Below are 57,671 nucleotides of genomic sequence, written 5' to 3'. Positions count from 1 at the left end.
CCACGCCGCGCCCGAAAGCACGCACTTGCGATGGCGAGAAGGCCTTGCAGCTGATGGAAGGGCGGTATGAAAGACGGGAGGAGCGGGGAGCGCGCCGAGGGATCCATCCCCTTGTACTCGTCACGACTGCCGAGCAGAAGCGACATATGAAATGGAATGCTAGAGCCGCCCTGTCGCCCAATACGCGCTCATCGGGCACGATAACGCCATCAGAGGGCTCGTCCACTCATGAAGCGGCGGTTCGAGTCACGTCCATCGTCACCCAGCCAGCCACAGAGGTGCCCAGCCCCCGCGCGCCCTTATACGCAAAACGCCGGAGGATACCCCTCCGGCGTTTGGAAGACCCCAAAGGGCCAAATTCGTTTAGTCGAAGGGCCAGGCCTTATTCAGTGCCCATATGGCATAAGGCAAGCCCAGCTCAAGCACGTCGACTGGCGAGAAGAACCTCCCCTAGTACTTCCTCCACACCATGCGGTCCACGATGCCAGTGTAGGACTGGATAATCTTCACGACCTTCGTGCTCACGTTCTCATCTGCGTAGTCCGGCACGGGGGCGGCGGGGTAGCTGCCCTCCGCGTCGAGCGCGACCGCCACGCGCACGGCGTTGAGGAGCCCCCGCTCGTCGATGCCGGCGAGCGTGAAGCAGCCCCTGTCGAGCGCCTCGGGGCGCTCCGTAGAGGTGCGGATGCACACGGCCGGGAACGGCCGGCCGACGGAGGCGAAGAAGCTCGACTCCTCGGGCAGGGTCCCGGAGTCCGAGACCACGCAGAAGGCGCTGGACTGCAGGCGGTTGTAGTCGTGGAAGCCCATGGGCTCGTGCGTGCGGACGAGCGGGTGAAGCTCAAAGCCAGTTGCTTCCAGGCGCTTGCGGCTGCGCGGGTGGCAGCTGTAGAGGATGGGCCTGCCGTACTCCTCCGCGAGCGCGTTGACGGCCGAGAAGAGCGAGCGGAAGTTGGCCTCGGTGTCGATGTTCTCCTCGCGGTGGGCGGAGAGCAGGAAGTAGCCGCGCTCCTCCAGCCCCTCGCGCTCGAGCACGTCGGACGCGTCGATCTGCCCCAGGTTCGCGCGGAGCACCTCGGCCATGGGCGAGCCCGTCACGTAGGTGCGCTCGGGTGCGCAGCCGGTGAGCGCGAGCCAGCGGCGCGCGTGCTCGGAGTAGGCGAGGTTGACGTCGGAGATCACGTCCACGATGCGGCGGTTGGTCTCCTCGGGCAGGCACTCGTCCTTGCAGCGGTTGCCCGCCTCCATGTGGAAGATGGGGATGTGCAGGCGCTTCGCGGGGATGGCAGAGAGGCAGGAGTTGGTGTCGCCGAGAATCAGCAGCGCGTCCGGCCTCACCTGCGCCATGAGCTTGTAGGAGGCGTCGATGATGTTGCCGATGGTCGAGCCCAGGTCCTCCCCCACCGCGTCCATGTAGACGTCAGGGTCGTCGAGCGACAGGTCGCGGAAGAAGATGCCGTTCAGCGTGTAGTCGTAGTTCTGCCCCGTGTGCGCGAGCAGGCAGTCGAAGTGGCGCCGGCACTTCCTGATGACCTCCGAGAGGCGAATGATCTCCGGCCGCGTGCCCACGATGACGAGGAGCTTGAGGCGGCCATCGTCGGCGAAGGAAACGTCCGAGTAGTCGGTCTTAAGGGGCATGGTCTCACCCTTTCAGCAAAATGAAATCTCGTACTTAGATTAATCCCTGCGGAACAGATCCCGCGTATAGACCTTGTCGGACACGTCCGAAAGCTCGTCGCTCCAGCGGTTGGCGATAATCAGGTCGCAGCGCTCCTTGAACGCTGCGAGATCGTGCATGACCTCGGAACCGAAGAACGTCGCATCGTCCAGCGTGGGCTCGTAGACCACCACGGGCACGCCCTTGGCCTTTACTCGCTTCATGATGCCTTGGACAGAAGACGCGCGGAAGTTGTCCGATCCGCTCTTCATGGTGAGACGATACACACCGACGGTCGGTGCGGAAACGCCCGCGTACACGAGCTCGTTCACGCGTGTGAGCACCTCGTCTGCTACATGATCTTTGCGGGTGCGGTTGGAGTCCACGATAGCCTCGATGAGGTTCTGCGGCACGTCCTTGTAGTTGGCGAGCAACTGCTTGGTGTCCTTGGGCAGGCAGTATCCGCCGTAGCCGAAGGACGGGTTGTTATAAAATGAGCCGATGCGCGGCTCCAGGCACACTCCGCGAATAACGTCGGCCGTGGAGAGCCCACGCACCTCGCAGTAGGTGTCGAGCTCGTTGAAGTAGGAGACGCGCAGCGCCAGATAGGTGTTAGCGAAGAGCTTGACCGCCTCGGCCTCCGTGAGGCCGAGCACGAGTTCGGGAATGCCGGTCGAGCCGTCCTCGTTCACGCGATCGAGTTCTGCGGGATCGGCACCCTCGGCGAGAAGTGCCGCAAAACGCTCCGCGCCGGCGCGAGCTTCGGCATCGTCCGCCGGCGCACCCACCACGATGCGACTGGGATGAAGATTGTCATACAGGGCATGCCCCTCTCGCAGGAACTCCGGCGAGAAGATGATACGGGAGTCCCCGCGCTCCGCGCGCAGGCGCTCCGTATAACCAACGGGAATGGTCGACTTGATGACGATCAACGCGTCCGAGTTGACCGAGCGAACTGCATCAATCGCCGCTTCAACAGAAGAAGTATCGAAGTAGTTGCGCGCCGGATCGTAGTTGGTCGGCGTCGCAATAACTGCAAATTCAGCACCAGCGTATGCTGCCGTTGTATCAATCGTAGCCGTCAGATTGAGCGTGCACTCCCCCGCCTTAGCCTCGCTCAAAAACTGCTCGATCTCGGCATCCCGAATGGGCGACTCAAACCGATTAAGCATATCCACTTTCTCGGGAACGATATCCAAAGCGTGGACCTCGTTATGCTGCGCAAGTAGAACGGCAAGCGAAAGGCCCACATAGCCAGTACCGGCAACGGCAATCTTCATCTCAGTCTCCAATTGTCAAAGAACGTTACAGGGCACGAACCCATTTACAACTTGTTAGGCCCTAAAGTCCGTAATACTCCCGATACCACTTTGCAAATGCACGAAGACCGTCTTCGAGCTTGGTTGCAGGTTGGTAGTCAAAATCACGCTGGAGCTCCGAGCAGTCAGCATAGGTCTCCACCACATCGCCCGCCTGCATAGGGACAAGTTCCTTATGCGCGTCGAAGTCGTAGTCCTCTGGAAGAACCCCCTCTTCTACAAGCACATGCTGAAGAGTGTCGACGAATTCAAGCAGCTGCACCGGCTCAGAGTTACCGATGTTGTAAACCTTGTAGCGGGCGCCGGTACCACAATCCTCGGGGACACGTTCCATTACGCGCAAGATGCCCTCAACGATGTCGTCCACATAGGTAAAGTCGCGCCGGCAATCACCCATGTTGTAAATCTGAATTGTTCCTCCCGCGCGAAGCGTATTGGCAAACTTGAAGTAGGCCATGTCGGGGCGACCCATGGGACCGTAAACCGTGAAGAAGCGCAAACCCGTGCAGGGAATGTCATAGAGCTTGGAGTACGCGTGCGCCATGAGTTCGTTGGCCTTTTTGGTGGCGGCGTAAAGCGACACGGGATGGTCAACTTGATCTACCTCGGAGAAAGGCACCTTTTCGTTGCCGCCGTAGACCGAGGAAGATGAAGCGAAAACGAGATGCTTCACCGGATGGTGGCGACATGCCTCAAGGATGTTGTAGAAGCCAATGAGGTTGGAGTCGATGTACGCCTTGGGATTGTCGATCGAGTAGCGCACGCCCGCCTGAGCGGCAAGGTTTACGACGACATCAAACTCGTTCTCCGCAAAGAGACGTTCCACGAGAGCGGCATCGGTGAGATCACCACGAACGAAGGTGAAGCGCCCAGCTACATCAGTCTCTCGAAGCATCCGGAGTCGGTCCTCCTTGATGCCAGGGTCGTAATAGGCATTCACATTATCTAGCCCAACAACATTCCATCCCTCGCGCACGAGGCGGTCTGACAAAAAGGCACCGATGAATCCAGCGGCACCTGTTACAAAGATTCTACGTCCCATTAACAACCTCCAATTTGATTTGTATGTATCTACGAGCAGCGATAGTCTGAACTTCAGAGCTTCTCAACATGCGAACAAAGTAACGGCTGCAGGGCATATCACTAAGCGCATCCCAAATGAAGGGCGACTTGGAATAATCGGACGACAAATCCACCCCTACATCAATCCAAAGAAATACACGGCGCGGGCGACACGCGTCGCGCCGACGCTGTTGTATCAATATGCATACGATAGGGCACGCCCAATACCTGGCGCTAAAGCGCGAAGCCACAGAGACGAACAGTGCACCTACGCCCCACGAGACAGCTCGTTCATAAAAGCGCTGAATGGTTCTATATAGTTGTCCAAATTAAATAACTGCTGTGCCTTCTTAAACGCAGCAGTTTTCATATCCCTCAGTTTCGCATCGTCCATTTCGCACGCAAAGCGAATAGCCTCTTCCATATGCAAGGGAGAACAATCGTCTATAACCAGCCCTTCAACCTCGTTTTCGATAACGAGATCTGCTCCGCCAACCCTGTTACAGAGCATCGGAACGCCATTTGACATGCATTCAGCGAATTTGGTTGAAAAACCAGCTTTTGCATATCGTTCAGGCCTGCGAAATAAAATGCCGAAATCAGCATGACGGAGCATCTCAATCACTTCAGCATGACTTCGCCGCCCATAAAAAAACACGCTCTCACAGCGCGCCAAAGAACCGAACATCTTCTCCGCCTGCGCGGGCGAGATGCCGACGATATGGGCCTCCGCGTTCGTCCTGCACTCTCTGCCAACATGAGAAACTGCAGCCAAGAAATGGAGTAGCTGATCCTTCCCTCCCGCAGGAGAGCCAGCATAAAAGAACCTTGTGCTTTTCCTTGCCTTCCTCAAATCGAAATCGATCCTGTCAGACACCTCGTTGCACCTATTAATCGGAGGAAGAAAAAAGATTTTTAAATTGGGGTTTCTTTTGTTAAGAGTGAAGTGGGTTACAAAATACTGAGAAATAGCTATAACGGCGTCAGCGAGGCAGTCTACCTTTTCCACCCTCCTGCTTCGTGACTTTTCTACCATCCAGGCGGCAAGGTCACCGGTAAAACGCGCGTCAAACCAATCGGTTTCGTCAACAAGCACGGGTACATGCGACATTTGACAATGCTGAAGAATTCCCGCCGCCAGCCTTGATTCGATTCCGTAATAAACAACATAATCAGGCTTGACGCGTTCAAAGGACTCTCTGAATGCTTTGAGGCTCGATATTGACGTAGCTCGTTCAAGATATTTTTTTAATATGCTGTAGTGACCAAGTTTAAGATGCTCCGGAAACTCAAATGGGTAGTCATACTTTTCCTGAATTGCTCTGTTGCGCGGATCAATAATGCCGGCAAACAAAAACTCAACATTGTATCCGCTGCATTTCATTAAGTCGGCAATGGCAAATGCATGCTTTGTCGGTGCATTACAACCAGGTGTCGCCTGAATAACATAAAGGACTTTACGATTAACAGACACCATATTCACTCCACACGAAACGCTGCGATATGGCCTCACAGAACAGGAGAAAAGCTCATAACCATGATGGCCTTTCGCTAATTCATCCAACAGCGAAACCGCCCCCCTGATTAAGTACAAAAGGGTTCAAATCGGTTTCAAAATATCTTTCTCTTAATCTTTTCTACGATATAAATGAAGTTTTTATTTCTAGTCACAAGCGCGAGCGTTATATACACTAGCAGCATAACGACACACTCAAGAATAAGTTCTACGATCGCCGAGCCCCTCAGCATCTCTGCCATACAGTAAGCAAGAGCCCCAGACAATACAGTAAAAACAAGAGAAGGAAGTATATCGATCATCTGCTGCGCAAACGAGTACCCGATTACTTTGCCATTGGGCAGCATATTAATCACCATCGAAATAAAGCCAGAAACCGCACTGCCCACAGCGATTGCCATTACTCCGAACGGTACCGTCAAAAAGAGAACGGAAAAACAGATCGCCTTTTTTACGAGCTCTAACTTTAAACACAAATCGCTTCTTCCAGCAGCTTTTAAAGCTTGCCAATTCATAGTTTGCATAGGTTGGAAGAGGTAAAACAGACAGCCGATTTGCAAGTACGGAACACTTGGAATCCATGCGTCAGACAATAAAAGCCGTACTAACGGTTCAGAGCAAACGAACAACAACCCCATGCACGGCGTTAGCAGAAACGCCGATAAACCCATCGATTTCCTAGTTAGTTCACGCAACCGCCTGTTGTCGTTGTTTGCCGCAGACAAGACTGGAAGCATTACGTTGCTAATTGGGACATTTATGTTGCTCACAACAAGACTTGGAAACTGATTCCCCCGGTTATAGTATGCTAACGAGTCCGCCGAGTAGTATTTCCCGATAATCAGGGATCTTCCTTCGCTATAGAGCACGTTGATCAAGTTGGCGCCAGCAAGCTGAAAACCGGTTGGCAGCAACTCCCTTGCAGATTTATTCGAATACTTGAAGGATGGTCTCCAGCACGTCTGAACATAGAGAAAAAGCGTGCTCAACAGCATGTTGCTTATCTGCTGAACCGCGAGAGCGTAGGCGCCAACACCCAATAGCGCCGATATAATACCCAACACCCCGGCAAAGATAGCGGCTAGGGAGGAGGCGAAGAAATATTTCTTGAAGTCAAGCCGTTTGGCAACATGTGCGCGCTGTATCGCATTCATAGAGCTAAGCGGTATTCTCAGCGCGAGAACCCTCAATAATGGGGGCATACTTGCATTACCGTAAAACTCACCAATTGCTGGCGCCGCAAAAAACAGGAGTGCGTATAGTAGAATCGACGTAACAACTCCGCATACAAATACTGTTGAGTAATCTGATTCGCTAGCCTGATTCTTCTGTATGAGAGATTCGCTTAATCCATTAGTAACAAAAACATCCGCAATGTTAATAAAGACAAGTAACATCGCAACGGTGCCGTAGTCGTTTGGTCCAAGAATACGCGCCAAAGCGAGCGAGATGACAAACAGCGATCCTTGCGTTGCTATTCGCTCTCCTACCGACCAAGCAAAACCAGATAGCGCTTTACTGCCCCCCATTAGCATTCTCCATTTTAATTCTACTACTCTTGTTTGTTTTAACTGGAAACCTATATCCAAGTGCAAGAAAGAAAAGAACTATCCCGACGTTAATCTCATAAGAAAAAAATGTCGAAAGGCCACAAAGGGCCAGGACATATAACAGGGCACAGAAAAGTTGATCGCGGTTGCGCTCTCCCGCGGCATCCCTTTTCACGAAAATAGTCCTAAAAAGCGTCCATGCGAGACAAATAACAGGAATCAATCCAAAATGAAAGGACAGATAGATGAACTGATTATCGAAGAAAAGGTAGTTCGCATTATTTCCGTATTGGTAACCGGCAGTTGCTCCTTCACCGGCAATTAGCGCTGTAGGATTAACCTGAGCGAAGAAAGTCTCATATTGACCCGATCTGGTATCGTCAAATATACGTTCGGAGAACGTCTCGAACACTTCTGGGGCAATCTGGGAAGAAACTGCCACAACAGCCAATGCGACAAAGAAAGCCATAACAACTCGACGAGTTTTTGAGCCCGCACTTTCACTAGACGAGAAAAGGGAGCAATAAATCGCTAGAGCCGATGCCTGAATCACCCAACTGCGCACAGAGAGCAACAAGGCGATAAGCGCCATCAAGCAACACAGTGTTATTCGTTTCGAATATGAGAGCTCTTTTTCGTCTAAAAGGCACACTGCCGCCCAAAGAGAACAAATTGAGTAAGAAAAGAGGTCTCTTGCGGGACACCACCCTACCGTGCTTCCAATGCCACAAGTCAATTGAAACCTTGCAGCAAAAACAAGCGAGAGAATCATCCCCGTCAATGCCATGACGGGTGCCGCTTTCCTTGCAACTAGTATCAAATCGGCATCTTCACCCAAAAGAGGGAACAAAGGAATGAGGAATAACGTCGTCGACACACTTCCAAAAAGCGCGGTCGACAAATCATGGTGATATCCCACGACTTCGATGACGTTGTATACGATAAAGCCGCCTATAGCGGTAAGTGTTAATAGCAAATGCTTGTTGCTCTTTACGAAAACAGACCTGATAAGCAGCGCTACAAAAACTGAAAGTTGAATCAAGTTAAAAGCCGTTGCCAACCTTCCCGCTGATGTTTGGAATGAGTAACGGCTTACTTCCCAAATGCTGGCAAGTTGGTAGCTACCGCCGACTTCTCGAACTACGGGGACAGCAAAAGACGATATTGCTGCTACATAGAACCCCAGTACAGAGATGGGTTTATTACTGATGTTGTCACGTATGCCCGATTCTGCTGATGCTTGCCGGACTAAGTGGAGCAAATCAATCCCTCCCATTTTTTACCAATGGAACCAATCCCTACTTCCGTACGCAGCTTTTGAGCCTCGTGGGAAAGGCGCCGGGCAAGTCCATCATCAGTTACCAGCACATGCATAAGACGCGTCTCTTCATGTATGTCATCCACATCGATCAAAAAGCCATTTCTTCCGTTGTCAATGAGCGCTTCCGCGCCGCCGCCTAAGCAGCGTGTGCAAATTGTTGGAACCCCCATGCAAAGCGCCTCAAGCATTGAATTCGAAAGACCTTCGAATCGAGAGGACATGACGAAAACAGATGCAGTACGCACGCGCTCCACTGCATTGGGAGAAAACCCCTCGAACCGAACCGCATCGCTAATTCCAAGCCCTTCAGTAACACCTTTAAGGTCACCTTCCAGACTTCCTTCACCATATATTTCTAGAGTGAAATCGGGATGCGACTTGTAAAACTCAGCAAAAGCCCGAATTGTCATCGCATGGTTTTTCTGCTCCTCAAGACGTCCGGATGTGACGATTGCCTTTCTTCGTGCTCCTTTATAGGGAGCAGGAATACTGTCCGAAATGGGGTTGAGAATGATACTTCCCTTGCTTTGTATTGAGTGAGGGAAGAAAGATGCCTGCTCTTCTGTCTGAAAAACTATCGCATCGGCTTTTCTATAAATCGCGTTTCTCACCCCCTGTAATAGGGGATTTCGCGGAAAATCAAACCGAGGATCATTACGCACCGAAATGACAATCCTATTTGGTAGGCCTATCGAGGCGATAAGCGTATACATGTTTTGATGCGGCAAAAAAGACATGATTACCGCATTTGGATGTTTTTTGATATAGCTGCGTATGATGGAAATTTGCTGCATGGGTTTGATTGAAGGATCGGCGTGCTGATCAACAATATCAACCCCTTCTGGCACACTATACCTTACCCTTTTATCTTTCGTTAAAAGAAAGGTGAACTTATATCCATGAGAAGCAAAGTAAGACGCAAGGGAGATGGCCACGCGCTCAGCTCCACCGCCTAGTAAGGAAGGATGAATGAAGAGAATCTCTTTGATTGGTTTTTTCCTACTGTCGCTCATCAACGTCCACCGATGTCTCATAGATTTCATCAAGCTTATTGAGGTATGTATTCATCGAATATCGCTGGATAATGGTCTGGCGCCCATTTTGAGCAATACGCGACACTTGTCTAGGATTCTCAATGCAATACTCCATAGCGTTTGCAAGTCTCTCAGGATTATGCGGCTCAATGAGCAGACCGTTATCTCCGTTTGCAATAACGCTGGGAATTCCCCCGACTCGGGTGGCAATTACAGCACAGCCATTCGCCATTCCTTCAAGCACACACATTGGCAGTCCTTCTGCTCTTGAGGGTAAAACCAGTGTCCCGCAAGATGAAAACAAACGCCGTTTCTCCTGCTCATCAGCCCAGCCTAAGAAACATACATTTTTCTCGACGCCAAGCTTCGATGCCAACGAGCGATAGGCTTCGATCTCATCTCCACCACCAGCAATATTGACTTCAACGCCAGGGTATTTCTTCCGAAGAATACTCGTTGCCTCGAGAAGTGTATCCAAGCCCTTCCTGTAGCAAAGTCGACCTAGAAATAAAAACCTACTGACGTCATGCGAGCCGTCATTTATATTCGGTACGAACACGGCGTTTTCCAGAACGACAACGTTGCTGAGATCAAATTTTCGAACAAGGTATTCTTTCCATTCATCAGACAAAGCAATTACACTCGAAGCGCTCTTAAGCATCCATCGTATTTTTCTTTGCTCGGACGTCTGCATCGCCTCGTATAAGTTTTCAAAATCCCCCTCATGAACATGAAGAATGTAGGGAATACCTCGCATGTCGGCAATTCTACATATGAGGTATTTCCTCCTGTAGCTCATGCCTAATGCCATGTGGATGTGACACACATCGCAACGGTGGAGGTCATATAAGGCAATCCTGATGTAAGCTCCTGCAAAGAAAATCATCTTGCCTATCTTCGATCCATCCCTCATTGTTGGGACAAAACGAATAGGCCTGCCTGCCATGGCGGCAGCCTGAATAATATTCTTTTCAACTGTGGCAATGCCACCCCATGCTTCGGTGGAGGGGCCAATCATGAGCACCTTATCAGCCATGATGAGCCGCGCATTTCCGGAACCTGACCCCGCCAATATCACGCGCGCTCGACCCTCGACGCATCAGGCGACCCCTCCTCGAAGCATGACCTGACACTGCGCTCGTTGTAAAGCCCCTTCGTAATGGGCTTGAGACACCAGCGCCTCCCCTTCATACCGAAGAGCGTCTGGGCTGTCACTATGAATCGCGTACTGCGGAATGGACTCCTCATAACCACGTGAGACATCGATTGGCCAAGCCGTCGCCCTTACCTTATGCAAACCAAAATGGCCGACTTTGAATTGGTTACTGGAGAGAACGCCCTCCCTGATAAAGGAATGGAAGGCATCTTTTGAAACGTTTCGCTTTGATAGATGCTCGTTCGACCCCGCCTTATACAGCAACCCGCGCCCACAACAGCGCAACTTGATTAACCGGTAATCAAACACCTTGCAGCTCACGACGCATCACCCACCCGCACCATCGGACGTCCCTGGGCACGCATAGAGATTCTGCGCGCAGGCACCCCCCCCCAAATCGAAAACTCGGGCTCAACATCCTTAGTTACCACAGCACCCGCGGCAATTACACAATGATCAGAAACGTGAACTCCTTTGAGAATTGTGACACCGCTGCCGATCCATACATCGTTACCGATAACTACATCCTCGTCGTTCTCAAGCAGCTTTTCTTCATCTGACAACGACATCATCGGGCGATCCAGTATATCGGTTCTATGGTCACCAGTAATGATGGTGATATTGGGACCAGTCATTACCAAGTCGCCAATCCCTATACGAGCACGCGCTGTTAACAACGTAGCACCGGAGCCAATATAGACGTTGTTACCAACCGTAATATTCCATGCGCCAGCAACCTCACTCCGACGGCCGATAGTAACGTTCCTACCGCATGAAGCAAATGAGCGCCTGAGCGCAGGGGCCAGCAGTAACTTGTTATATGCACGCGATAGGCCATCAAGGACCTTATATAAAACGCCCACTTAAACCTACTTCCTCCACACCATGCGGTCCACGATGCCAGTGTAGGACTGGATAATCTTCACGACCTTCGTGCTCACGTTCTCATCTGCGTAGTCCGGCACGGGGGCGGCGGGGTAGCTGCCCTCCGCGTCGAGCGCGACCGCCACGCGCACGGCGTTGAGGAGCCCCCGCTCGTCGATGCCGGCGAGCGTGAAGCAGCCCCTGTCGAGCGCCTCGGGGCGCTCCGTAGAGGTGCGGATGCACACGGCCGGGAACGGCCGGCCGACGGAGGCGAAGAAGCTCGACTCCTCGGGCAGGGTCCCGGAGTCCGAGACCACGCAGAAGGCGCTGGACTGCAGGCGGTTGTAGTCGTGGAAGCCCATGGGCTCGTGCGTGCGGACGAGCGGGTGAAGCTCAAAGCCAGTTGCTTCCAGGCGCTTGCGGCTGCGCGGGTGGCAGCTGTAGAGGATGGGCCTGCCGTACTCCTCCGCGAGCGCGTTGACGGCCGAGAAGAGCGAGCGGAAGTTGGCCTCGGTGTCGATGTTCTCCTCGCGGTGGGCGGAGAGCAGGAAGTAGCCGCGCTCCTCCAGCCCCTCGCGCTCGAGCACGTCGGACGCGTCGATCTGCCCCAGGTTCGCGCGGAGCACCTCGGCCATGGGCGAGCCCGTCACGTAGGTGCGCTCGGGTGCGCAGCCGGTGAGCGCGAGCCAGCGGCGCGCGTGCTCGGAGTAGGCGAGGTTGACGTCGGAGATCACGTCCACGATGCGGCGGTTGGTCTCCTCGGGCAGGCACTCGTCCTTGCAGCGGTTGCCCGCCTCCATGTGGAAGATGGGGATGTGCAGGCGCTTCGCGGGGATGGCAGAGAGGCAGGAGTTGGTGTCGCCGAGAATCAGCAGCGCGTCCGGCCTCACCTGCGCCATGAGCTTGTAGGAGGCGTCGATGATGTTGCCGATGGTCGAGCCCAGGTCCTCCCCCACCGCGTCCATGTAGACGTCAGGGTCGTCGAGCGACAGGTCGCGGAAGAAGATGCCGTTCAGCGTGTAGTCGTAGTTCTGCCCCGTGTGCGCGAGCAGGCAGTCGAAGTGGCGCCGGCACTTCCTGATGACCTCCGAGAGGCGAATGATCTCCGGCCGCGTGCCCACGATGACGAGGAGCTTGAGGCGGCCATCGTCGGCGAAGGAAACGTCCGAGTAGTCGGTCTTAAGGGGCATGGTCACACTTCCTCGAAGTAGGTGTCGGGCCTTGCGGGATCGAAAGCCTCGTTGGCCCACATCACGGTGACGAGGTCTTCGGTCTCCGAGACGTTCGTGATGCTGTGCGTCATGCCGGGCGCCATCTCGACCACGGTCGGGTTATCTCCACTTACTCGGTACTCATCGACGGGATAGGGGTTGCCCTCCACGTCAACGCCGACCTTGCGCAGGCGAATCAGCGCCTCGCCAGACACAACCAGGAATTTTTCCCACTTGGTATGGTGCCAATGGTTGCCTTTGGTTACACCGGGCCTGGATACGTTAATCGAGACCTGGCCGCGATCTGGCGTACGTAGGAGTTCAGTAAAGGAACCGCGCCCGTCGCGGTTCGCGTGCAGCGGGTACGCCAGAGACCCGGCGTCGTAGTAACTCAAAAACGTTGCAGACAGCTTCTTGGAAAAGCTGTCGTCAGTTTGGTCTGGCACGGAGATGTTTTCGCGCGCGTTGCGGAAGCTCTCCAGCAGCTCAACAATCTTTCCGAGCGTCACTTTATCCGTAGGGCTCGCAATACAGATGCCGTTACCATCTTGCTCCACGTTGCCCAGCAAGAGCTCGAGCATGCATGAAACAAGATCATCGATATACAGCAGCTCGAGCTCGACGGAGGGGTCGTTCACATGGAACTCGCGGCCGTTGGCGATCGCATCGCAGAAGGTAGCAACCGCAGAGTTGTAATTGGGTCGGCACCACTTGCCGTACAGGTTAGGAAACCTATAGATGTAAACCGGCGCGCCGGTGCGCTCGGAATACTCGCGGAACAAGTTCTCCCCTGCCAGCTTGGACTCGCCATAGACAGAGCCGGCGTAGCGCCCCTCGAGGGATGCCTGCGCACTCGAAGAGAGCATGACGGGACACTTGTTGCCATGATGCTCGAGCAGCCCTAGCAACTCAGAGGCAAACCCGAAGTTGCCCCTCATGAAGTCCTCGGGGTCCTCCGGGCGGTTCACGCCGGCGAGGTTGAACACGAAGTCCGCCTGCGAGCAGTAGAGGGAGAGCTCCTCGCGCGTCCCGTCGACGTCGTACTCATACACGGTAAGCGGGAGCAGGCTCTGGTAGCGCTCCCTGCAGTCCTTGCCGTCGCGGATGCTCTTCAGCGACTCGCAGAGGTTCCTGCCGACGAACCCCTTGGCGCCGGTGACGAGGACCCTCATCACTGGACCGCCTCGTTCTCACGACCCTCGAGCGCAAGCTGAACGTATTCGGCTGTCTTGATCTTCTCAATCGTGCCCGCCACGTCGAGGCGGCGGGTGTTGTGTGAGGTGTACGCCTCGTCCGCCTGCGTCTCCACCTCGCCGTCCACGACGAAGTTGTCATAGTTGAGATCGCGCGAGTCGGATCGGACCCGGAAGTACTCCCCCATGTCCTCAGCCCTCAGGCGCTCCTCGCGGGTCATGAGGGTCTCGAAGAGCTTCTCGCCGTGGCGCGTGCCGATCACCTGGGTGCCCGTACGCCCGAAGAGCTCCTGCACGGCCTCCGCGAGGTCGGCGATGGTCGATGCGGGGGCCTTCTGGATGAAGAGGTCCCCGGGCTCAGCATGCTCGAAGGCAAACTCAACCAGGTCAACGGCCTCATCGAGATTCATGAGGAAGCGAGTCATGGCAGGATCGGTCACGGTAAGAGGCTCTCCCCTGCGAATGCGGTCGATGAACAGGGGGATCACACTGCCACGTGAGCACATCACGTTGCCGTAACGCGTACAACAAATTGTAGTCCTGCCAGCGCCCGTCCTTGCGTTCGCGTAGATGATGGACTCCATCATGGCCTTGGACTTGCCCATGGCGTTGATGGGGTAGGCGGCCTTGTCTGTGGACAGGCACACGACTCTGTCAACGCCCTCGGCAATCGCGGCGTGCAGCACGTTGTCCGTGCCGATCACGTTGGTGCGCACGGCCTCCATGGGGAAGAACTCGCATGAGGGCACCTGCTTGAGCGCCGCCGCGTGGAAGATGTAGTCCACCCCGTGCATGGCGTCGCGTACGCTCTGCGCGTCGCGTACGTCGCCGATGAAGAAGCGCACCTTCCCCGCAAGCTCCGGAGAGCGCTCCTGGAGCCTGTGCCGCATGTCGTCCTGCTTCTTCTCGTCGCGCGAGAAGATGCGAATCTCACCTATGTCGGACTCCATGAAATGCTTGAGCACGGTGTTGCCGAAGCTGCCCGTACCGCCGGTGATCATCAAGGTCTTCCCCTCGAAGGTGCTCATCTCTTTCCTTTCTTCCGTTCAATGTGAGCAAACTGATAAACAAGGAACTTTGTATTGGTCACGAGATATCTTTTGAACAGCCTCCTGGGCTCTTGCATGAGGCGATAGAGCCATTCGAGGCTGAGATTTTGCATCCACCTGGGAGCCTCGGGCACAATTCCGGCAAGCACATTGAATGCGCCGCCAACACCAATCATGACCGGACGAATTCGCTCATGGAGCTTGTGACAGAACACTTCCTGTCGAGGAGCCCCAAGGGCTATCCAAGCAAAATCAGCACCAGAATCATTGATGCTGTCTATAACGGAGTCCTCTTCATCGGCAGACAGAGGCCTGAAGAGAGAGGGCTCCATCCCCGCAATCTTTAACCAGGGATATTGCTTGCTTAGTGTGACCTTTAGTTCATCCAGACACCGCTGATCGGTGCCGTAAAAATAATGGGACCAGCCCATTTCCTTAGAAAGTTTAAACACTTCCCTCATAAGATCAGGACCAGTAACCCTATCCATTGAGGGAAACCTCCTCTTGCCAATGACAGAGAGGGGTTTTCCATCAGGAAGTGAAGCTATTGACTCAGTCTGGACCAGCCAGTAATCGGGATCATCGTGAGCCATGACGCAAGTGTGAACATTCGAAACGCAAACGTAGTTTCCCTTGAAGTATCCCAGCCCCCCTTTGAGGAGGGCGACAAAATCATCCATGTTCGTAGCCGTTATTGGCACGCCGATAATATCGACTCGGCGCAGCGACTTCTCCATATCAACGGGCACGCTTACTCCCCCTGGAACGTGAGCACGCAGCCCACCGTCTGGACAATCAGCTTGACGTCGGTCCAGAGGCCGCATTGCAGGATGTAGAGCAGGTCGAGGTCGACCCACTCGTCGAAGGTGATGGAGTCGCGGTTGCGCCTCGTCTGCCAGTAGCAGGTGATGCCTGGGCGCACGGCGAGCCTCAGCTGGTCCCGGAGCGAGTACTGGCGGACCTCGCGCGGGAGCGCGGGTCGCGGCCCCACGACCGACATGTCGCCCGCGAGCACGTTCCAGAACTGCGGGAGCTCGTCAATCGAGGTCTTGCGAATGAACTTGCCCACGCGCGTGATACGCGGGTCGTCCTTAATCTTGAAGACCGGACCGTCCTTCTCGTTGTCGCACATGAGCTCTTCGAGGCGGTCCTCCGCATCCACGTACATAGAGCGGAACTTCACCATCCTGAAGGCACGCCCGCGCCTGCCCACGCGCTCCTGGAAGAAGAGCGGGGAGCCGTGCGGGTCGTCGAGCCAGACGGCGAGCGCGATGAGCGCGAGCACGGGCAGAAGGACCACCAGCACGCACGCGCTGAAGGCGATGTCGAAGGCGCGCTTGGCGACGCGGTAGGCCGGCCTGCGGTCGATGCCGCAGGAGATGCGCTCGAGCTCCGAAGGGGTGAAGCGGCGGTCCTCCGCCTCGACGAGCCGCGCGCCCGCGTTCTTCTCGCCCGTTGTGGAGCCTGCTGAGACGGCTGCCTCAAGCGTGCTTTCTGACAATCTCCAACCCCACCTTGATCGTCTTGGTCCTGCCGAACATGCGCATGTCCAGGAAGGCCAGTCGCTTGTGGCGGTCGATCTTGCTGATGAGTGCCTCGTGACCCTTGAGGGGCCCGTCGGTTACGATGACTTGGTCGCCCTCTATGACGCCCACGCTCATCTCAACCACCTTGTCGAGCGGCTTCATGAGCGCGGTGAGCCAGGCGACCTCGTCTTGGCTCAGGGGAATGACTTTCTCGTCGCTTACGCCCAGCAGGCGCGTGAACGCCGGGATGCGTGCCAGGCGCTCCATCACGTGTTGGATATTGTCTGTCTCCACGAAAAGGTATCCGGGAAAGAGCGTCTCCCGGATGCTAATCCAGCTACCCTCAACGCGGCGCATGACCTCGCGCCGCGGGATAAAGCACTCTTTGATGCTCTCACTCAACAGCTTGTTGACGAGGTCGCAGACGTGCTGCTCCTTGCCGCCAACAACCTGTATAACGTAAAGGGCCATCTGCGCCTCCCCTCCGGGAGTCGCCTGGCACAGGCAGAAGCGGGAAACCCAGGGTCGACAGCGAAGCTGCATGCTTCGCCACCGGGACCCCCGTCCCGCCGTAAGCGACGTATTCATTCCCCGTAAGCCTTTCAGCAACGCGCCCTGGGCGACGATTGTTGGCCTTGCGGATATGCGCACCCGCTTGCGCGGGCAGGAGGCCGGAGCCTCCTCTTCCGGGTTCCACCTTGGGGCGAGCCCGGAAGAGAGGGTTCCGGCGCGGCTACGCCCTCATGTGCGCCCCCCTCCTCGGGTACTCGCGCACCGCGCGCTCGAGGTAGCGGTAGTGCTCAGGGCGATGCGCGTCGCTCGCGATGTAGCGGTAGAGGTTGCGCTCGAAGAGCTTTCTCGCGGGGCGCCTCTCGCGCCCCAGGCGCCCGCCGGCGATGAAGTCCGCGGACGCCTGCAGCTTGCAGCCCAGGCGCACGAGGCGCGCGGCCAGCTCCACGTTACGCTGAACCGCCCGATAGCGCTCCGGATGCGCCACGATCACGTCCAGCCCCAGGCCCTGCAGCTCGTAAATGGTGCGCTCGTACTGCTGGAAGTCCCCCTCAGCGCAGCGGGAGTCAAGCTCCAGCAGGAACTCGCCCGTGCCCTCGAAGGCCAGGCGCTCGGCCCAGCGCTCCACGCCCAGCTGCATGAGCTTGGAGTGCGCCACCTCAAATCCCATGGTGACGGGCATGCCCATCTTGCGGGCGCGCGGCGCGAAGGCGTGGAAGGCGGACCACATGGCGTCGTAGTCGAAGTACGGGCTGCGCGCGTGGGGCGTACACACGATGCTCGTCACGCCGGCGGCTCGGGCGGCCTCCACCATGGCAAGGCTCTCGTCCATGCTCTGGGCGCCGTCATCGACACCGGGCAGAATGTGGCAGTGCATGTCCCTCATGTGGTCCTCCTCTCCGCGTCTCGTGGTTGGGCGGGCAACGCTGCCTGACGCTACTCGTCCTCGTAGCCGCGGGGCTGGTAGTGCGTGCCCGAGAGGAACTGCGCCGTGCTGTCCGGGGCAATCCGGGCGTCCTGCGGCAGGGGGCGCAGGCCGGAGCCCTGGGCCGCCGGCGCGGGCTTGGGCTTGGGCGCGGGCTCCGCCGTCGCACGGCTGATGACCGGGGCGTCCTGGCCCTTCTCGCCCGCCTGCGGCGCGCCCTGCTCGTAGTAGTTGTAGTAATACTCGCCGCGCTTGGTATCGCAGTAGTTGAGCACCGTGCCGATGACGTTTGCCTCGGCCTTGCGGAGCTGGTCGTAGGCGGCGACAAGGTCCTCGCGCTTGACAAAGTCCTCGCGCACCACGAGCAGCGTGCCGTCCGCCACCGATCCGAGCACGGCCGCGTCAACAAAGGCGGAGAGCGGCGGCGTGTCAAAGATCACGTAGTCGTACATGCGGCGCAGGCTGTCCACGAAGCGGTGGAAGCGGCGCGAGGAGAAGATGTCCACCGGGTTGGGGATGTGGGGCTCGGCGTCCAGGAACCAGAGGCTGGACTTGCCGCCCACGGTCACCACTGCCTCGTCAAGCGCCACCTGGCCGGAGAGTACGCCGTAGATGCCATTGCGCGGGTGCACGCCGAGCATGCCGGCAAGGGTGCGGCGGCGCAGGTCCCCCTCGACAATAAGGACCTCCTTGCCGCCCGCCGCGAGGGCGCGGGCGAGCTCGATGGAGATGGTGGACTTGCCCTCGTTGGGAATCGAAGACGTCACCACGAGGGTCTTGATGGGGTTGTCCACGGACGCAAAGCGGATGTTTGCGGCAAGCGTCTTGACCGCGTTCTGGAGGAAGACGGTATCGCTCGTCCCCCTGTTGGAGCGCCTAGCCATTATCGTCCTCCCTTCATGGCGGGGATGCGGCCGATCACGGGGATGCCGAGGAGCTCCTCGACCTCCTCCTGGCTGCGGACGCGCGTGTTGAGCATGTCAGCAATAACCACGATGGCAACGGCCGCAAAGAGGCCGGCCATGAGGGCCACGGCCACGTAGAGCGGGCGGTTGGGGCCGCTGGGGCTCTCGGGCGCCTGGGCCTGGTCGATAGCGTTAACGCTCTCGATGCTCATGACCTCGCGGGCGATGGCGGAGACCTTCTCCACCATGGTGTTGGCGATGTCCGCCGCAGTCTGGGCGTCAGGCCCGGTGACGGACAGGCTCACCACGCGGGACGTGGTCTCGCTGGCGACGGAGATGTCGTAGCCGCTGAGGCTCTCAAGCCCAAGGTCTGACGCGGTCTCGTTTTTGACGCGGTCGCTGGTGAGCAGCGTGGAGACGTCGTTTGAGATCATCTGAGACGCGTTGAGGTCCGTTGAGAGATTCCCGCTCGAGGACTCCGTGGCCTGAGCGAGGACGTACATGCTTGTGGAAGCGGTGTAGGTGTTGCCCATGAACGCGTAGGCGTACACGCCCATGACGAGCGCGCACGCCACAGGCAGCACAATCACCAGCCTGAGGTGCTTCTTCAGCAGCTGAAGCAGTTCGAGCAGGGTCATGCGGCCCAGTCTCCTTTCTCGCGTGCGGCGGGACCACCCCGCCGCGCTGCCGGGGCCCGCCCGGGCGCGAAGCACCACATGAGCGACCCCCTCCCCCATTTTCCACAGTAGTTTACTCTAGCCTTAGGGGAGGGGGGAGGTCGATATCATTTGTATAGAACCGGACATGCGTACCGTTTCTTTACAAAAAAATAAATGCATCAGTTATGCGAATGGCGGCCCGGGGTATGTCGCACACGGCTATCCCAGGCTTGCAACGTCATCCGTCGTGAGCCCCGCAGAGGCGGCGAGCCCCGCGTAGTCCCGCGGGCCGGCGGCGTTGGTCGCCGCGCCGAGGCGCTCGTTCTGGAGCTGCTCGTCCGGCACCTGGACCGCCGCGTCATTGGGGTCGAGCCCCGCGTCCACGCGCTGCATCATGGCGCGCCACTCGTCGTACATGGTCGCGACGTAGGAGACGCCGCCCTGCGAGAGGCTGTAGCTCGGTGTGGCCGCAGAATATATGGTGAGCGCGGCGCCCGAACGCTGGATCTCCAGGGCATACGAGGCAATGTCCGCGACGGAGAGGTCCGTGGAGATGGACTCCGCGAGCTGCCCCACTAGGCCGGGAAGCTCCACCGGGCTGCTGGCCAGCACCTCGCGCACGATGGCCTCCACGATCTGGCGCTGGGCCTGGGCGCGGCCGAAGTCGCCTCCAGAGACGTTGTAGCGCTCGCGCGCGTAGGCGAGGGCCTGCTCGCCGGTGAGGGTCTGCTCGCCCGCCGAGAACGCCATCCCGCCGTTGCCGGAGGGGATGTCCTCGGGGATGGTGACGGTCACGCCGCCCAGAGCGTCGACCACGTGCTCCAGCCCCTCGAAGTTGACCTCCACGTAGTGGGAGATGTCCACGCCGGCAAACTCGGACACGGCCCTGACCGTGGCGGCGGGGCCGTAGTTGTAGCGCGCGTTGATCTTCTCGACGCCTCCCTGTGCACTGATCATGGTGTCACGCGGGATGGAGATGAGCGTGACGGTTGCGTGCGCGGTGTCCACGCGAGCGAGCATGATAACGTCCGAGCGCGAGGCAACGTCCACCTGGCGCGCGTCCGAGCCGATGATGAGCGCGTAGAAGACGCTGCCCTGGACCTCCTGAGCCGCAGGCGCGGGGTCCGCGAGGGCCTCGTCGAGCTCCGCGCGCTGGTCGTCGCTCACGCGCATGGAGCTGTCAAGGCCGCCCACCCAAAGGGCCACCGCACCGGCAACCATTCCCAGGCAGACAATCAGGCCAAGGAGCACCTTGGCGGCAAGGGGCACCCGGCGGCGCTCGGGCCGCGACGAGACGTTCTTCTCGCCCGCAGGGGTGGGCTCGTCCTGAGTCCGGGGCCCGGAGTCACCGTCTTCCGCGGGCTCGACGGCGCTCATATGGCGGGCACGACGTGCCGATGCGGGGGAATCGGGCTCGAGGTCTTGCTGGAAGGCGGTCTCAAAGCGGTCGCGCGCACGGCGGCGCGGGGCCACGGAGGGACGCATGCCCTCGGCGCGCGAGGAGGCAAGCTCGTCGAGCGGCACCTGCGCGTCAGTTGGCTGCGCGTCCTCCGGCAGGTTCTTGTTGTCACTCATGACCTACCCCCTCCCCGATGAGCCTTAGAGGAAGATGATAGTCAATCGACAAACAGCATGCACCCCAGCCAGTCCCCCGTGCGCCATGCAAGCACGTCCACGAGCGGGTATGACTGAGGTGCGCACCAATCTGGCTGGGTGCGGCTACTCGCCCTTGCTCGCCTTGTCGAACTCGTCCTTGAAGGAGCCGAACATCTTGCCGAGCGAGCCAAGCTGCTTGCCGGCCGCGCGGGCGACCTTGTCGCCGGTGCTGCCGGATTTCTTCTTGAGCTGGGAGGCCGGCTTCTTGGCGGCCGGGCGCGGGGCGCTCGCGGCGGCCGGGCGATAGGTCTTCGGCGCGGGGCGTCCCTCACTGGCGGGCGCCTCGGCCGCGCGCTCGGGCAGGCCCTCGACGGGCCTGGTCACGCGCACGTCCGCGGCCTCAACGGCCGGCGGCTGCGGGGCGGACTCGCTCTTCTCGCCCTCCTCGGCGGCGTCCTTGATGGCGCGCCGGGCCTTGCCGATCATCTTGCCCAAGGCAAAGGAGCCCTTGTCCACGGCCTCGCCCGCCGCAGCGCCGACCTTCTTTCCCACCTCGGCGCCCTTGACCTTGGCGCGGGCGTATCCCTCGCCGGCCGCGCCGGCAAGGCCGCCGTCCAGCTGCACGGCGCGGCCGCCGGCATCCACGACCATGCAGCCGTCGCGATAGCCGCGCAGCATGTCAGGCGTGATGACAAAGGAGCCGAGAAGGGCGCGCGCCATGCCGCCATCCGTGGCGGAGAAGCGCGTGACCTCGCCGGTCTTCTCGCTGAACTCCGCGTCGGACACATAGCCGAGCGGCTTGCCGTCCGTGGTCCTAGCGTCCATGCCGGACCAGATGATGCAGGCGTCCCAGTCTAGGCCGAGGCGGCGGATGGCGTCGTCATCCAGGCCGTCCTTCGGGCGGGTCACCGTGACGGTGCCGTCCGCGGCAAGCTCGAGGGAGTCGAGCGCCACAAACGCGTCATCCCGCTTGATGACGCCCGCGACGTCCGGCCGCTTGACGAGCAGGCCCACGACGCTTCTCCCATCGGGCGAGAAGACCGCGTTGTGAACCTTGCCGAGCCGCTGGAAGCGCTCGGTTACGGTGCCGTCCTTCTGTGTCTTGGGCTTCTTGGGCGCGAAGACCTTAAGGCCGACGAGCTGGCTGACTTTGAGCACGGGCGGCGCCTAGACCGCGGGAATCTCGTCGTCGTCCTCGGCGTCGACGACCTCGACGTGCACGGCCTCGGCGGGCGCGGACTCGGGGGTGATGTCGTCGGCCATGGCGGCGACGCGGTCGCTCACGGAGGAGACGGCGTCGCTCACCTGGGAGGACGCGTCGGCAACGGCGTTGGAGAGGGACTCGCGGAGCTGGTCCATGCGCTCGCGGGCGAGGTCGACCTTGGCGCGGAGCTCATCGGTCTTGGCGTCGACGGTGGGGCGGAAGTCGTTGATCTTGTCGTTCACGGCATTGGCGCCGCGCTCGTAGGTGTCGACGGCGGAGTCCCAGGCGTCGTTCATGGCGTCGGCGGCCATGGCGCGGCTCTCGGCGCCGGAGCGCGGGGCGAGCATGAGGCCGGCGATGACGCCGGCGCCGGCGCCCACGATGCTGCCGAGGATAAAGCCGATGGTCTTCTTGTTCATGTCTTCCTCCTGTCGGTCTGTGCTATGCGGGGCGCGCGTGCAGCGCCGAATTACGTCTGGTCGTGCTAGCGAACGAGGTGCGGACGCGGGGCGTCGATGAGGTCCCAGGGGTCCGCGGGCTTGGCGGGCTCGGGCTCAGGCTCAGGCTCAGGCTCCGGTTCCGGTTCCGGCTCGGGCTCCGGTTCTGCCTCGGGCTCCTCGGCCGGCCCCTCCGGCTCCGGGGACGGGACGGGCTCCTCATCCGGCTCTGCAGCATCGGGCAGAGGCTCCTCGTCCTCGACGGGCTCGGGCTCCTCCTCAATCACGAGCTGAGGCTCGGGTTCCGGCTCGGGGGCGTCGTCGACAGGCGCGGGCTCGGGAACGGGATGCATGACGCAGGTCTCGCCCGGCTCCTCGGACTCAGGCTCAGGCTCGGGTGCGGGCTCAGCGGGCTCCTCCTCGGACCACGCCGGCTCGGGCTCCTGGGCGGGCTCGACGGGCGCGGGGGCCGGGGCCTCCTCGACAGCCGGCTCCGCCTCGGGTTCAGGCTCGGGCTCGACGTCATTCCCGGCCGGGAGATCGGGCTCCGAAGAGCCCTCGTCCTTCTCGTCCAGGCTCTTGACGAGGGCGACCAGGCCCTCGACGGTAGCGGCCACGTCCGGCTTGGGGTCGCCCGCGCCGGAGAAGGCCCACTGGAGAATCCAGACCGCACTCGAGAGCGCGCCGGCCACGAGCACGTCGTCCGAGCAGGCGAGCGTGATCTGGTAGAGGCGGTCGCCCAGCTGCGTGGTGCGACCGCTCGAGATGTCCCCGGCGACGTCCGTCTGCGCGAGGAGCTCGACGGTCACGTGCTCGAGCAGGTGCGCGAGCTCGGTGTTGCCGGCGACCTCGGTGAAGCGCTCGGAGGAGTCCCCGAGGCAGATGTGGTCCATGAGACCGGGCAGGAGGTCGAACACGTGGGCGGTTCCCTCGATGTCGTCGCTCGTCATGACGGGAGCGCTCGGGGCAAGGGCAACCACGGCCTCGAGGTTCCTCGGGCCGACCGTCACCTTCTGGATGTCAAAGAGCTGGGCCATCGAGCTCCCTCCCTCGGTCCGCGCGGGACGCGGGCGACTGTGATTCACCCATTGTAGTGAAACTCGGCGGAAGAGGCTCTACTCCTTCGACGAGTCGACGTTCTCCTCGGTCTCAGCGTCCTCCTGGTCCTCCTCGGCGGGCGGCTCGGGTGCGATGACGCGGAGCATCGAGAGCCGGCGGCCGCGCATGGACTGCACGCGGAACTGATAGCCGTCCTTCTCGATGACGTCGCCGGGGCGCGGGAGCTTGTCGGCGAGCTCGAGCACGAAGCCGGCGACGGTCTCGTACTCCTCGTTGTCCTCGATGGGCCAGCCGAGCTCGATGGCGTCGTCGATGGAGAAGCGGCCGTCGACGAGCCACTCGCGGTCGGAGAGCTGGGTGAGGTACTTGTTGTCGGGGTCGAACTCGTCCTCGATCTCGCCGACGACCTCCTCGACGATGTCCTCGACCGTGATGATGCCGGCCGTGCCGCCGTACTCGTCGACGACGATGACCATCTGGTCGTGGCTGGACTGCATCTCGGAGAGCAGCGGGATGATGTCCTTGGTGTCGGGGACGTAGTCGGCGGTGCGGACATGCGCGGCGACGGCGTCGGCACCGCGGCCGTCATCGAGGATGGGGCTGATGAGGTCCTTGATGTGCGCGATGCCCACGATGCGGTCCACGGAGTCGTGGTAGATGGGGATGCGCGAGTATCCGGTGCGGCGCATGACGGTGAGGACCTCGGAGAGCGTGGAGGTGTCCTCCATCGCCGTCATGTCGACGCGCGGGACCATGACCTCGCGGGCTATGGTGTCGCCGAGGTCGATGACCTCGTGGATCATGGACTTCTCCTGATCCGTGAGCTCATCGGCGTCCGTCACCATGTACTTGATCTCCTCCTCGGAGACGCCCTCGCGCTCGTCGGCGGAGGCGATGCCCAGGAGGGCGGAGAGGCCGTTGGCGGACTTGGAGGTCAGCCAGACGAAGGGGCGCGCGACGTGCATGAACGTGCGGATGACGCCCGAGACCGACTTGGCAACGCCCTCGGAGTCCGCGAGCGCGATGCGCTTGGGGACGAGCTCGCCGACCACGATGGAGAGGTAGGAGACGGCGAGCGTGATGATGACGGGAGCGAGCGGCTGGGCGATGGCCTCCGGCATGCCGAGGCTCATGAACCATCCGCCGAGCGGGTCGGAGAGGCTCGTGCTGGCGAAGGCCGAGGAGGCAAAGCCGACGAGCGTGATGGCAACCTGGATCGTGGCGAGGAACTGGCCCGAGTCGGCGGAGAGCTTCAGGACGGCCTGCGAACGCTTGTCGCCCTCCTCTGCCTCCGGTTCGAGTATCGCTCGCTTTGCGGATACGACGGCCAGCTCCGACGCGGAGAAATAACCGTTGGCGAGCGTGAGCAGAAACGTGACGACAATACTAATGGCTACGTCCATGCGCGTGTGCGCGACCTCCTTGGTCTTGGGTCAGATACGTGCCTCCGGCAGGGACGATGGAGCCATCGGCACAATGGACTGATTTTAGCAGGTCTGGGGCGTGCGCGCATTCAACGTTATCTGAAGCCTAGGCTGGGGGAAGGCGGTGGCCAAGGGAGCCCGCGCCAATCTCCGACGCGTCAGGCACCAGGCTGTTTTTGCAATCAGGGGGATAGTGCGAAGAAACCGGCCGCTGGTCTGCAATCAGGGGGATAGTGTGAAGGTCGTTTTGGCCTCAGAAGCCCATTTTGGCGGGCCTCTGATCAGATCCAGCCACAAAATGCCTGTTGGCGATTCGTCGGCTACTCACCCGGTGCCCCAGAACCCTTCGCACTATCCCCCTGATTGCAGGACGGACGCGATTTTTTACGCACTATCCCCCTGATTGCAGGAAACGCGCCACCGTTGAGCGGGGCGAGGGGGCTAGATGACCGGGCCAGTATACGGGTGCTCCATCTCGTGCTTTGCAGTCTCCTCGCTCACGGGGCCGAACAGCTCCTCCCTCAGCTGCCTCCTGCGGTCGAGCATGCGCTGGGATGCGGGACGCCTGTAGATCCCAAGGGCCTGGGCGAGCTGCGTCATGAAGCTGTTGAGCTCGTCATTCGTTTTCAGAACGTCGTTCATGAGCCTCATGACGCGATAGCCCTCGCTCTCGAAGGCGCGCCGCCGGCGCTCGTCGCGGTTCATCGCCGCGGGCGTCCGGTGATACTTCTCGCTTTCGTACTCAAGAATCACCTTCTTATCAGGCCAGTAGAAGTCTGGGGTCAGCGTGTCTGACCCCACGATGGCCTCAAGATGGCTAGAGAGCCTGATCGTGGGATTCATCGCGAAGCCGGGGAGGTCGAAGCCGCCCACCGAACGGGGCATCATGAGGATGATCGCAACGTCGGTCTCACGCGGGGAGTTGGAGTTTGGCACGACGCACCTGAGGGCATCAGACGCAATTCTTGACCCGCGCGTGCCGGTTGCGCAGCATGAGCGGGCGTAGCCCTTGAGCTCCCCGAGATCGAGAAGCGGGCGGAGGTCCTGGATCACATCCGACCTATTACCTGCTTCGAAGCCGTAGGTCCCCGTCATCTCGTATGCGATGCGCGCAAGCTCGACCGGGGTCGACCCGCGGGCAAGCTGCACCAGGACCGCGGGCATCCGACAGACCGCGATGTCGTCATCAATATAGAAGAGGCTATTCGCCGGCAGGGGCGCCCCACACGAATGCGCCCTGATGAGCGGGCTCCTCATTCGCGCCCCGACCTTTGGCACGACGGCGTCTATCGGGGCCTCGGCACCGAGCAGCTCGATTGCGCGACGCGCGAGGGAGGTCGGGGTCTGAGGCAGGCGGCCGCATGTCCTGCCCACCATCTCAGGCTCCTGGAGGTTGCTCGAGGCAACCCTCGCCGCACGCCAGAACTCAAGCGCAGTGTTATGCCCGATTATCAGAGTCTGCTCAGCCATATATCATCCATTCCGTAGCGGAAATACAGGTTAACTATATAGGATTCGCTGAGCATACTAATGAGAAAAGACCGCCCGGGAGCGGAGGCGCCCCCGGGCGGTCGTTCTTCTCGCCTTGCGATTGCGGGCTTATGCCGTGAGCTCCTTCACGGCCTCGGTGGCAGCGGTGAGCTGTTCGTCGGAGGGAATCCAGTTGATGGCGAGGGTCTTCACCGGCATCTGGAAGCCCGCGGCCTCAAGCTCCTTGGCCACGTTGTTGGGACCCATCGGCGCCCAGCCGTACGAGCCGAAGGCCAGGCCCACGCGGTTCTCGTTCTTGGGCGAGAGGCCCTTCATGTACGTGAGGAAGCTGGCGACCGTGGGCAGCATCTGGCTGTTGAGCGTCGGGGAGCCCACGCACACGTACCTGCAGTCCATGAAGACGTCCATGACGTTGGAGATGTGGTTCTCCTTGAGGTCCATGAGCTGCGCGGGGATGCCGGCGGCGAGGAAGCCGTCCACGAGCGAGCGGGCGATCTTCTCGGTGGAGTGCCACATGGAGTCGTAGACCACGAGCGCACGCTCCTGGACCTCGCCGGAGACAAAGCCCTCGTAGGCGGAGAGGATGTCCTCTACGTGGCCGCGCCAGATGACGCCGTGCGCCGGGCAGATCATGTCGAGCGCATCCGGGCCGAGGCCGCGCACCGCCTTCACGGCCGCGGTGGCCTGCGCGCGGTAGGGCTGCACGATGTTGGCATAGTACTTGTGCGCCTGGTGCATGACCTCGCAGAGGTCGTTCTCGTCATCGAAGCGGCTGGAGCTGGCGAAGTGCTGGCCGAAGGCGTCGTTGGAGAAGAGGATCTTGTCGTAGGCGTCGTAGGTGACCATGTTGTCCGGCCAGTGGACCATCGGGGTCTGCACGAAGGTCAGCGTGCGCTTGCCGATGCAGAGGGTGTCGCCGGTCTTGACGCCGTGATAGCCGAGGTCGCCGAAGTGCGCGGTCATGTTCTTGACGCCCTGCGGCGCGGAGCAGTAGATCTCCGCCCCGGGCGCGAGCTCGTGGATCACGGAGGTGGAGCCGGAGTGGTCCATCTCGACGTGGTTTGCGATGAGGACGTCGATCTTGGAGGGGTCGATCACCGAGGAGATGCGCTCGAGGAGCTCGTCCTTGAACGTGATCTTTGCGGTGTCGATGAGCGTGACCTTCTCATCCAGGATGAGGTAGGCGTTGTAGGTGATGCCCGCCTCGGTGGTGTAGCCGTGGAACTCGCGGGCGTTCCAGTCGAGCGCGCCGACCCAGTAGACGTCCGGCTTGATCTGAACTGCGGAGAGCATGATTTCCTCCTGTGGTTAAGTGTTAGTGCTCCGGTGTCAATCCTAGCAGAACGGGCGGCCGGACCCGGGGGACCGACCGCCCGCGTGGGGGTCACGATGTCGCAGCGTGCAAAAGTGACTGTCCCTTTTGCACGTTACTTCTCGCCGGCGGCGCGGCGGGCGGCGTAGTCCTCCGCCAGGCGCTGCTGGATGTCGTGCGGCACCTGCTCGTAGCCGCTGACCTCCATCTCAAACTCGCCGGTGCCGCGGGAGAGCGAGCGCAGGCGGGTGGCGTAGTCGGTGACCTCGGCGTACGGGACGGTGGCGGAGATGGTGGTCTCGCCGGCCGCGGCGCCGGTGCCGGCCTCCATGCCCTCGACGCGGCCGCGGGAGGCGGAGACATCGCCCATCACGGAGCCGGCGTAGCTCTCGGGCACGGTGATGCGCAGGTGCGCCATGGGCTCAAGCAGCACGGGCTCGGCCTGGCTGACGGCCTTCTGGAAGCCGATGCGCGCGGCGGTCTTGAACGCCATCTCGTTGGAGTCGACCGGGTGGTAGGAACCCTCATAGACGGCGCACTTGACGTCGATCATCGGGTAGCCGGCGAGCACGCCCTCGCGCATGGTCTCCTGGACGCCCTTGTCGATGGCCGGGATGAAGCCGCGCGGGATGTGGCCGCCCACGACCTCGTCCACGAACTCGTAGCCGGCGCCCGGGTTGGGCTCGATGCGCAGCCAGCAGTCGCCGTACTGGCCGGCGCCGCCGGTCTGCTTCTTGTGACGGCCCTGGGCGGAGGCAACGCGACGGATGGTCTCGCGATACGGAATCTTGAGCGCCACGGTGTGGGCGGTGATGCCCGCGCGGTCCTCAAGGCGGTCAAGAAGGACGCTGACCTGCGCCTCGCCGATGGCGGAGATGACGGTCTGGCCGGTGTCCTCGTCGCGCTCCACCTTGAGGGTGGGGTCGGCGTCCGCGGACTTCTCGAGGAAGGCGTAGAGCTTGCCCTCGGTGCCGCGCGCGTCGGGCTCGATGGCAATGCGGTAGAGCGAGTTGGGGAAGCGGAACTCGGCGGCCTCGACCTTGCCGGTGACGGAGAGCGTGTCGCCGGTCATGGCCTCGAGCTTGGGAATCACGACGATGTCGCCAGCGGCTGCGGACTGGACGTCGGTGGTCTCCTTGCCGCACATCTGGTAGAGGTGGCCGAGGCGCTCGGACTTGCGCGTGCGGGCGTTGGTGAGCTCCATGCCCGGCGTGACGGTGCCGGCGAGGACCTTGAGGAAGGAGAGACGGCCGTTCTGCGGGTCGTTCAGGGACTTGAAGGCAAAGACCACGGGGCGCTCGTCGTCCTCGGAGATGTCGAGCTGCTCGCCGTTGACGAGCGGAATGCGGCCGAAGTCGGCCATCGTGGGGAACCACGCCACGGCGGCATCCATGAAGGAGATAACGCCCTCCTCGCGCACGCAGCTGCCGGCAAAGACGGGGACGAAGACGCGGTCGCGGATGGCCTTGGCGAGCAAGCCCTCGAGCTCGTCCTGCGTGACCTCCTCGCCCTCGAGGTACTTCATCATGACCTCGTCGTCGGCCTCCACCACGAGCTCGGTGAGCTGGGCGCGGGCGGCCTCGGCGGCGTCTGCGAACTCGGCGGGGACGTCCTCGACGACGGGCTTGCCGTTCTCGAGGTGGCGCGCCTTCATGTGGACGACGTCGATGATGCCCTTGAAGGCCTCGCCGGAGCCCATCGGGATGGTCACGGGCGCGAGGCTGTTGCCAAAGCGGTCCTGCAGCGCGGACATGGCGACGTCAAAGTCCGCGTCCGGACGGTCGATGCGGTTGACGAAGATCGCGCGCGCGAGGCTCTGCTCCTCGGCGGCGTACCACAGGCGGGTGGTGATGGTGCCCGGGCCCGAGGCGGCGTCGACCATGAAGAGCGCGGTCTCGCACGCGCTCATGGCGGCGTAGGCGTCGCCGACGAAGTCGGGGTAGCACGGGGCGTCGAGCACGTTCAGGCGCGTACCCTCCCAGATGATCGGGGCGATGGAGGTGGAGATGGAGAAGCCGCGCTCCCCTTCCTCGCCGTCGTAGTCAAGCGTGGGCTTGGTGCCGGCGTGGCCGCCGAGACGGGTGGTACGCCCCGTCAGGTGAAGCATGGCCTCCGCCAGCATGGTCTTGCCCACGCCGCCTTGGCCCACAAGGACCACGTTCTTGACCTTCTCCGTTCCCTTTGCAGCCATGATGCCTCCCTTGGACGGGGTCTGTGCACGATGTGACTCACCTTACCCACGTTTGGTCACGGCGTTGCGCACATATCGGGCAGCGGGCGATAAGAACGGTGAGGGCGTTGGCAGGGGGCGAGACAAGGGGGCATGCCACTGGCGTCAGGTTTATTTGGCACGCAAACCGCGCGTGCCAAATAAACCTGACGCCAGTGGCGCGGCCCGCCCCCTTGTCTCACTGGTCGTCGTTCTTCTCGCCCTTCTTGGGGAGGCGTCCTGCGCGACGCAGGGCGTCACGCAGGATCCACTCGACCTGGCCGTTGGCGCTGCGCATCTCATCGGCGGCCCAGCGCTCCACCGCGGCCCAGACCTCTGGGTCTATACGCAGGGGATATTGCTTGCGCGCGGCCACGTCGTCAGCGCCTTACTGGTAGAGGGAACCCGTGTTGAGGACGGGCTGGGCCTCGGACTCGCCGCAGAGGACGACCATCAGGTTGGACGCCATCACGGCCTTGCGGTCTTCGTCGAACTCCACCACGCCGCCGTCGGAGAGCTCCTTGAGCGCCATGTCCACCATGGAGACCGCGCCCTCGACGATCTTCTTGCGCGCGGCGATGATGGCCTCGGCCTGCTGGCGGCGCAGCATCGCCTGGGCGATCTCCGGCGCGTAGGCGAGGTGCGTGAGGCGGGCGTCGTCCACCGAGACGCCGGCCGGGGCGAGGCGCCGGTCGAGCTCCTCCTTGAGGGACTCGGAGACCTCCTCGATGTTGGAGCGCAGCGTGATGGAGCTGTTGGAGGCGTCGTCGTCCTCCATGTGGTCATAGGCGTAGATGCTCGCCACGTGGCGCAGCGCGGTCTCGGTCTGCATGGACACGTAGCTGGGATAGTGGTCTACGTCGAAGAGGGCCTTTGCGGTGTCTGCCACGTGCCAGACCACGACGGTCGCGATCTCGATGGGGTTGCCCATCTTGTCGTTGACCTTGAGGCGATCGCCGTTGAGCGTGCGCGCACGCAGGGAGACCTTGGTGGAGAGCGCCTTGGCGGCCGCGGCCGCCTTCACGGACGGGGTGCCCTCCTCCAGGCTGACGTCGATGGAGGCGCCGGTGCCGTCCGAGCCCAGGCTGTGGCTGTAGAAGGGGTTAACCCAGTAGAAGCCGGACTCGCGGACGGTGCCCACGTAGTTGCCAAAGAGCACGAGCACGCGGGCCTGGCCGGGCTGCAGCGAGAAGAAGCCGCAGCTGACGATGATGGCCACGATGAGCAGCACGATGCCGCCCACGAGCAGCGCGGGCCCCGCGACGGGCGCGGGCACGCCGGCCTCCTCGGCGGTGGCGAGGATGACGATGCCCTGAATCATGCCCCAGATGGCGGCGGCATAGGCGACGAGGGTGACGAAGAGCATGGGCCAGCCGGACGCGGCGCGGGCCTGCTTCTCTACGGTCATTGCAGTTCCTTTCCTGGTGACGGGCACGCCCCTTGGTGAGCGTCCTCGACTGAGGTCATTGTGATATCACATTGGTTTCTTTGCAAGCCTGTCGCGAACGACTGAGGCGCATATCGGCAAACGGTAGGTATACTGGTCCGTATGGGATACAAGACGTACACCTGCCCCATTTCGCGTGAATGCGGAGGCTGCGAGTGGCTCGCGGTCCCCTACCCCATACAGCTCCGGCGCAAGCAAGAGCAGGTCAGGGAGCTCCTCGGCGAGATGGTCCTTGCCGACGGCGGCGCACTCGAGGACATCCGCGGCATGGAGGAGCCGCTGCACTACCGCCACAAGGCGGCGACCCCGTTTGCCCATGCACCACGCGGACGCGTGCTGAGCGGATTCTACGCGGCGGGAACGCATCGGATCGTGCCGTGCTCCGACTGCCTCGTGGAGGATCGACGGGGCCGGCGTATCCTGAACGCCGTTGCCAGGGTCGCTGAGAGGATGCACATTCCGCCCTACGACGAGGACCGCGGCACCGGCGTACTGCGCCACGCCGTCGTGCGCTGCGGATACGCGACCGATGACGTAATGCTCGTGCTGGTGACACGCGTGAACGAGCTCAGGAACCGCGAACGCCTGGTGGGCGAGCTGCGCGCGACCTGTCCCGAGGTCACGACCATCGTGCAGAACGTGAACGACCGCAGGACGAACGCCATTCTCGGTCGCCTGTGTCACACGCTCTACGGGCCCGGCATCATGCACGACGAGCTGCTTGGGTGCCGTTTTGAGATCGGCCCCACGAGCTTCTACCAGACCAACCCGCAGCAGACCGAGGTGCTCTACCGGCTGGCAATCGAAGGGATCGGCGACGCAGGCCGCGTGCTCGACGCGTACTGCGGAACGGGAACCATCGGCATCTGCGCGGCAGCGCGACGGCCTAATCTGCAGATCGTCGGAGTCGAGCGAGTTGCCGCCGCCGTATCCTGCGCGCGGCGCAACGCCCAGGCAAACCGCGTCGAGAGACAGAGCGCGTTCGTGGCGGCCGACGCCACGGAATGGATGGCCGGCCGCGGACGCAACGAGCGTTTCGACGCCATCATCATGGATCCCCCACGCGCCGGGAGCACTCCGGAGTTCCTTGGCGGCGCGGCGGCCCTTGCGCCGGAACGCATCGTCTACGTCTCCTGCAATGTTGTGACGCAGGCACGCGACGTGGAGGTGCTCCGCTCGCTGGGATACCGGATTGAGCGCGTGACCTCGGTCGACATGTTCCCCCACACCAAGCACGTGGAGAGCGTCGCCGTGCTGGTTCGCCGCTAGGCCTTCCCGCAGCCAGGGGCGGAGGCGCGCAATCAGGCGGATAGTGGGAAGAAATTCGCCGCCGTCCTGCAATCGGCGGGATAGTGGGAAGCTTTTCCGGGGACGGGTCACGTATCGACGCCTGTGCTATCTGCAGATATTTAAATCTGAATCAATTTTTATCAAGAGAAAGGGCAATGACGGCCGAAAAAGGCTTCCCACTATCCCGCCGATTGCAGGACGGCGGCGAATTTCTTTCCACTATCCCGCTGATTGCACGGAGATGGCAGCCGCTCATACGACGCGGGCCGCCACCGAACTGGTGACGACCCGCGCGAACGTCTGGAGAGCGGCGCCTACTCAGGGTCAATCGCCACGGTCCCGTTGTCCCTCACATGAACGCGGCCGGCAGAGATGAGGCCCACGACCTCGGGATAGAGCTCGTGCTCAATCTCGTGGATGTGCTCCTCGAGCTCATCGACCGACCAGCCCTCCTCCACCGGAAGCGCGCGCTGCGCGATGATGGGGCCGGCGTCGTAGTCCGCGTTCGCGAAGTGCACGGTCACGCCGGTGACCTTGACGCCGCGGTCATAGGCGTCCTGGATGGCGTGCGCACCCGGGAAGCTCGGCAGCAGGGCGGGATGCAGGTTGACCACGCGGTTGGGGAACGACGCCAGGATGGGGTCGTGCACCTTGCGCATGTAGCCCGCCATGATGACGTACTCGACGCCGTGGCGCTTGAGCTCGGCGGCGATGATCTCGTCGGCCTGCTCCGGGTCGGCGTACACGTCCTTGGAGAGCGTGAGCGTCTGGATGCCTGCGGCCTCCGCGCGCTTGAGGCCATAGGCGCTCGGGCGCGAGCTCACCACGAGCTCGATGGAGGCGTCGAGCGAGCCGTCGGCAATCCGGTCGATGAGGGCCTGCAGGTTGGTGCCGCTGCCCGAGATGAGAACACCAATCCTAACGCTCATCGTCGTACACGACCTTCCCCTTCTCGCCCGGCGCACCGGCGATGACCTCGCCCATGACGAACGGCGCAAACCCCGCGTCCGCGAGTGCCGACATCACGGCGTCCTTGTCCTCGGCGGCGCAGATGACGCTCATGCCCACGCCCATGTTGAACGTGCGGTACGCCTCCTCGAGCGTGAGCTCGGCGGCGTTGATCATGTAGGTGATGACGGGCGGGATGTCCCAGGCAGGGCCAGACGCTCCCCCGCGATACACGAGCGCGTCAAGGCCCTCCGGCATGGCGCGGTCGAGGTTCTCGGTGATGCCGCCGCCGGTGATGTGGGCCATCGCGTGGATGGGGGCACCGGCGCGCAGCGCCTTGAGCAGGCCGCCGGCGTAGATCGTGGTCGGGCGCATCACGGCGTCGGCGAGCGACTCACCGCCCAGCTCGGGCAGCGGGGTCTCCAGCTCCTCGACGGTCTTGCCCTCGATGGCGACCTTGCGCACGAGCGAGTAGCCGTTGGAGTGGATGCCAGAGCTCGGCAGGCCGAGAATCACGTCGCCCTCGCGCACCTTGTCGGGGCCGATCATCTTGGGCCGGTCCACCACGCCCACGACGAAGCCGGCAAGGTCATAGTCGCCCTCGGCCATGACGCCCGGGTGCTCGGCCATCTCGCCGCCCACGAGCGCGCATCCGGACTTGCGGCAGCCCTCGGCAATGCCGCCCACGATCTTGGCCACGTGCTCGGCACGTAGCTTGCCAATGGCAACGTAGTCGAGGAAGAACAGCGGCTCGGCGCCGATGGGCACCACGTCGTCAACGCACATCGCCACGAGGTCCTCGCCCACCGTCTCATGACGGTCGAGCAGCTGCGCGATGGCGAGCTTGGTGCCCACGCCGTCGGTGCCGGAGACCAGGATCGGCTCCTCCATGTCCTTGAGCGCCGCGGCCGAGAAGCACGACCCAAACCCCCCGAGGCCACCGATGACCTCCGGTCGGTTGGTCGTTGCCACGGCGGCCTTGATCGCGTCGACGGCACGGGCTCCCTCGGCCGTGTCGACGCCGGCGTCCGCATAGCTCACATGCTTGGTGTTCTCGGCCATCTCGCTCCTTTCCGCCACAATCGCCCGGGGCCGTCCCTAGGCGTTCAGGCATTGCTCCGCTTCTTCGAGCGGCATATGCGAGGTCGCAGACGCCGCCTCAAGGTTGTTGGGCTCGTACCCGGGCAGGAACTTGTCCTCCCAGAACGAGCGGGGTATCTCCACGGGGTACTCCCCGGTAAAGCACGCCTTGCAGTAGCCGCCCTGCGGGACGCAGTCGAGCAGGCCCTCGATGGAGAGGAAGCCCACCGAGTCCGCCTCGATGTAGGCGCGAATCTCCTCGAGCGACATGTTGGCGGCGATGAGCTGGTCCTGGTTCGCCGTGTCGATGCCGTAGAAGCAGGGCCACGTGACCATGGGGGAGGCCGAGCGGACGTGCACCTCGGTTGCGCCCGCCGCCTTGAGCATGCGCACGATTTGCCGCGAGGTGGTGCCGCGGACGATGGAGTCGTCGACCATCACCAGTCGCTTGCCACGCACCACGTCAGGCAGGGCGTTGAGCTTCAGGCGGACGCCCATCTGTCGCAGCTCGGGCGTGGGCTGGATGAAGGTGCGCGCCACGTAGCGGTTCTTGATGAGCCCGGTCCCGAAGGGAATTCCCAGCTCCTGCGCAAACCCCTCGGCGGCAGGCGTACCCGAGTCCGGCACGGAGATCACGAGGTCGGCATCGACGGGCGTCTCCCGAGCGAGCCGGCGACCCATGTTGTGGCGCATGAGGTAGAAGCTCGAGCCGTCCTTCACGGAGTCGGGACGCGAGAAGTACACGTGCTCGAAGATGCAGTCGGCGCGACACCCCGGCTCGCAGCCGCGCTCGGAGCGCAGGCCGTCCTCCGAGATGCGGACGATCTCGCCGGGCTCGATCTCTCGCACGAACGTCGCTCCCGAGATGTCGAGCGCGCACGTCTCGCTCGCCACGACCCAGCCGTCATCGCCCAGCCGCCCCAGGACGAGCGGGCGGATGCCATGCGGGTCGCGGAACGCGTAGAGCGCGTTCTCGCGCACCAGCACCATGGCGTACCCGCCCTCGAGCATGCGCATCGTGTGCGCGATTCCCGTGCGCAGGCGGCCGGCGCGCTGCGTGAAGTATCCGATGAGCTTGGCAGCGACCTCCGAGTCCGTGCTCGACCGGAAGGGGATTCCCATCTCGATGAGCTCGCGGCGGAGGCTGTCAAAGTTGACGAGCGTCCCGTTGTGCGCGAGCGCGATGATGACGTCGTTGATGGTGGAGAGATGCGGCTGCGCCGACTCCCACCCCTTGGCCCCCGCGGTGCCGTACCGGCAGTGCCCGCAGGCCACCTTGCCCGGCATCGCCGCGAGGTCGGCGTCGGAGAACACCTGCGTCACAAGGCCGAGGTCCTTGCGGATAAGAACCGTCCGCCCGTCGCCCACGGCGATTCCGGCGGACTCCTGGCCACGGTGCTGCAGGGCGCGCAGGGCGAAGTACGTCATGCGCGCGACGTCACGCCCCGGAGCCCAGACGCCAAAGACGCCGCACTCCTCGTGCAGCTTGTCGTCAGGGCAATCGGTAGGCTGGGGCATCTCGCCCCTCGTCGCGAGGGTGTCCCCAGAGAGCGTCGTCACCCTTCCCCCTTACTCGCCCGCGGCTGCCGTCGCCGCCGCGGCCTCGGACTTGAGTGCGCACACGAGGATGACGCGGCCCTTGTCGCTGTCCTCGTAATAGCAGGTGCAGAGCGAGAGCGCCTTGGTCATCCCGTTGATGACCTGGGCGGCGTCGCTCCGGCTCGCCACCGCCTGGCCCAGCAGGCCGGAGAGGTAGGTGTGCAGCTCGTCCGTTGAGCCAAAGTTGAACTGGCGGACGTTGGTGTCATCAGCGGTGGTCTGGTAGATGAACAGCGGCTCGAGCTCGTAGCTCGCCTCCTCCGTCACGTACCAGACGGTTGAGACGCTGTCGAACACCTGCTGGTCCTGCATGTCGGAGACCGGCTTGAACATGGAGCCGTTGCGCAGGTGGTGGCCATAGACGATTGTCTGGGCGTCGGCCATGCCCGGCTTTGCGTTCTCGTAGTCCAGGAAGACCTGACCACCGAGGGAGTACGTCCCCTCTGCGCTGGTATGCAGGTACTTCTCGTTATCCTGTGCCTGATAGACCGGGTAGTTGACCCCCGTGCCCGGAATCTGCACCCAGCCGACCACGTCTCCGTTCACGGCCTTGAGGCCCTCCCAGTCGACCTGCGGGGCGGTCGAGCCGTCGTCCGAGAGGGTGGCGTACTCGGCAAGCTCCTCGTTGATGCGGTCCTGCTCGCCGTACTGCCACTGGTTGTAGATGAACATGCCGGCCGCGGCGGCAATCAGACCGATGCCCACCACGAACAGGATGACCGAGAGCACCCGCGCCACGCGCTTCTTGGGGTCCCGGCTCCGGCGCCCAGAAAGGTCATATGGATCGGTCTCGACGAAGTGCGGCTCTCTGCGCCGACGGTCATGCCCACGGGACGACCCACCAGGATCGGACACCACGGAGACGAACCCCTCGCTCGCTCGCGGCATGCCCGCGGCGTGCGGGTTGCCCACCGGAGCGTGGTATGACTCGTCGCCGCCGCGGCGGGTGCGCAGGCGCCGGGACGCGTCATCGTCCGTCGCGTATCGAGGCGCAGCATGAGCCGACCTCGGCGACGGGCGAGAAGAACGGACGAATCCCCGCGGGTCGGTCCCTTCGGGCTGCTTGAAGTGAGACGCCATGCGTGGCTCTCCTTAGGCCTCGGCCATCTGACGCTTGAACTCGACGATCTTCTCGCGATACTCGGGCATGGTGGCGCCGAGGATCTGCGTGGCGTAGATGGCGGCGTTCTTGGCGCCGTTGATGGCGACGCAGGCCACCGGCACGCCGGAGGGCATCTGGACCATGGAGAGCAGCGAGTCCATGCCGCCGAGGTCGGAGGTCTTCATCGGCACGCCGATGATGGGCAGCGGCGTAAAGGCCGCAACGACGCCGCCGAGGTGCGCGGCCTTGCCGGCGGCGGCGATGATGACCTTGAGGCCGCGGTCGGCAGCGGACCCCGCCCACTCGTGGACCTTGTCGGGGTTGCGGTGCGCGCTGGCGATGACCAGCTCGTACGGAACGCCCAGCTCCTCGAGCTGCTTGGTGCACCCCTCCATGGTGGGCATGTCGGACTTGGACCCCATGATGATTCCCACGAGCGGCTGGTCTGCCATGATGCTCCTCTCGGTTGGTTTTTCGCTCCCCCAGTATACGCGACCGGCAGCGAGCGACCACGGGCGCAAGGGCGCGGGCACACGGTCACGCCTGCTTCTCCGCGGTCTCCTTCCTGGGGTCCTGGACGATCACGGACGGCTCTACCTTCAGGGGCGGAATTCCCAGGCGAAGGTCTCGCTCCTGCTCCTCGCGCAGGCGCTCCCAGATCCACGTCCTGAGCAGGCTCTGGCGGGGCTGGCCGCACCGACGCGCCTGCTCGTCGATCTGCTTGACCATGTGTATGGGCAGATCGAGGTTAATCTTCTTGGTGAGCGTAGTTATGAAGATTGCGTCCGGGTCGGGCTCAATCCACTTGGCGTTCTCATCGTCCAAGAAGTCACTGATGTCCTCGCCGTTGTCGAACATCTCGTCAAACTCTTCGACGGTTATCTTTCTCTTGCCATCTTTTGAAACGATCATATGCCTCGACCTCCTTCTTCCTCGAACGCCTTACCGATATGATGCGCACGTGCTGTTTGCGATAGGTGACAATCGCCGTCCAATGAATCCCACCGATTATTCCGAACACCGCATAGCGCTCGTCATCGCTTCCTGGCTTGGTCGGCTTCTGCAGGACTGGCCGATTCCAGAGCGCCTGCGCCGCCACGAAATCAATTCCGTGCTTCTCGAAGTTCTTCCTGCTCTTCTCCGGGTCCCACTCAAAATCCTTTGGCCTCATCGCTCCTCCCCACTATAGCAAAGATATTGATTTGGTATTGATTCGATGCGCTTATGGCGCCCACCCTAGCAGAGGGCACTTTCCCGAAGCTTCCACCAACCTCTCACGCAGCTGTCACGCCACCTGACTTCCTGCTGGCAGGAACCCCTGCGGAGAACCGTCCGGAATTGAATCGGCAATCTTTCCTCCACACCGCGCGCACATTGGCGATAAGAGACTGGGCAATTGGGACGTCAGCGCGCCGCGCGGCGAAAAAAGGTCTATCCTTGCCTGCGTACGCTGGTCCATCAGTCCGCGGACAAAGGAGAATCCCATGAACAACGCCAGCAATCTGTACCTCTACCAGCGCGAGGGCGGCTACCTGCCGCGCGTCGCGGCCGTTCACGACCTGTGCGGCTACGGCAAGTGCTCCCTTGGCGTGGCCATCCCGGTGCTCTCGGCGGCCGGCATCGACGTGTGCCCCGTGCCCACGTCGCTCTTCTCTGCGCACACGCGCTTCCCCAAGTTCTACATGCACGACACCACGCCCATGCTCACCGAGTACCTCGACGCCTGGCGCGAGGAGGGCATCGAGCTCGACGGCATCTACTCGGGCTTCCTAGGCTCAGCCGAGCAGGTTGACGCCATCCTGCGCCTCTATCGCGAGTACCCCAAGGCGCTCCGCATCGTGGACCCGGTGATGGGCGACGGCGGCTCCAAGTACCCCACCTATACCGATGAGATGTGCGAGGCCATGAAGGGCCTGGTGGACGGCGCCGACGTGCTCACGCCCAACCTCACCGAGGCCTCGATCCTCACCGGCATCGCCTATGCGGGACAGGACGTCGACGAGGGCTATATCGGGGGCATGATGGACGCGCTCCTTGGCATGGGAGCGAAGTCCGTGGTGCTCAAGGGCGTTGTCCACGAGGGCGAGAGCATCATCCGCAACTACGTGAGCGTGGTGGGCGGGGACGTCGAGGAGGTCTCGAGCAAGCTGCTCCCCTACATGCTCCACGGAACGGGCGACCTCTTTGCGTCTGGCCTCACCGCGGCCATTTACGCCGGAAAGAACCTGCTCTCCGCCGTCGAGTTTGCCGGAAGCCTCGTCCGTCACGCGATGGAGATCACGCCGGAGCAGCCCGACTATCAGGTCCGCGGCGTCAGCTTTGAGAGCGTGCTCGGAGACGTGACCGCACTTCTCGCATAACACGCCGATTCCGGCCAAAACGCGTCACCCAGCCCCGCCCCTAGAGGCGGGGCTCTTCGTTTCAAGGTCGCATAACCTGACATTTCAGGGCGTATTTCGCTCGTTTTGTCGGGTTATGCGACGTTGCCGCCCGCAGGACCCGAACGATCCCGCGGGCGGCAACAAGGCGTTCAACTATGCCTTAGAGGCAGAACCCCACGACAACGGCCAGCTCACGCCCGCCGTTGCGATAGTAGTGCGGGCTGCCCTCCGGCGTGACGGTCATGTAGTACATGCCGGCGCTCGGCTCAGGCGTGCGGAGCCACCAGTCCGACCCGCTGCTCAGACGCAGATAGTCAAAGCCGTCGTTCCACGTCACGCCGGCGTCGGAATAGACCTGGTACTGCGAGCCCTCCATCTGGTACCCGGTGTAGTCGCCGTTGGTGGTCTGTGCGGCAACGTCCCCGGAAAGCTCGGAGCACGAGGGAATCCAGATGCTCTCGGCCGTGATGGACTGGCCGCCGCCCACGCTGGCGGGGTTGTTGGTGATCTTGCTCACGGGCACGATGGCGGCGGAAAGGTCCTCGGGCAGCTGGCCCATGAGGGACTGGTTGAGCCACGAGCGCAGGGTGGCCTGCTCCCACAGGACCGCCTCGCCAGAGGCGTTGAGCGGCTGGGTGCCAACAGACGCACGAGTAACGAAGCTGATGCCAGCGACGCCCGATCCGTCGGCCTTGTCGTCGTGTCGGAACCCGGCGATGGTCACGGGGACGACGGTGCCGTCGGCAAGCGCCATGTCCTTGGTGTTCTCGATGTTGAGTCGGCCCGAGGCGTCGCACAGGTTGTACTGGGCGGCAATCTCAAGCCCCTCGTCATCGCTCGACGCATCGGCGATGAGCGCAGAGATCTGTGAGAGCTCCTCCCACGAGTAGTCGGCGAAGGCGGCGCGGACCTCGGGGGAGCCCTCCTCCGGCGCGGGCTCCTCCTCTTGCTCCTCCTGGGGCTCGAGCGTCTCGACCGGCTCGGTTGAGGGCTGCTCGACCGGGGGCGCAGGCTCGTCCTTCGGGGCGAACGGCCCCAGCCAGCTCGTGGCAACCGCATAGCACACGCCGCCAACGAGAACAGCGGCGATAGCCGCGCAGACGCCGAGAACGATGCGGCGATCGGGCTGGAAGCTCTTCATGCGGTCGCTCACGCGCGCGGCGCCGTCCCTCACGCGGTCGAAGGCCTCCGTCGGGAACGACGAGGCGGGCTCATCATCTACGACGGCGGAAGCGGGCTCAAAGTCAGGCAGGGCGTCGACCGCAGGCTGGAACTGAATGCTCGACGTGTCGTCAAGCTCAGCGGACGGGGCGTCATCCAGACCGGGAAGGTCCTGCAGCTCCTGCTGGAGCTCGGACTCAGGCTCGGAGACGGCGGGAGCCTCGCCGGCGGGCATGGCAAAGTCGACGGTCTTCTCGGCGTCCAGCGTCTCGGCGGGGGCTGCCTCGGCGGCTTCCACCGTCTTCGGGACGTCGAACGCTTCCTGCTCCTGCACCGGAGGCTCCTGCGACGCGGGCGAGGCGGACGCCGCGCGCTCCCGGAGCGTCCGCCTCGCCGCGGCACTCTCCTCGGGACGCAGCGCGTCATAGGAGGCGTTGTAGTGCGTGTAGGGCGAGCGACGAGAGGCGCTCTGGCTGCTGTGGGGGACGTACGGGCGCGGGATGCGCGGCGTCACGCGCACCGCGCGAGGCGGCGGCGCGACGGGCACCAGCGGCACCGCGCCGGCAGCCATGGGGTCGAGGGGTTCCTCGAGTTTCTTGGGTGCCGGCACCTCTTCGACCGGGGCACCGCATCCAGGGCAGAAACGAGCCTTCTCGGGCAGCTCCTCACCGCACTTCTTGCACTTCACGTTGGGTCCCTTCCCTAGCTCTCCAAGCTTTTACGTTAACACGACAGAGGTTAGGGAAGTATTAGAACGTCGCAGACCGTCGATAGACGGTGCCGTATAAAGGGGCCGTTGAGGGGCGCGTTGCCAACCGACCGCCAAGGGCGGAAAACCGAGGACCGCCAAGAGAAAAGGACCGCACGGGAACGGGAACCCGTGCGGCCCTTGCGAGTCGTCAGCTCTGTGAGAGCAGCTTACTGCTCGTTGCGACGACGAAGGAAGAAGCTGGCGGCCGCGGCGACAAGACCGGCGATACCGATGCCCGCAACAGCGGTGGCGTTGGTAGCGTCACCAGTCTCGGGGACGTTGGCCTCGGCCTCGGCAGCGGCGTCCGCCTTGGCCTGCTCGGGGCTCACCTCGTCGCTGGGCGCAGGAGCTGCGGGCTGATCCTGCTCAGGAACGCTCGGCTCGGCGTTCTTGACGTAGGATGCGTAGAGAATAAGGTCGCCCGTCACGGGAGAGGCGAAGTCGTACTCGGCATACTCGAAGAGTGCCCCGAGGTCCCCACATGGCTTGATGGCAACGCCCGTGGGCTCGCTGAGCTGCTCGTCCGCGGACTCAACGCAGATCAGAAGAGGCGATACACGACCACCGGCCTCAGGGAGGCGCTGGCAACATGGCCGGAAGACGCAAGTCGTGCTGACGCTCCATCGCGGCACGGAAAGCGGTGCTCGCTCTTCTCGGCCCTTGCAAGCGCCGCCGCCGAGTGGGCTCGCGAGCGCCGCATGGACGGGTAGCGGCCTCTGCTCCAAAATTAATCCGCCCTCTGGACCCCCAAAGATGACGTTTTCCCAGTTGGCCTTTTTGGGAGGTGCCTAAAGGGCGGATTAATTTTCCCGACCCGCCCGAAGAGGGGGGCTTGAAACGTAAAAGGGGCGCGCCGTCATATCACGGCGCGCCCCTCCTTTGACGCTCAGCCGCCCTAGTTGCCGCTTAGAATCTGGACCGGCGTGAAGGACGTCGTAATCTTATCGCGCAGCTCGCCCTGGATGGACTCGTCGAGGCCCGTGATGTGGAGCGAGAGCTGGACGCCGTCCGCGGACTGCGTCTTGGTCCACACGTAGGTGATGTACGACGTCACGTCCCCCGTGGGCTTGAGGAAGCCGAAGAGCGCGGACTGCTGAATCTGCCCGTCCTCGCTCATATGCACGTTGACGTGATACACGACAGTGTTGATGTTGGGGTTGAGCAGGCAGTTGACCGCGAAGGCCTGGGCCTGGACGCCGGAGCCGGCAAAGCACTCGAGCGCGTTCTCAGAGCTCGTGTCCGTGACGGTGACCTCGACGCGACCGGTGTTCTCGTCCGCCTCCTGGACGGAGAAGTCCTCCGGGAACTGCGTGAAGCCGTTGCCCCACTCCACGCCGCCGCGCAGCGCGGAGGCAACGGTGCGCACGGTGACGCTCTCCGTGAGGTTAGACGTGTTGGCTCGGCGGATGAAGCCAAAGGCAACCTGGCCCACAACCACAAGCGCCAGGAAGATCACCACGAAAGACACGGCGGTCTTGGTAATGACCTTGCCGACGTTGGAGCCGGAGGGGTCCTCCTCAGACAGGGGGTCGATGTCGAGCGAGACGCCCTTCTCCTTGCGGTGAGCGCGCTGGCGACGGGCGCGCTCCTCGTCGGAGTGACCGGTGTGGTCGACGGTCGCAAACAGCGCCTCGGCCTCGTCAGGCGAAAGCGCACCCTTCTGGATACGCGCGATCTCGCGTTTCTTTGCCATCTCTCTCTTCCCCGTCGCAGGACCAGGCGGCCAAGAAGGCAGCGCGCGGTCAGAATAGCCCTTGTGTCAGTATACGCCCTCGCGTCATGAGCTGTCCCGAGCCGTCCCGCGCTGGCAGAAGGTCCAGAATAGCCCGACGGGCAGACGTCGTGGGTCATCTTGGCCAGGCTACGGCCCATGCCAGACTTCTGCGATCAATCTCTATGCAGAAGCCTGATTACTAGAATGACGAATCACCCCGCCACTTGACTGAATAAGAAAAAAAGGAAAAATTAGGAAAAAAAGGAAAAACGGAGGTCGCATGCGTATTGACACGATCTTCTCTCCTTCTTTCGGCGACAGGTAACTGCCGCGCGAAACAGCATTAAGCAAGCAATTGCTGAGCAGGTGCACAGGCGCCGCCCCCACGAGTGACGCGTATTGGACGGATGGGCCCCTTCGGGAGGCCCCGTCCGTCCAATACGCGTCACTCGTGGGGGCGGCGCTGGCATGGGGAGCGGGATATTGGGACTCGCGGCCGCGACCCCCGGCTATCCCGCGAACTGCATGGCGTAGTAGCGTGCGTAGGTCCCGCCGCGGGCGAGGAGCTCCTCGTGGGTGCCGCGCTCGGAGACGCGACCTCCCTCCATGGTGACGATCTCGTCCGCGCCCTTGATGGTGGAGAGGCGGTGGGCGATCACCAGCGTGGTCCGCCCGCGCGCGAGCTCAGCCAGGGACTCCTGGACGGCCTGCTCGGACTCGTTGTCCAGCGCGGACGTGGCCTCGTCGAAGATGAGGATCGGCGGGTTCTTGAGGAAGACGCGCGCGATGGCGATGCGCTGCTTCTGACCGCCAGAGAGGTGGCTGCCGCGCTCGCCGACCTCGGTCTCATAGCCATCCGGCAGACTCTCCACGAACTCGGCGATGTTGGCCTTGCGCGCGGCGTCGCGAATCTCCTCGATGGTCGCGTCGGGGCTTCCATACGCGATGTTCTCCGCGATGGTGCCGTCGAACAGGTAGACGTCCTGCTGCACGAGACCGATCGCCTCGCGCAGGCTCCGCTGCGTGACGTCGCGCACGTCCTGGCCGTCGATGGTGATGGACCCGGAATCAACGTCATAGAAGCGCGGCAGCAGCGAGCACGTGGTGGACTTGCCGCCTCCGGAGGGGCCCACGAGCGCGATCGTCTTGCCGGGCGCGATGTCCAGGTTGAGGCCGCGGATGACCACGTCGTCCTTCTCGCCATGCGCCCCGGGGTAGGCGAAGCAGACGTCATGGTAGCTGACCGCCCCCTTGGTGACGCGCAGCTCCGGGGCACCGGTCTTGTCCTGGATGTCGGGCTGGGTGTCCAGCACCTCGCGGAAGCGCCTGAACCCGGCGATTGCCTTCTGGAACGTCTCCGTGAAGTCCAGGATGCTCGTGATGGGCGTGGTGAAGAGCGAGATGTAAAGCGCATAGGTGGCAAGGTCGATGGCCTGCATCTGACCGTTTGCGATCAGCCAGCCGCCAAAGACCACGACGGCCGTGTTGAGAGCGCCCATCATCACCGCGATGGCCGCCTGGTAGCGGCCCATGGCCCGGTACATGCGCGTCTTTGAGTCGAGATAGGCGTTGTTGCTGCGACGGAACTTGTCGCGCTCCACGTCCTCGGCGGCAAAGCTCTTGACCACGCGCACGCCGGCGAGGGAGTCCTCGAGACGGCTGTTCACGCCGGAGATGCGGACGCGATTCTCGGTGTAGACGGCGCGCATCTGCCAGTTTGCGTACACGTTGTAGACCACGAGCAGGCACGCGATGAGCGCGAGCACGCCCGTGAGCGGCAGGTTGATGGTGGAGAGAATCACAAACGAGCCCGCGACCTCCACGATGCCGATGAGGATGAACTCCGGCCCGTGGTGCGCGGCCTCGGAGATGTCAAAGAGGTCCGAGACCAGGCGGCTCATGAGGTCACCTGACTTGTGGTGGTCGAAGTACGAGAAGCTCATGCGCTCGTACGCGTCGAAGAGGTCCTCGCGCATGCGGCTCTCCATGCGCGCGCCCATCACGTGACCCCAGAAGATCACGAAGTAGCGACAGACGAAGCGCAGTGCGTACATGCACACGAGCCCCACGGCAAGATAGGCGAGCGCGCCCATGATGGCATCCGGGCCCTCGGTAAAGAGGCCGCCCGTGAGCGAGCGCAGGATCTGCGGGAAGGCGAGGTCGATCGCCGCCACCGTCACGGCAGCGATGATGTCGATGACAAACAGGTGCCGCTGTCCACGGTAGTACGAGAGGAACGAGCGGAAGAGGGAGCGGTGCTTGGTGGGCATGGAACTTCCTTGGCGGTCGGTGCGAATCGTGCGTAGAAAAGGGTAGCACCAGCGGTTTGCGCGCGTGGGGATCGCGCCGCCGCCCAGCTTGGAACGAGGGAACGGCGGCGCGACAGGGAGGGAAGATACAACTCCCACGATAGGCTGTGGCACGCAGCTGCCGGTAACCATGCGGTAAGACTCCGGTAAGCCAGGCCGCCCAGAGCTCCAACTGGGCCTCCTGCAGAAACGAGGCTGGCAGACGACCCTGCGTCGCCATCTATCCTTTCTGGCACCTACAAGCCCACTGAAAGGATTGCCATGAAAACACGACTCAAACACAGAACAACGGCATTGGGGGCGGTGGTTCTTCTCGCACTTTCGCTCGTGGCGGCGGCCGGGACGCTGGCCGCTCCGCGAGCGGCGCACGCCGCAGAGATCGGCAGCGTCGCCAACCTCACGGACGTGGCGGCGCGGGGTGGCGGCTATGACAACCTCCTCTCCCCGGACAGTGGCTACACCCCCGAGAAGGGCGGCTTCAACTCGGACATCGGCCTCTCCGCGACGCTCACCATCGCGCACGACCCGAGCGCGCCGCTCAAGGCAGGGGACACCTTCTCCTTTGGCCTGGTCCCGGACGACTCCTTCGCCAGCAGGTTCTGGTACGTCTACAACAGCGACAAGGCGGAGTTCCGCACCGTCCTCGACGACGAGACCGACGAGGAGATCGCCACCATAGCCTGGTCGGACAGCAACACCCTCACCCTGACCTTCACCGAGGCGGCCGAGGGCAAGTCGGAGGTGCGCTGCGTCTTCTCGTCCATCCCGTTCACGCGCAGCGCGCGCTACATCTACGAGTGGTTTGCAAACAACGGGGACTCTGATCGCATCCACGAGACGCCCGAGGGGCGCAGGTACGTCGACGTGACGTACCATCTGACCGTCAACGGGCAGAAGACTGACCAGCAGATGACGCTGCGCGCGCTCGAGCCGCAGGGTTCGGCGCCCACGAGCGCCTACATGAGCAAGTACCGCGGCGGCCTGCAGCCCGACGGCACGCTCTTCTACGAGCTGGCCATCAACACCCTGCTCTCCCCGGTGAACGAGCTCGTCGTGTACGACACGCCTGACGTCAACATGCGCTGGGACCGCGAGTTCAAGCTCTACAACATGGTCGGCAGCGACATCTACGGGGCCTCGGCGTACACCACCTACACCGCGACCCCCTACTACAACGTCACCAAGGGCACCACCGACCCCTCGACCGCCGAGGTGGGCGACTTCCAGATCTGGATGTACGACGTCTACTTCCTCGCCGACCGCGAGGGGCAGGAGCAGACGAGGCAGGCCACCTACGAGGAGGTCTCGCACCCCATCACGCACCTCGACCCGCGCTACCCGGGCGAGCGCCGCGCGCTGCCCGAGGAGTACCAGACCTCGATCAGCCCCGTCTCCACCCCGCAGAACATCCTCGTCACCGTGCCGGCCGGCCAGCAGCTCACGGCTGAGCAGCAGAAGCTCATCGACGAGACGACGGCCGGAGGCAGCTCCGGGCTCTCCACGGCGGACAACGCGGGCGTCGTGGGCATGGGCTTCAAGATCGTCATCCAGAATCTTCCCAACAACGTGCAGGACGGCGTCGGAGGACGCTACCGGATCGCATACAGCATGAAGCCGGTACGCGACTCCAAGTTCGTGAACAACGAGAACAACCCGCTCTACCGGAACGCCGCCTCCTACTACATCCAGGAGATTCCCACCTGCACGAGCGAGGACGTGGCAGAGGGCAAGCAGTGCCCTCCCATCACCTTTGAGAAGAGCAAGGCCGCCGACTCCAACTCCCATACGGGGTCGTCCGTCAACATCAAGACGGACATCCCCGACGGCAAGGTGACGGGCTCCACGAAGGGCAGCCGCGTAACGGTACGCTATCGCGTCAAGGGAACCGAGAACTACCTCGCCGACCCTGAGATCCTCACCGGAGCCACCGGCGAGCCCTACGATGCGGAGGCGCTCAAGAAGCAGTTCGGGGGCTATGCGTTTGACTCCGCCTCTCCGGACTTTGCCCCCATGCACGGCGCCTTTGCCAACGAGCCGCAGGTCGTGGTGCTCGAGTATGTGCCCATCACGTACGGGAGCCTCGTCGTCCGCCACGTCGACCACGACACAGGCGCGCCTTTGATGGACGATGCCACCTCACAGCACGCCGTGGGCGAGGGATACGAGACCCAGCCCGGCAGCTTCGACGGGTATGAGCTCGTGGTCACGCCGCAGAACGCGCGCGGATCGATCGTAGAGGGAACGACGACGGTCACCTATGAGTACGCAAAGAAGAAGCAGCCGGACACCAAGCCGACGCCCGACGGAGGAAAGGGCGGCGAGAAGAACGGCGGCACGCCGACCGGCAACACGGGTCAGGCCGTCAAGAAGCGCGGAAAGAAGCCGCTGCCCAACACCGGCGAACCCGCCGGCATGGGCATCGTGCTCGGAGCCTCCGGCGCTGTCGCTGCGCTTCTCGGCGGTGCGCTTCGCAGGCGAGGCTGACGCGCGGACGTCCTTCTCGCCCCGGCTCCGGGCGCGCGACGCCGACATCAAATCTGGCCGCGGTTTTTTGGCACTTTGCGGCCCTTATGAACGCCCAAAAGTGCCAAAACGACGCGGACAGATTTGATGCGGAAGGGAGTACCAGACGAGGCTGACCCACAAACACCCGACACCCCCCTTGCAAAGGGCGGCCGGTTCCCCGCCATCCGGAACTGGCCGCCCACTTCTTATGACGCCTGACAAGGGGAATCCGATCAGCGGCTCAGCCTCCGTGCGGCGACAAAGGCAGCGACACCGAGTGCGAGAAGAACGAGAAGGACCGTGGGCGTGGTGGCATCCCCCGTGTCGGGAACGGGATGAGCGGCGGGGGCCGCGGCGGCCTGTCCGGAGGAAGTCGACGCGCGATCCGTCCCGCCGCCCGCAGACAGCGTGGGCTCGGAGTAGGCGTTGTGGAAGACGGGCGCGCCGGCGGTGCTGTACGACCACGTAGCAACGAGCGAACCCCGGCTCACGTCATCCGCAACGCTCACGTGGACGGTGTAGACGCTATCGTCGTAGGTGACGCCCTTCTCGTCTCCGGGCACCTCGACAATCTGATAGTCATGCTCGCCCGGCTGGTCGTAGGCGATTCGGTCAAAAGTCACGCTACCGTCAGCCGCATTGGTCTGCGTGTCCAGGACCACGCCTCCCTCGCGAAGCTCAAACGTGAACTCGTCCGCCCGGAGCTCCCGACCGTTGAGGACCTTCGCGGCGCGCAGGACGATGCCCGTTGGGAGCGGAGCATACGCGTTCTCAAACGTCACGGTGACGGGGGTCTGACGAGAGTCGGCCTCGTTGGTATAGCTGGCCTCCGCAATGACATCCCCGCCCTCGTCGCTCAGCCGCTCCGTCACGGAGATGACGGCACCGGAGCGCGTCACGGAGATGGCCAGGCGGTAGGAGGAGGCGTCGTAGGTATAGCCCGTCGGCACCTGGTCGGGCACGAGCTCGCGCACCTCGTAGGCAAACGTCTTGCCCACGTCGTCGGCGCCGAACTCCGCATCGGAGAGAAGGTCAACGGAAGAGGTTGCCACACCGTCCTCGTTGCGCGCCGCCGCCGGGAAGCCGACGTTCTTCTCGCCCGTCTCTGCGTCCACGCCTCCGAGCTTCTGCGCCGCCTCTGCAGCCGTCGCCGTATCGGACGTCACGGGAGTGAGCACCGCCGAGAAGAACCCGTCCTGGATATCCGCACCCGTGAGCGTCTTGACCAGGCGCATCGCCGCGCGCGGCGCGGGGTCGGGGTCGGCAGCCAGGTTGAAGCGCATCTTGAGGTTGGAGGAGCCGCTGCCGCGCTCGAGATAGAAGAGCTTGACCGTGTGCTCGGTCTCGTCCGCGAAGGTGTCCCCCTGCCAGCTCGTGGCATCCTCGCGCCCGGCGGCGCGGAAGCACTCCCGGAGCGTATCGGTGCTTGGGTTGTTATAGCGCTGCTCCCCCTGCTGCCACGTGCCGTCACCGTTTCTGTCTTCGAAGACGTTGACAGAGCCCGTCTGAAGGCTGATCTGTATGGAGCGTGCGCCGTGAATGCCGCCCATGTCAGCCACGAGAACACCATCGATGAAGACCCACACATCGTCGTCTCCGGTGAGCTCGTAGGTGATGGGCTTGCCGCCGACCGTCCCGCCCTCGCGCTGATAGACCTCGGAGGTGACCTTCATGCCGAACCAGTGGTTGAGCGAGGGTGACGGGTTTGTCTCCGTGTCGAGGTTCGTCGTGGTGGGCGTCACGTCCCTCTGCACCAGAGAGCCGTCGGCGACGTCAAACACCGTCTCGGCACGATCGAATGGGAAGAACTGCCCGTCGTGGTTGGACGAGAGCAGCTTTGACGCCTTGACGCCCCACGTGTCATAGACGCGGAACGTTCCGGAGAGCGGGTCGAACGATGCGAACTCCTTCTGGGAGTCAAAGTGGTAGTAGCCGTCACCATCAAGCTGGAAGAGACCCGTCGCGTTGGGGTAGACCGCCTTTCCCGGCTGGCCGCTCGACTCGTCGCTTCCGTCGAACAGGTACGCGAGGGACTCCCCGCCATACTGTTCGGAAAGGCGAGGGTAGCCGTTCTCGTCCAAGGTGCTCTGGACGATTCCGAGGTATGGCCTGCCGGCATGCCACTCGTTGATGCCGCTCTCCCCTCTCGTGGAGTACATGAAGAGGAGCTTATGGCCGATGTTGATGCCCTGCTCCTTGAACCCAGGCTGGTTGTAGTAGGCGTAGTCAACCGCGTGCTGGTCCTGGAGCCAGTAATCGAACATGTCGACGCGCGTGGTGCGCGGGGCGCTCGTCTGCACCACGTGGTCCTCGACGCTCTCGGCGCGCGCCCGCTGTGGTGCGATAACCATGGCGACGCAGGCCATTGCCAGCATCAGCACGAAGGCGCACAGCCGGACTGACCCTCCCGCCCTCTTCTTCCTATACATGACGCTCCTTTTCTCAGCTCGTCGGCCTAACCGCCTTGCGCGTTTCGCCTTCCTTAATTGTTACTAATTTAGTAGCAATATAGGTGAGACGTCTGCATACGTATGTCCATGCTAGACAACCCATAGATGTAAAGAAATCCCTTTACAACGACGCTGCGTCATGTGGTAATGATGCAATTTTGATTTACTAATTTATTTTATAAGGGTCGCCGTATGTACGAGGGGACGCGCTCCGCAGAGCACGTCCCCTCCTCGTGCGGGTGATACATCAATGTCGCAGAACGCTACTCCTCGTCCACAACCGCGTCCTCGAGGCGGCGGGAGATGGCATCGCACAGCAGAGCGCCCACGACGGTCTTGGCATCCTCGATCCGCCCGTCGAGGACGGCATCCACGAGCTCGCCCACCTCGACAAGGTCGACGTTGATGAACTCGTCAGCGTCCGGGCTGGACTTGGAGAAGCTGAGGCCCGTCGCCATGTAAATGTGGATGAGCTCGTCGGTGAAGCCGTCCGAGGTGGCGATGGTGGTGAGGTAGGCGATCTTCTCGGCGATCATGCCGGTCTCCTCGAGAAGCTCGCGGCTCGCGCACTCGAGCGGATCCTCGCCGGGGTCGAGCTTGCCGGCGGGAATCTCCACCGTCACGCGACCGAGGGCGGTGCGGTACTGGCGCACGAGGCAGATGCGCCCCTCGTCGGTGAGCGCGACGATGGCGACGGCGCCGGGATGGCGCACCACGTCTCGGATGGCGGTGCGGCCGTCGGGAAGCTGAACCTGCAGACGGTCGACGTTGAAGATGCGGCCGGTCCACACCACGTCCTCGGTGAGGGGACGCTCGGCAAGGCCCGCGTCGCGCGGGTCATCGTCCCCGAGCACGAGGTCACGCTCCTCAGGCGCGCCGGAGAGATGGTCCTGAAGTGTACGGTCGCCGTCATACGTGAACGCGGCGACGGAGTCCTTGATGCCGTCAAGCGCGGAGCTGACGTCCTCCTGCGCTGCAGCCTCGTCGATGTCTGCCATGAAAACCTCCTCGGCAAGTAACGGGGCCGGGTGGCCCGACCTCCTTACTCTACGTCATGCGAGGTCATCGCGGCAGCGGCATCCGGTTCCATCAGCATTGCGCCATATCTGGCGAGAAGACCGTCGCGCAGGCGCTCGAACTCCGGTAGGTACACGCCGATGACGGTATCCGCAAGCCTGCGAGCGGCGCGGGCATCGTACACGTGCGCCGTATTATTTCTATCCCTGAGCATGCTCAGCCACAACGCGTCATCCATGAAGTCGTAATACCGGAACGCTTCCTTAAGTATGTCTCTCGGCGATCCAGTTGCGGACACGGAGCTTCCCTCATACGCAAGAAGCGCCTTGAGCAGCTTCCACCCAAGCTCGAACTGAAGCGAGAACTTATCAATGACCCCGCCGAGCACGAATTCGTTGCTCAAGTCCTGACTTGGGGCCTCCCTCAGCACCTTGAGGGAGGCGTCGTAGTTTTCAAACTTTCTCATATAGGACCCTCCCGTCGCGCGCTATCTCCCGTCGAAGCTCCTCCGACACCTCGTCGTCGAGATTCACCACGTCGACCCTGAGGAGTGACCAGAGGTTTTCCTGCAGGTCATCCCAAAGCCCGGCAAAGTCGGAGCATCCCTCAACCGCAATGTCTATATCGCTCTTTGGCAGTTCGGTGCCCCTGGCGCGAGATCCGAAGAGCGTCACCCGAGCGGCCTCGTGGCGAGCGGCCATATCGGCAATCTGCGCGTACACCTCTTCGATGGGGACCACCGGCGCGCCACCTCCACCAGCTCATCAAGACCGATCATTGCATCGATGGTACACGCCCTTCGTGTGAGCCGCAAAAGACGAGAAGAACGTGAATGGCGACGATGAGATCGCCTCAGGCGAGGCTCATAAGTTCATCTCTGTGTTCGCGCAGGTAATCGCGCATGTAGGGTATAGAGAACGCAGCCTTGCCATAGCCGACCTGCTCGATGAGGGCGGCGTCAAGCAGGCGGCGGCGATATGATCCCACATCCCGTGCGGCAAGACCCATTCGCTCGGCCACCTCACCGCTGGAGACGACATCCCCTTCGCATTCTGCCATGGCAACGAGATACTCAAGCTGCCTTGGGGAAAGTCGACGCAGAGCAGGCTCTATCACCATTCCGTCGAAGTTTCTCCGCGCCAGAGAAATCCCCCTCCGGGCATCCTCGGTACCAATCTCATCGGATTTTCTCCTAGCGGCAGACTGCCATGCGTAATACCCAACGAGCTGGACCATAAAGGGATATCCAGATGCCGCGTCGGCAAGCAGCGTAGGCACCCCCGAAGCGGCCGATGAGCCGCCAAGCCGAATCGTCTCCGCGAGCGACTCCTCGACCTCGGCATCGTTGAGTCTCGTCAGCTCAACATGTCGTGCCCTCTGAAGAAACGTGAGCGTGTCGACACCAACCACTCCATCAACTGCGGTGGGGAGCCCCGCAAAGGCAAAGGCCACATTCGCTCCTTGGCGGATGAGCAACTGTATCTCGTTCCCCAGCTCTCGGAGTTCGTCAATAGGGGCGTCCTGAATCTCGTCGAGCGTAACGAGAAGGCCGGACCGTTTCGAAGCTGTGAGCATGGCCTCCCCGAGCTGCGTCGCGGGACGGGCAAGCTCTGCCGACCCGAGGCCCATCCCCAGAATCGAAGGAGAGATGGTCAGAGAGCTTATCTCCCCTCGTCCTGTAAGCGCGTGGAGAATCCTGTCGCAGAAGCCTGCGTTCGAAGCAACATCGACCACTACAAAGCCATTCGCTCGGGCAATGTCCCCAAGGGCGTTGAGAAGGACGGTCTTACCGACGCCGCGGACTCCCGAGATGCGCATCAGGCGGTCCGGGGCGCCCACCCCATTCGCAAGTGCCTCGGAAAAGTCATCGAGAATCATGTCCCTGCCGATGAGCTCAGGCGGGTTCATACCAGCCGTCGGCTTGAATGGGTTTGTTCTTCTCGGCATTTCTTCCCCCTGCATCCGCCACCTCAACAAGGTGACAAAGGTTAGCAAGATTAGCAAAGGTTAGCAAGATTAGCAAAGATTAGCAAGATTAGCAAAGATTAGCAAGATTAGCAAAGCCGAGAAAAGACGCGGGGACGAAGGCGTGACAGCTCCTCCGTCCCCGCGTCGCTTTTACTTGATGGCGCGCAGTCCGATGTCGGTGCGGAAGGTCTTGCCCTCGAAGTCGATGAGGTCGCAGGCGGCATAGGCCTTGGCGCGGGCCTCCTCAAAGGTGGGGGCCACGGCCGTGACGTCGAGGACGCGGCCGCCGGAGGTGACGATCTGCCCGTCTTTCTCGGCGGTGCCGGCGTGGTAGACGGTGACGCCCTCCATCTCCTCGGCCTTCTCGATGCCGGTGATGACCTTGCCCTTCTCATAGCTGCCGGGATAGCCGGCAGAGGTGAGGACCACCGAGACGGCCCAGTCGTCGTCCCAGGAGACCATGTCCTCGGTCAGGTCGCCGCTGTCGCAGGCCAAAAAGACGCTCACGAGGTCAGCCTTCATACGCGGCAGCACGACCTGCGTCTCGGGGTCGCCGAAGCGTGCATTGAACTCCAGGACCTTGGGGCCGTCCTCAGTGAGCATGAAGCCGCCGTAGAGGCAGCCGGAGTAGGTGATGCCCTCGCGTGCGAGCTCGGCCACGACCTTCTTCTCTATCTCGACCATCGTGGCCAGCTCGTCGGCGGAGACGAGGTGCTCGGGAACGGGCGAGTAGACGCCCATGCCGCCGGTGTTGGGGCCCTTGTCCCCGTCGAGGGCGCGCTTGTGGTCCTGCGAGGTGGCGAGCGGCACCACGGTCGTACCGTCCGTGAGCGCCAGCAGCGAGCACTCCGGCCCCTCGAGGGTCTCCTCAACAACGACGGTGGCTCCGGCGTCGCCGAACGCGCCCGAGAAGCACTCGTGCACGCCCTCGAGCGCCTCCTCGGTGGTCTTGGCCACGATCACGCCCTTGCCTGCGGCGAGGCCGTCCGCCTTCACCACCACGGGGCCCCCGACCTGACGCACGTACGCGGCGGCCGTCTCCTCGTCGGTGAAGCTGCGATAGGCAGCGGTGGGGACCCCGGCGCGGGCCATGACCTGCTTGGCAAACTTCTTGGAGCCCTCCATCTGGGCCGCGGCGCCGTTGGGGCCAAAACACGGGATGCCGGCGGAGCGCACGGCGTCGGCAACGCCCGCCACGAGCGGCGCCTCGGGACCGATGACCACGAGGCCGATTCCTCGCTGGCTGGCCCACTGGGCAACGTCGACGGGAGAGTTGATGTCCAGGTCCTCGACGGGGGTTGCCATGGCGTTCATGCCGCCGTTGCCGGGGGCAACGTAGAGCTTGCCCGCACGCGGCGACTCGGCGAGCTTGGCGAGAAGTGCGTGCTCGCGGCCGCCGGACCCAAGAAGCAGGATGTCGATCTTCTGGCTGTTCATGAGGATGCCTCCTTTTTCGGGCAGTTCCCTGACGGCCGCCGGATGCCTTACGGGTGGCGCTCCGGCTGCTCCAGGCCGTCTCCTGCAGATGAGTTGTCCCTGGGGTCACGCCAGTAGTGAGCGGCGGGAGCAAAGGCGACGCCCACCGAGCCGCGGCCTACGACGTGTTCCACGCCCTCCGTCATGAGGAGCGTGCCCAGGCACTCGGAGTCGAACTCGTTGGTGTCGAGCGGCTTCATGAGCGCGCGCAGGGCACGCTCGTCTCCCGCCTCCACGCACGCGTAGACGAGCGGCCCCTCGGCGGTGGCCACCGCGCTCATGGCGTGCGCGAGGCGACCGGTGAGGTCGGAGAGGTCCGCCGAGCGGGCGAGCTGGGTGAGATCGCCGCGCGAGAGCAGGTAGAGAGCACGCTCTCCGGAAAGGCGGACCCTGATGGAGGAGGTGGCCCGCCTGATGAGCGCGCCTCCCCTGCGGTGGGCGCGGCGCTCCGGAAAGCGCGGCGCACGAGAGGGGATCACGAGCAGTCGGACCTGCTCGGCGAGCTCTCGCGCCGCAGTGGTCGCCTCCTCGAAGGAGGCCCCGTCCTCGCGGAAGCACGCGAGCCTGAAGACCACCATGCCCGTCGCGGCGCTGGCCGCGGCCGACTCGATGACGCGCACCTCGGCGACGTCCACGCACGACGCGGCGGCCCTGCAGGCGCAGACGACCTCCGAGGAGAAGGCCGACGAGGAGTGGACGGCGGCGATCTGCGTCACGCCGCTCTTTGCAAGCGCGCGGTACGCGTTGGCGTAGCGCGCCGTCAGCTCCTCGTCATCGGGCATCTCGGCACAGCTGTCCATGATGACGGCCCCGATGCGCTCGAGATAGTGCGCGGGGAGGTCACACCCGATATCACAGACGATGGCGAAGTTCTTCTCGGACACGTCGCTTGTGCCGTAACGCTAGTGCCAGTAGCGGTCGATGGTCTGCTCGCGGTCCGGGCCCACCGTGATGATGGAGACGCGGACGCCGGCAAGCTGCTCGAGGAAGTCGATGTAGTCCTTGGCCTCGCGCGGGAGCTGGTAGAAGTTGCGGATGCCGGAGATGTCGCACTTCCAGCCGGGCAGGGTCTCGTAGACCGGCTTGGCGTGGTAGAAGACGCTCTGGTGCTCGGGCACGGTGTGGTACTCCACGCCATCGCACTCGTAGGCCACGCAGACCTTGATCTCGTCGAGGCAGCCGAGGACGTCGAGCTTGGTGATGGCGAGGTCCGTGAGGCCGTTGACGCGGGCGGCGTAGTTGACCACGACGGCGTCATACCAGCCGCAGCGACGCTTGCGCCCGGTGGTCACGCCGTACTCGTGGCCGACCTCGCCGAGCTTGTCGCCGATCTCGTCGAAGAGCTCCGTGGGGAACGGGCCCGAGCCCACGCGCGTGAGATAGGCCTTGGCCACGCCGAGGACGCGGTCGATGTTGGTGGGGCCGACGCCCGAGCCGGTGACGGCGCCGCCGGCGGTGCAGTTGGAGCTGGTGACGAAGGGGTAGGTGCCGTGGTCGATGTCCAGCATCGTGGCCTGGGCTCCCTCGAAGAGGATGTTCTTGCCGCCCTCCAGCTGCTCGTTGAGGAAGAGGCTGCTCTCCACGATGTAGGGGCGGATGCGCTCGGCGTAGGGGAGGTAGGTCTCGCAGATCTGCTCGACGGTGTAGGTGGGCAGCTCGTAGACCTTCTCGAGGATGGGGTTGGTGTAGGCGAGCGCGCTCTCGAGCTTCTCGCGGAAGATCTTCTCGTCCAGCATGTCCTGGATGCGCAGGCCGGTGCGGTTCATCTTGTCCATGTAGCAGGGACCGACGCCGCGCTTGGTGGTGCCGATGAGGTTCTTGCCGAGCTTCTTCTCGTGCGCGCCGTCGAGGTCCTTGTGATAGGGCATGACGATGTGCGCGTTGCCGGAGATCTTGAGGCGCTCGGCGGAGATGCCCTGCTCGGCGAGCATGTCAATCTCGGAGAGGAGAATCTCGGGGTCGACGATGCAGCCGTTGCCGATCACGGGGTAGGTGCCCTCGTACATGACGCCGGAGGGAACCTGGTGCAGGGCCAGCTTCTTTCCGTTTGCGATGACGGTGTGACCGGCGTTGGCGCCGCCGGCGTAGCGGCAGACCACGTCAAAGTCGCCGGAGATGAGATCGGTGACCTTGCCCTTGCCCTCGTCGCCCCACTGAGTTCCCACGAGCACTGATGCCGACATGAGTGTCCCTCTCGTCGCGATTCACATACGAATCTACATTATATGCCACTGGCGTCAGGTTTATTTGGCTCGCGCCGCGGCCGTGCGCAGGGGACAGGCGT

Annotated in this window: 50 protein-coding genes; 3 read left to right on the top strand and 47 right to left on the bottom strand. The window is 62.5% G+C overall.

The window, feature by feature from the left end; genetic code table 11:
- Positions 1-450 precede the first annotated feature (450 nt).
- The 28 genes from E0L17_RS06810 to E0L17_RS06675 all read right to left on the bottom strand — a co-directional run bounded on the left by E0L17_RS06810 (position 451) and on the right by E0L17_RS06675 (position 31,597).
- On the bottom strand, positions 451-1,638 hold the full coding sequence (locus tag E0L17_RS06810) for a UDP-N-acetyl glucosamine 2-epimerase (RefSeq protein ID WP_167930504.1): 1,188 nt from the start codon (positions 1,636-1,638) through the stop codon (positions 451-453).
- A gap of 39 nt (positions 1,639-1,677) precedes the next feature.
- The gene (locus E0L17_RS06805; RefSeq protein WP_167930503.1) at positions 1,678-2,937 is read right to left on the bottom strand and encodes a nucleotide sugar dehydrogenase; all 1,260 of its coding nucleotides are present in this window, start codon (positions 2,935-2,937) and stop codon (positions 1,678-1,680) included.
- A 61-nt stretch (positions 2,938-2,998) separates the two neighbouring features.
- A complete protein-coding gene (locus E0L17_RS06800) occupies positions 2,999-4,018 on the bottom strand; it encodes an NAD-dependent epimerase/dehydratase family protein (protein WP_167930502.1) in 1,020 nt (339 codons plus the stop codon).
- Positions 4,019-4,306: 288 nt separating this feature from the next.
- A complete protein-coding gene (locus E0L17_RS06795; protein WP_167930501.1) occupies positions 4,307-5,515 on the bottom strand; it encodes a glycosyltransferase family 4 protein in 1,209 nt (402 codons plus the stop codon).
- 134 nt (positions 5,516-5,649) lie between these two features.
- Positions 5,650-7,083: a lipopolysaccharide biosynthesis protein gene (locus tag E0L17_RS06790; protein WP_167930500.1), complete on the bottom strand. Its 1,434-nt coding sequence runs from the start codon at positions 7,081-7,083 to the stop codon at positions 5,650-5,652.
- The gene (locus tag E0L17_RS06785; RefSeq protein WP_167930499.1) at positions 7,070-8,380 is read right to left on the bottom strand and encodes a hypothetical protein; all 1,311 of its coding nucleotides are present in this window, start codon (positions 8,378-8,380) and stop codon (positions 7,070-7,072) included. The genes E0L17_RS06790 and E0L17_RS06785 overlap by 14 nt, the downstream gene beginning before the upstream one ends.
- On the bottom strand, positions 8,353-9,438 hold the full coding sequence (locus tag E0L17_RS06780; protein WP_167930498.1) for a glycosyltransferase: 1,086 nt from the start codon (positions 9,436-9,438) through the stop codon (positions 8,353-8,355). The genes E0L17_RS06785 and E0L17_RS06780 overlap by 28 nt, the downstream gene beginning before the upstream one ends.
- Positions 9,425-10,495 (bottom strand): glycosyltransferase family 4 protein, encoded by a 1,071-nt coding sequence (locus E0L17_RS06775; RefSeq protein ID WP_167930497.1) that lies wholly within the window; start codon positions 10,493-10,495, stop codon positions 9,425-9,427. Before E0L17_RS06775 ends, E0L17_RS06780 begins: the two co-directional genes overlap by 14 nt.
- A gap of 437 nt (positions 10,496-10,932) precedes the next feature.
- On the bottom strand, positions 10,933-11,250 hold the full coding sequence (locus tag E0L17_RS11100) for a DapH/DapD/GlmU-related protein (protein ID WP_286163349.1): 318 nt from the start codon (positions 11,248-11,250) through the stop codon (positions 10,933-10,935).
- 234 nt (positions 11,251-11,484) lie between these two features.
- Positions 11,485-12,669 carry a UDP-N-acetyl glucosamine 2-epimerase gene (locus tag E0L17_RS06765; protein ID WP_167930495.1) on the bottom strand — a complete coding sequence of 395 codons (1,185 nt, stop codon included), beginning with the start codon at positions 12,667-12,669 and terminating at the stop codon, positions 11,485-11,487.
- Positions 12,670-12,671: 2 nt separating this feature from the next.
- On the bottom strand, positions 12,672-13,862 hold the full coding sequence (locus E0L17_RS06760; protein WP_167930494.1) for a polysaccharide biosynthesis C-terminal domain-containing protein: 1,191 nt from the start codon (positions 13,860-13,862) through the stop codon (positions 12,672-12,674).
- Positions 13,862-14,911, bottom strand: coding sequence for a polysaccharide biosynthesis protein (locus E0L17_RS06755; protein ID WP_167930493.1), 1,050 nt, complete (start codon positions 14,909-14,911; stop codon positions 13,862-13,864). Before E0L17_RS06755 ends, E0L17_RS06760 begins: the two co-directional genes overlap by 1 nt.
- Positions 14,908-15,681: a WecB/TagA/CpsF family glycosyltransferase gene (locus E0L17_RS06750; RefSeq protein ID WP_206109043.1), complete on the bottom strand. Its 774-nt coding sequence runs from the start codon at positions 15,679-15,681 to the stop codon at positions 14,908-14,910. The genes E0L17_RS06755 and E0L17_RS06750 overlap by 4 nt, the downstream gene beginning before the upstream one ends.
- Positions 15,682-15,683: 2 nt before the next feature.
- Positions 15,684-16,433, bottom strand: coding sequence for a sugar transferase (locus tag E0L17_RS06745; RefSeq protein ID WP_167930492.1), 750 nt, complete (start codon positions 16,431-16,433; stop codon positions 15,684-15,686).
- Entirely contained in the window at positions 16,414-16,929 is a 516-nt protein-coding gene (gene loaP, locus E0L17_RS06740) for an antiterminator LoaP (RefSeq protein ID WP_167930491.1), read from the bottom strand. The genes E0L17_RS06745 and loaP overlap by 20 nt, the downstream gene beginning before the upstream one ends.
- A gap of 262 nt (positions 16,930-17,191) precedes the next feature.
- Positions 17,192-17,854, bottom strand: coding sequence for a CpsB/CapC family capsule biosynthesis tyrosine phosphatase (locus E0L17_RS06735; RefSeq protein ID WP_167930490.1), 663 nt, complete (start codon positions 17,852-17,854; stop codon positions 17,192-17,194).
- A 50-nt stretch (positions 17,855-17,904) separates the two neighbouring features.
- Positions 17,905-18,777: a CpsD/CapB family tyrosine-protein kinase gene (locus E0L17_RS06730; RefSeq protein ID WP_167930489.1), complete on the bottom strand. Its 873-nt coding sequence runs from the start codon at positions 18,775-18,777 to the stop codon at positions 17,905-17,907.
- The gene (locus tag E0L17_RS06725; RefSeq protein ID WP_167930488.1) at positions 18,777-19,436 is read right to left on the bottom strand and encodes a YveK family protein; all 660 of its coding nucleotides are present in this window, start codon (positions 19,434-19,436) and stop codon (positions 18,777-18,779) included. The genes E0L17_RS06730 and E0L17_RS06725 overlap by 1 nt, the downstream gene beginning before the upstream one ends.
- Positions 19,437-19,676: 240 nt before the next feature.
- On the bottom strand, positions 19,677-21,032 hold the full coding sequence (locus E0L17_RS06720) for an LCP family protein (RefSeq protein WP_286163342.1): 1,356 nt from the start codon (positions 21,030-21,032) through the stop codon (positions 19,677-19,679).
- A gap of 144 nt (positions 21,033-21,176) precedes the next feature.
- On the bottom strand, positions 21,177-22,211 hold the full coding sequence (locus E0L17_RS06715) for a PRC-barrel domain-containing protein (RefSeq protein ID WP_167930487.1): 1,035 nt from the start codon (positions 22,209-22,211) through the stop codon (positions 21,177-21,179).
- Positions 22,212-22,220: 9 nt separating this feature from the next.
- Positions 22,221-22,676 (bottom strand): YtxH domain-containing protein, encoded by a 456-nt coding sequence (locus E0L17_RS06710; protein ID WP_167930486.1) that lies wholly within the window; start codon positions 22,674-22,676, stop codon positions 22,221-22,223.
- A 65-nt stretch (positions 22,677-22,741) separates the two neighbouring features.
- A complete protein-coding gene (locus E0L17_RS10920; protein WP_206109042.1) occupies positions 22,742-23,731 on the bottom strand; it encodes a cyanophycin synthetase family protein in 990 nt (329 codons plus the stop codon).
- Positions 23,732-23,809: 78 nt separating this feature from the next.
- Positions 23,810-25,156 carry a hemolysin family protein gene (locus tag E0L17_RS06700; RefSeq protein WP_167930485.1) on the bottom strand — a complete coding sequence of 449 codons (1,347 nt, stop codon included), beginning with the start codon at positions 25,154-25,156 and terminating at the stop codon, positions 23,810-23,812.
- 462 nt (positions 25,157-25,618) lie between these two features.
- Positions 25,619-26,647, bottom strand: a complete 1,029-nt coding sequence (locus tag E0L17_RS06695; RefSeq protein ID WP_167930484.1) for a DUF559 domain-containing protein — start codon at positions 26,645-26,647, stop codon at positions 25,619-25,621.
- A gap of 129 nt (positions 26,648-26,776) precedes the next feature.
- Positions 26,777-27,961: an FprA family A-type flavoprotein gene (locus tag E0L17_RS06690; RefSeq protein ID WP_167930483.1), complete on the bottom strand. Its 1,185-nt coding sequence runs from the start codon at positions 27,959-27,961 to the stop codon at positions 26,777-26,779.
- Between the two features lie 134 nt (positions 27,962-28,095).
- Positions 28,096-30,171 carry an elongation factor G gene (locus tag E0L17_RS06685; RefSeq protein WP_167930482.1) on the bottom strand — a complete coding sequence of 692 codons (2,076 nt, stop codon included), beginning with the start codon at positions 30,169-30,171 and terminating at the stop codon, positions 28,096-28,098.
- 217 nt (positions 30,172-30,388) lie between these two features.
- Positions 30,389-30,565 (bottom strand): type II toxin-antitoxin system antitoxin, encoded by a 177-nt coding sequence (locus E0L17_RS06680; protein ID WP_167930481.1) that lies wholly within the window; start codon positions 30,563-30,565, stop codon positions 30,389-30,391.
- A 12-nt stretch (positions 30,566-30,577) separates the two neighbouring features.
- The gene (locus tag E0L17_RS06675) at positions 30,578-31,597 is read right to left on the bottom strand and encodes an SPFH domain-containing protein (protein WP_167930480.1); all 1,020 of its coding nucleotides are present in this window, start codon (positions 31,595-31,597) and stop codon (positions 30,578-30,580) included.
- A gap of 141 nt (positions 31,598-31,738) precedes the next feature.
- Here E0L17_RS06675 and rlmD point away from each other — a divergent pair, with 141 nt between their 5' ends.
- Complete coding sequence (gene rlmD, locus E0L17_RS06670) at positions 31,739-32,905, top strand: 23S rRNA (uracil(1939)-C(5))-methyltransferase RlmD (RefSeq protein ID WP_167930479.1); 1,167 nt, start codon at positions 31,739-31,741, stop codon at positions 32,903-32,905.
- Between the two features lie 335 nt (positions 32,906-33,240).
- Here rlmD and purN read toward each other — a convergent pair whose 3' ends face one another.
- The 7 genes from purN to E0L17_RS06635 all read right to left on the bottom strand — a co-directional run bounded on the left by purN (position 33,241) and on the right by E0L17_RS06635 (position 38,826).
- Positions 33,241-33,855, bottom strand: a complete 615-nt coding sequence (gene purN, locus E0L17_RS06665) for a phosphoribosylglycinamide formyltransferase (protein WP_167930478.1) — start codon at positions 33,853-33,855, stop codon at positions 33,241-33,243.
- On the bottom strand, positions 33,845-34,936 hold the full coding sequence (gene purM / locus E0L17_RS06660; RefSeq protein ID WP_167930477.1) for a phosphoribosylformylglycinamidine cyclo-ligase: 1,092 nt from the start codon (positions 34,934-34,936) through the stop codon (positions 33,845-33,847). The genes purN and purM overlap by 11 nt, the downstream gene beginning before the upstream one ends.
- Before the next feature lie 36 nt (positions 34,937-34,972).
- Positions 34,973-36,472: an amidophosphoribosyltransferase gene (gene purF / locus E0L17_RS06655; protein WP_167930476.1), complete on the bottom strand. Its 1,500-nt coding sequence runs from the start codon at positions 36,470-36,472 to the stop codon at positions 34,973-34,975.
- Between the two features lie 51 nt (positions 36,473-36,523).
- Positions 36,524-37,633 carry a class B sortase gene (locus E0L17_RS06650; protein WP_167930475.1) on the bottom strand — a complete coding sequence of 370 codons (1,110 nt, stop codon included), beginning with the start codon at positions 37,631-37,633 and terminating at the stop codon, positions 36,524-36,526.
- A gap of 12 nt (positions 37,634-37,645) precedes the next feature.
- Positions 37,646-38,107: a 5-(carboxyamino)imidazole ribonucleotide mutase gene (purE, locus tag E0L17_RS06645; protein WP_167930474.1), complete on the bottom strand. Its 462-nt coding sequence runs from the start codon at positions 38,105-38,107 to the stop codon at positions 37,646-37,648.
- Positions 38,108-38,192: 85 nt separating this feature from the next.
- A complete protein-coding gene (gene brnA / locus E0L17_RS06640) occupies positions 38,193-38,567 on the bottom strand; it encodes a type II toxin-antitoxin system BrnA family antitoxin (RefSeq protein ID WP_167930473.1) in 375 nt (124 codons plus the stop codon).
- Positions 38,518-38,826 carry a BrnT family toxin gene (locus tag E0L17_RS06635; RefSeq protein WP_167930472.1) on the bottom strand — a complete coding sequence of 103 codons (309 nt, stop codon included), beginning with the start codon at positions 38,824-38,826 and terminating at the stop codon, positions 38,518-38,520. The genes brnA and E0L17_RS06635 overlap by 50 nt, the downstream gene beginning before the upstream one ends.
- A gap of 313 nt (positions 38,827-39,139) precedes the next feature.
- On the opposite strand from E0L17_RS06635, the gene E0L17_RS06630 reads away from it, so the two are divergent.
- On the top strand, positions 39,140-40,015 hold the full coding sequence (locus E0L17_RS06630) for a pyridoxamine kinase (protein ID WP_167930471.1): 876 nt from the start codon (positions 39,140-39,142) through the stop codon (positions 40,013-40,015).
- A 181-nt stretch (positions 40,016-40,196) separates the two neighbouring features.
- Here the strand turns inward: E0L17_RS06630 and E0L17_RS11240 are convergent, their stop codons facing one another.
- The 4 genes from E0L17_RS11240 to E0L17_RS06610 all read right to left on the bottom strand — a co-directional run bounded on the left by E0L17_RS11240 (position 40,197) and on the right by E0L17_RS06610 (position 45,932).
- The gene (locus E0L17_RS11240; protein ID WP_167930470.1) at positions 40,197-41,885 is read right to left on the bottom strand and encodes a DUF6273 domain-containing protein; all 1,689 of its coding nucleotides are present in this window, start codon (positions 41,883-41,885) and stop codon (positions 40,197-40,199) included.
- Between the two features lie 230 nt (positions 41,886-42,115).
- A complete protein-coding gene (locus E0L17_RS06620; protein WP_167930469.1) occupies positions 42,116-42,580 on the bottom strand; it encodes an LPXTG cell wall anchor domain-containing protein in 465 nt (154 codons plus the stop codon).
- 263 nt (positions 42,581-42,843) lie between these two features.
- A complete protein-coding gene (locus tag E0L17_RS06615) occupies positions 42,844-43,641 on the bottom strand; it encodes a hypothetical protein (RefSeq protein WP_167930468.1) in 798 nt (265 codons plus the stop codon).
- Positions 43,642-44,171: 530 nt separating this feature from the next.
- The gene (locus tag E0L17_RS06610; protein WP_167930467.1) at positions 44,172-45,932 is read right to left on the bottom strand and encodes an ABC transporter ATP-binding protein; all 1,761 of its coding nucleotides are present in this window, start codon (positions 45,930-45,932) and stop codon (positions 44,172-44,174) included.
- 342 nt (positions 45,933-46,274) lie between these two features.
- Between E0L17_RS06610 and E0L17_RS11235 the strand changes: the two genes are divergently transcribed.
- Positions 46,275-48,455 carry a MucBP domain-containing protein gene (locus tag E0L17_RS11235; protein WP_167930466.1) on the top strand — a complete coding sequence of 727 codons (2,181 nt, stop codon included), beginning with the start codon at positions 46,275-46,277 and terminating at the stop codon, positions 48,453-48,455.
- Positions 48,456-48,709: 254 nt separating this feature from the next.
- Here E0L17_RS11235 and E0L17_RS06600 read toward each other — a convergent pair whose 3' ends face one another.
- The 8 genes from E0L17_RS06600 to E0L17_RS06565 all read right to left on the bottom strand — a co-directional run bounded on the left by E0L17_RS06600 (position 48,710) and on the right by E0L17_RS06565 (position 57,570).
- Positions 48,710-50,905, bottom strand: coding sequence for a Spy0128 family protein (locus E0L17_RS06600; RefSeq protein ID WP_167930465.1), 2,196 nt, complete (start codon positions 50,903-50,905; stop codon positions 48,710-48,712).
- A gap of 284 nt (positions 50,906-51,189) precedes the next feature.
- Complete coding sequence (locus tag E0L17_RS06595; RefSeq protein ID WP_167930464.1) at positions 51,190-51,924, bottom strand: NUDIX domain-containing protein; 735 nt, start codon at positions 51,922-51,924, stop codon at positions 51,190-51,192.
- Between the two features lie 44 nt (positions 51,925-51,968).
- Positions 51,969-52,409, bottom strand: coding sequence for an HI0074 family nucleotidyltransferase substrate-binding subunit (locus E0L17_RS06590; protein ID WP_167930463.1), 441 nt, complete (start codon positions 52,407-52,409; stop codon positions 51,969-51,971).
- Positions 52,396-52,683: a nucleotidyltransferase family protein gene (locus E0L17_RS06585; protein WP_353652957.1), complete on the bottom strand. Its 288-nt coding sequence runs from the start codon at positions 52,681-52,683 to the stop codon at positions 52,396-52,398. The genes E0L17_RS06590 and E0L17_RS06585 overlap by 14 nt, the downstream gene beginning before the upstream one ends.
- A gap of 112 nt (positions 52,684-52,795) precedes the next feature.
- Positions 52,796-53,890, bottom strand: coding sequence for a DUF8462 domain-containing protein (locus E0L17_RS06580; protein WP_286163340.1), 1,095 nt, complete (start codon positions 53,888-53,890; stop codon positions 52,796-52,798).
- Positions 53,891-54,061: 171 nt separating this feature from the next.
- On the bottom strand, positions 54,062-55,348 hold the full coding sequence (gene purD, locus E0L17_RS06575) for a phosphoribosylamine--glycine ligase (RefSeq protein WP_206109041.1): 1,287 nt from the start codon (positions 55,346-55,348) through the stop codon (positions 54,062-54,064).
- Positions 55,349-55,395: 47 nt separating this feature from the next.
- The gene (locus E0L17_RS06570) at positions 55,396-56,271 is read right to left on the bottom strand and encodes a DegV family protein (RefSeq protein ID WP_167930462.1); all 876 of its coding nucleotides are present in this window, start codon (positions 56,269-56,271) and stop codon (positions 55,396-55,398) included.
- 18 nt (positions 56,272-56,289) lie between these two features.
- On the bottom strand, positions 56,290-57,570 hold the full coding sequence (locus tag E0L17_RS06565) for an adenylosuccinate synthase (RefSeq protein WP_167930461.1): 1,281 nt from the start codon (positions 57,568-57,570) through the stop codon (positions 56,290-56,292).
- Positions 57,571-57,671 lie beyond the last annotated feature (101 nt).

The organism is Olsenella sp. SW781 (assembly GCF_012027725.1).
Taxonomy (GTDB): Bacteria; Actinomycetota; Coriobacteriia; order Coriobacteriales; family Atopobiaceae; genus Thermophilibacter.
Note: the sequence above shows the minus strand (reverse complement) of the source record. Positions and strands in the feature narration are given on the sequence as shown.

Bases quoted from the DNA above. Each gene is read 5' to 3' on its own strand.
- brnA (WP_167930473.1), bottom strand. From the start codon at position 38,567: ATGATCGTTTCAAAAGATGGCAAGAGAAAGATAACCGTCGAAGAGTTT.
- E0L17_RS06695 (WP_167930484.1), bottom strand. From the start codon at position 26,647: ATGGCTGAGCAGACTCTGATAATCGGGCATAACACTGCGCTTGAGTTC.
- E0L17_RS06690 (WP_167930483.1), bottom strand. From the start codon at position 27,961: ATGCTCTCCGCAGTTCAGATCAAGCCGGACGTCTACTGGGTCGGCGCG.
- E0L17_RS06615 (WP_167930468.1), bottom strand. From the start codon at position 43,641: ATGGCAAAGAAACGCGAGATCGCGCGTATCCAGAAGGGTGCGCTTTCG.
- E0L17_RS06580 (WP_286163340.1), bottom strand. From the start codon at position 53,890: ATGCCGAGAAGAACAAACCCATTCAAGCCGACGGCTGGTATGAACCCG.
- E0L17_RS06725 (WP_167930488.1), bottom strand. From the start codon at position 19,436: ATGACCCTGCTCGAACTGCTTCAGCTGCTGAAGAAGCACCTCAGGCTG.
- E0L17_RS06760 (WP_167930494.1), bottom strand. From the start codon at position 13,862: ATGAGGGTCCTCGTCACCGGCGCCAAGGGGTTCGTCGGCAGGAACCTC.
- purD (WP_206109041.1), bottom strand. From the start codon at position 55,348: ATGAACAGCCAGAAGATCGACATCCTGCTTCTTGGGTCCGGCGGCCGC.
- E0L17_RS11100 (WP_286163349.1), bottom strand. From the start codon at position 11,250: ATGACTGGTCCCAATATCACCATCATTACTGGTGACCATAGAACCGAT.
- E0L17_RS06710 (WP_167930486.1), bottom strand. From the start codon at position 22,676: ATGAACAAGAAGACCATCGGCTTTATCCTCGGCAGCATCGTGGGCGCC.
- E0L17_RS06730 (WP_167930489.1), bottom strand. From the start codon at position 18,777: ATGGCTAGGCGCTCCAACAGGGGGACGAGCGATACCGTCTTCCTCCAG.
- E0L17_RS06610 (WP_167930467.1), bottom strand. From the start codon at position 45,932: ATGCCCACCAAGCACCGCTCCCTCTTCCGCTCGTTCCTCTCGTACTAC.
- E0L17_RS06720 (WP_286163342.1), bottom strand. From the start codon at position 21,032: ATGAGTGACAACAAGAACCTGCCGGAGGACGCGCAGCCAACTGACGCG.
- purE (WP_167930474.1), bottom strand. From the start codon at position 38,107: ATGGCAGACCAGCCGCTCGTGGGAATCATCATGGGGTCCAAGTCCGAC.
- purF (WP_167930476.1), bottom strand. From the start codon at position 36,472: ATGCCCCAGCCTACCGATTGCCCTGACGACAAGCTGCACGAGGAGTGC.
- E0L17_RS06600 (WP_167930465.1), bottom strand. From the start codon at position 50,905: ATGTATAGGAAGAAGAGGGCGGGAGGGTCAGTCCGGCTGTGCGCCTTC.
- E0L17_RS06565 (WP_167930461.1), bottom strand. From the start codon at position 57,570: ATGTCGGCATCAGTGCTCGTGGGAACTCAGTGGGGCGACGAGGGCAAG.
- E0L17_RS06630 (WP_167930471.1), top strand. From the start codon at position 39,140: ATGAACAACGCCAGCAATCTGTACCTCTACCAGCGCGAGGGCGGCTAC.
- loaP (WP_167930491.1), bottom strand. From the start codon at position 16,929: ATGGCCCTTTACGTTATACAGGTTGTTGGCGGCAAGGAGCAGCACGTC.
- E0L17_RS06805 (WP_167930503.1), bottom strand. From the start codon at position 2,937: ATGAAGATTGCCGTTGCCGGTACTGGCTATGTGGGCCTTTCGCTTGCC.
- E0L17_RS06675 (WP_167930480.1), bottom strand. From the start codon at position 31,597: ATGACCGTAGAGAAGCAGGCCCGCGCCGCGTCCGGCTGGCCCATGCTC.
- E0L17_RS06590 (WP_167930463.1), bottom strand. From the start codon at position 52,409: ATGAGAAAGTTTGAAAACTACGACGCCTCCCTCAAGGTGCTGAGGGAG.
- E0L17_RS06790 (WP_167930500.1), bottom strand. From the start codon at position 7,083: ATGGGGGGCAGTAAAGCGCTATCTGGTTTTGCTTGGTCGGTAGGAGAG.
- E0L17_RS06775 (WP_167930497.1), bottom strand. From the start codon at position 10,495: ATGGCTGATAAGGTGCTCATGATTGGCCCCTCCACCGAAGCATGGGGT.
- E0L17_RS06735 (WP_167930490.1), bottom strand. From the start codon at position 17,854: ATGAGGGACATGCACTGCCACATTCTGCCCGGTGTCGATGACGGCGCC.
- E0L17_RS06595 (WP_167930464.1), bottom strand. From the start codon at position 51,924: ATGGCAGACATCGACGAGGCTGCAGCGCAGGAGGACGTCAGCTCCGCG.
- E0L17_RS06795 (WP_167930501.1), bottom strand. From the start codon at position 5,515: ATGGTGTCTGTTAATCGTAAAGTCCTTTATGTTATTCAGGCGACACCT.
- E0L17_RS06755 (WP_167930493.1), bottom strand. From the start codon at position 14,911: ATGAGCACCTTCGAGGGGAAGACCTTGATGATCACCGGCGGTACGGGC.
- purN (WP_167930478.1), bottom strand. From the start codon at position 33,855: ATGAGCGTTAGGATTGGTGTTCTCATCTCGGGCAGCGGCACCAACCTG.
- E0L17_RS06780 (WP_167930498.1), bottom strand. From the start codon at position 9,438: ATGAGCGACAGTAGGAAAAAACCAATCAAAGAGATTCTCTTCATTCAT.
- E0L17_RS06700 (WP_167930485.1), bottom strand. From the start codon at position 25,156: ATGGACGTAGCCATTAGTATTGTCGTCACGTTTCTGCTCACGCTCGCC.
- E0L17_RS06785 (WP_167930499.1), bottom strand. From the start codon at position 8,380: ATGGGAGGGATTGATTTGCTCCACTTAGTCCGGCAAGCATCAGCAGAA.
- E0L17_RS06685 (WP_167930482.1), bottom strand. From the start codon at position 30,171: ATGGCTGCAAAGGGAACGGAGAAGGTCAAGAACGTGGTCCTTGTGGGC.
- E0L17_RS06765 (WP_167930495.1), bottom strand. From the start codon at position 12,669: ATGCCCCTTAAGACCGACTACTCGGACGTTTCCTTCGCCGACGATGGC.
- purM (WP_167930477.1), bottom strand. From the start codon at position 34,936: ATGGCCGAGAACACCAAGCATGTGAGCTATGCGGACGCCGGCGTCGAC.
- E0L17_RS06650 (WP_167930475.1), bottom strand. From the start codon at position 37,633: ATGGCGTCTCACTTCAAGCAGCCCGAAGGGACCGACCCGCGGGGATTC.
- E0L17_RS06635 (WP_167930472.1), bottom strand. From the start codon at position 38,826: ATGAGGCCAAAGGATTTTGAGTGGGACCCGGAGAAGAGCAGGAAGAAC.
- rlmD (WP_167930479.1), top strand. From the start codon at position 31,739: ATGGGATACAAGACGTACACCTGCCCCATTTCGCGTGAATGCGGAGGC.
- E0L17_RS10920 (WP_206109042.1), bottom strand. From the start codon at position 23,731: ATGGCCCAGCTCTTTGACATCCAGAAGGTGACGGTCGGCCCGAGGAAC.
- E0L17_RS06810 (WP_167930504.1), bottom strand. From the start codon at position 1,638: ATGCCCCTTAAGACCGACTACTCGGACGTTTCCTTCGCCGACGATGGC.
- E0L17_RS06800 (WP_167930502.1), bottom strand. From the start codon at position 4,018: ATGGGACGTAGAATCTTTGTAACAGGTGCCGCTGGATTCATCGGTGCC.